A 57,671-nucleotide genomic window follows, 5' to 3' on the forward strand; every position below is an offset into this window, starting at 1 on the left:
CGGGCCGCGCGACTCGGTGACGACTTCCTGCCGTCCACGCCGGACTGCTGGGAGTTCTACCGCGACGAGTCGATCAAGATCGGCAAGCCCGACCCCGGCCCGTACTTCGGCGGGGACGTGAGCTTCTTCCACGTCACCTCCGATCCGGAGCGGGACTGGCAGCGGATCAGGCCGCATGTGCTCCACGAGGCGACCGAGTACGGGCTCTACGGGACCGTCGCCGGGCACCCCACCACGCCGGACCCCGACCAGCTGCGCGCGGCCGGCATGTACAGCGTCCTGACCCCCGCCGACCTCACGAAACGACTGACCGACCAGGGCGAGCGTGCGTGGCTCAACTTCCACCCCATGATGGGCGGCATTCCGCCCCAACTGGCTTGGGAGAGCCTGGAGCTGTTCGACCGTGAGGTGCTTCCCGGCCACCCGCCGCGCTGAGCGAATCCGACCGGGCCCACCTGAGCCGGGGGAGGAGGAATAGTCCGACTCGATGTATTTCTAGTAGAAGCAAATGCTGTTAGCGTTCGGCGCCGTACTCGCCCTCGCGGGTGAGTACGGCGCCGTGTCCTCGGAGCAGGAGTGACCGTCGTCCCGCCGGCTCCGGCGTGGCTGAGACGTGGACGCTCGACACCCCGAGTGCGTGGCCGGAAGTGCAGCTTCGCCGAGTGGAGGTGCTTGGTGTACGGCCACGTTCGAGGCAACGGGACAACACCATGAGCGCGCGCGGCCTGGCGCAGGCTCCCCAGCGGCGCGGCAGCCGGCCCGGCCCCGGCATACAGGCACCTCCGCCTCCGCCTCCGGTCAGGCGGGCGGCGACGGGCGGACTCCCTTACGAGGTCACCAGTTTCGTCGGGCGTGGCCGTGAAATCACCACGATCAAAAGGGCGTTGGCGAACTCGCGCCTTGTCACCCTGCTAGGCGTCGGAGGCGTCGGCAAGACGCGGCTGATGCTGCACAGTGTGGGCGCGCTGACCCGAACGTTCCCGGACGGCGTACGACTTGTGGAGCTGGCTCATCTTCAGGAGCCGAGCCTGCTGGAGCAGACGGTCGCGCGGGCACTGGGTATCCGGGAGACACCCGGGCCCGTCACGCCTGAGGATCTGCTGGAGCACCTCGCGGACAAGCAGGTCTTACTCGTCCTCGACAACTGCGAGCACCTGCTTGACGAGTGCGCTTCCCTCGTCGACACGCTCCTGCGGAACACGCCCAGGCTGCGCGTTCTGGCCACATCGCGCGAGGCCCTGTGCATCCAGGGGGAGAGCATCGTCGACGTCCGGCCGCTGGCCTGCCCGGAGCCCGGCGAACCGGCGGACCCGGCCGACGTCGCCCGCTACCCGGCAGCCGGCCTGCTGCTCGACCGAGTCGCCGCGGTACGCCCCGAGTTCACCCTGAACCACGGCAACGCCGAGGCGGTGGCGCAGCTGTGCCGGAGGCTGGACGGCCTCCCGCTGGCCATCGAACTGGCGGCGGTGCGGGCGCGGACGCTGACGGTCCAGCAGATCGTGGACCGGCTCGACGACCGTTTCGTACTGCTGCGTGCGGGGCTGCGCGGCGGTGACGTCCGCCAGCGGACGATGGAAGCGCTCATCGACTGGAGCTTCGAACTCTGCGACGCACGTGAACGGACTTTGTGGGCACGGCTGTCCGTCTTCTCGGGGGGCTTCGAGGTCGGCGACGCGGAGGAGGTGTGCAGCGGGGACGGGCTGAGCCGGTCGGATGTGACCGAGGCACTGTTCGGCCTGGTGGGGAAGTCGATCGTGAGCCGGAATGCGGACGGCGCGGAGTCGCGGCTCTACCTCTTGGAGACGATTCGCGAGTACGGGCGGCTGCGATTGGCCGAGCGGGGCGAGGAGTTGACGTTCCGTCGGCGCCACCGGGACATGTTTTGCGGGCTTGCGCGCCAGGCCGATCGCGAGTGGTACAGCCGCAACCAGCTGTCCTGGGCGGTTCGGCTCACGCAGGATCACGCCAACATCCGTGCCGCGCTGACCTTCAGCTACGAGACGCCGGGGGAGGAGCGCGCCGGGCTCCGCCTGAACTCGGCGCTCCGGTCGTGGTCGACGGTGGCGGGACTGCTGACGGAGTGCCGCCAGTGGCTGGCGCGGGGCCTCGACCGCTACCGGGAGCGCGACGCCACGAGGGCCTGGGCGCTGCTCGCCGACGCCGGGCTCGCGATGTACCAAGGCGAGGCACAAGAAGCCGAGACGATTTTCGCCGAGGCCAGGGAACTCATCGCGGGCCTGGACGACGCCAGACTCCGGGCCCACCTGCTGACGGCGGCGGGACAGCACGCGCTGTATCAGACCCGGCCGGGGCAGGCGATCAAACTGCTGCGCGAGGCGCTGACCGACCATGAGTCGCGAGCGGATTCGGCGGGCCTGATCGAGAGTCTGTTGCCTCTGGCGCTGTCGTCCTCGGTGACCGGCGACAGCGAGACCGCGGTGGAGCTGTGCGAGCGAGTCGAGCAGATCTGCGTGGACCGGGGCGAATACATCGGCCGCTCGTACGCGCTGTGGACGCGGGCGATGGAAACCTGGCGCAACGACGACTTCCCGAGAACCAAGCAACTCCTCCAGGAAAGCTTGCGGTTCAAGTCGAGATTCGACGACTGCCTGGGCATCGCGCTGTGCTTCGAAGGATTGGCGTGGGTCGCCGTCGTCCAGGGCCAGGTGGACCGCGCGGCAAAACTGCTGGGCGCGAACGAACCGGTGTCGAGGCAATTGGGTTTGTCACTAGGTAAATGCCGACACCTCATGGAGCATTTCGACAGATGCAGACGGCGCATCGCCGAAGCCGACCAGACCCTGGTGCAGGCCGCGTACGACGAAGGGGCGGCGATGTCTCTGGCGAACGCGATCGCATACGCCCTGGAATCGGACCCCACCCGCACGCCCCGCACGGCGCCGACCGACACCGAACACGACCTGCACCTCCTGACCCCACGCGAACGCGAGGTAGCCCAACTGGTAACAGCAGGCCTGACGAACCGCGCGATAGCAGCCCACCTGGTGATCTCCCGTCGCACGGCGGAGGGCCACGTAGAACGCATCCTGGCCAAACTGGGTTTCACGTCGCGGGCGCAGATCGCTAGCTGGTTCACTTCCCGGGGGACAGGAACTCGGTAAGCCGCGTCAGGTCGGGGTTCATGGGTTGTTTCCGCCAGCTGGGTTTCCGCAGAGATCTCCGGGTCAGGCCGCCAGGCCCAGCGGGGTCCGGAGCTCCACCCGCCGTCGTAGACCGAGCGTGGCCAGGGCTGTTGCGATGCCTCCGGCCAGGGCGGACCACCACAGGACGGCCGGTCCGAGCGTGGAGTAGAGGGCGACGCCACCCGTCAGCGCGGCGAAGCGGGCCACGCCCCAGGTCCACTGGAAGGCGCCCTGGTAGCGGCCGCGGGCGTCCGCCGGGGCCAGGTTGGCGACCACGGTCGCGGCGATCCCGGCCACCGTCACCTCGCCGAGCGACCAGACCACCACGGACGCGGTGTACCCGCTGACGCTGTCGGCGGCTCCGGTGAGCGCCACGCCCACGGCGATCAGTACGCTGCCCGTTGCCTGGACCGGGAGCTGCGGCAGGCGGGCGAGCAGCGAGGTGGCCGGCGGCTGGAGCAGCACCACGAGCACGGCGTTGACCGCGGCCATGGCCCCATAGACAGCGGGCGAGAGGCCCGAGTCGTGGACGGCCAGCGGCAGGGCGACCTCGGTGAGGGAGTAGACGAACAGCTGGATGCCGAAGAGCGGGAGCAAGGTGATCAGCAGCCGGTCGCGCAGGACCACGCCGTACCCCGTGCCGGCCGCTCCGTTCGTTGCGGCCTTGGCAACGGGCTTGGTCTCCGGGAGCCGGACGGCGACGATCACCGCGAAAATGAGCATGGTGGCGGTATCGACCGCGAACAGCAGCCAGTAGCCGTGTGCGGCCAGTACACCGCCGAGCACACCCGCGGCGGCGGTGCCGACGTTGACGCCCCAGCCGAAGAGGGCATACGCGCGCTGCCTCCGGTCCGCGTCGACGGAGTCCGCAAGAAGCGCGTACGTCGCCGGCGAGACAGCCGCGCCTGTGGCGCTGAGGAGCAGTGCGGCGGTGGCCATCGTGGCCACGCCGGGGGCGGCGAAGAGAGCACCCTGGGAGATCGCGGCGCCGATCAGCCCGATCAGCATGGTGGTGCGGCGGCCGACCCGGTCGGCGAGGAGGCCGCCGAGCGCGGGTCCGATCAGGTTGCCCGCGCCGAGGGCGCCGAGCACGTACGTGGTCTCCGTGCCGGTCACGCCGCGGTCGGCAAGGAAGAACACCAGGAACGGGGAGATCAGGTAGCCGAGCCGGTTGACGACGGTGCCGGCGAACAGGGTCCAGACGACGGAGGGCAGACCGCGGAAGGTGGTGAACATGCGGACAGCCTGCGGCTCGGCCCACCTCGTCGACCATTGATTAAGGTGGAGCTTAATCTTGCGTGCATCGTGTGCCTCTCGCGTGCGTACCGCAGGCGCGACCAGGCACAGCTCGTCGGTACGGGGGCATTCCATGAAGTCCGAACTCAGTTTCTCCGCGGCCGACATGGCCCAGACACGGTTCGCGGTGTCGCCGATGTGGGAGGTGGTCACGAGCTACCGCCTGCTGCGCGCGGATCAGGAGCACCCACTGCACCGCCGCTGGACCGCTCAGGTCCGTCGGCGCCTGGCAGAAGCCGGCCTCGACCGTGGCTGGCTGGCCGTGCTGATCCCGGCCGACGGCTACCTCGCGGACTTCCTGAACCCGACCCCCGCCGAGCCCTTTCCCACCCTCGCCGAGGAGTTGGCCGCCATCCGGCGGACCCCGGCGGAGCGCGTACACGTCGAGCTGGACATGCTGGCCGGGGAGCGTGACCTGTCGCGCTCCGCCCGGATCCGGCTGCTGCGGCAGGAGCCGCAGGCGGCGCTCGAGAAAATCACCGAAGAGGTCGAGCTCTACTGGGAGTTCGCCCTTGCCCCCTACTGGGACCGTATCCGCCGCCTCCTCGAGGCCGACGTCTTCCACCGGGCCAGGCAGGTGGCCGAGCACGGTGCCGGACACGTTCTCGGCGACCTGCACGAATCGGTCACCTGGGACGCCGGGAGCCTGCACCTGGTGCGCCGCCATTGCTCGGTGACCCGCGCCGAGAACGGCTCGGGCCTGCTTCTGGTCCCCTCCGCCTTCGCCTGGCCGCAAGTGCTCACGCGGTCGGTGCCGCCGGACCCGCCGCAGCTGGCCTACCCGGCCCGCGGCATCGGCACCCTGTGGGAACCCCGTACGACGGGCTCCATCGAGGCCGTCGCGGGTGTCCTCGGCCGCTCCCGCACCCTGCTCCTGGCCGAACTGGACACCCCCTCCTCCACCACCGAACTCGCCCACCGCTGCGGCCTGTCCGCGCCGGGCGCCTCCCAGCACCTCACCGCCCTGCGCGACGCCGGCCTGGTCAGCGCCCACCGCGCGGGCCGCTCGGTGCTCTATGCGCGTACCACCGTGGCCGATGCCCTGATGTCGCCGACCGTACGCAACTGAGACGGAGCCCGACCGCTGACGGACCTTGGCAGGACACGTAAGTGTCAGCCCGCGTCACCGCCACCCCGCAGGTACGCCCCCAGCCGCTCGATCGCCGACGGATTGCGTGGGCTTTCGACGAGGTCTGCGTAGTCCAGCGTGAAGATGCGCTTGTTTTTGATCGCGGAGACGTTGCGCAGGGGTGGGTAGGAGAGGAGGAAGTTCTTCTTCTGTTGTGCGCTCGTCGAGCCGTAGTCGTTGATGACGATCACGTCCGGGTTGCGCTTCACGACCGTTTCCCAGCCGATCGTCGTCCATGAGTCCTTGAGGTCGTGGAGGATGTTGGCGCCTCCGGCCTCGCTGATGATCTGGTCGGGGGCGGCGTAGCGGCCCGAGGTGAACGGCTGGTCCTGGCCGCTGTCGTAGAGGAAGACCGAGGGCTTGGGGGCGTCCTTGGGGATTTTCGCGTGTACGTCCGCGACCTGTGCTTTGTACGTGGCGATCAGCTTTCGTGCGCGCTCCTGGACGCCGAAGATCTGGCCCAGATTCTCCAGGTCCGTGTAGAGCGCTTCCAGTGGCGGCATGATGCCGCGCGACGTGCTGGTGCGGGCGTTGCGGCAGGATTCGGTCAGGAGGTACGTGTCGATGCCGGCCTTGTGCAGCTCGCCCGGAGTCAGCTCGTTCTCGTTGAAGCCGTAGTTCCAGCCGGCGAAGACGAGGTCCGCGCGTGCGGCGAGTGCGCCCTCCTTGGTGAGGCGGTCCTTGGAGAGCCACTTCACCTTGTCGTACGCGTCCTTGTACGGCACGTCATCGTGCGAGACCTCGTCGGCGGGCATGGCATAGCCGGCCATGTGGTCCTCCAGGCCGAGCGCGAACATGAGCTCGGTGATGCCGGGCCCGTTGGTGACCACCCGCTCGGGGCGCTTGTCGTACGTGACCTTCTCGCCGCAGTTGGTGACGGTCACCGCCTGCGGCTTCGCCGTTTTTTCGTCAGGTACGACCTGCGCGCCGCAGCCGGTCAGCGTGAGGGCGGCGGCGAGGCCGAGCGAGGCGTAAGACAGGAGCGTGCGCACAGGGACCTTCCCGTTGGGTGTCAGGGAGTCAGGGAGTCAGGGGGCCGAAGAGGAACTGGGTGGTGCCTGTCTCGGGGTGGCGCACCCGGTGTGCCCGGACGCCGAAGACGTCGGCGAGCAGCCCCGGTGAGAGGACCTCGTCCGGCGGGCCCGAGGCGACGACCCGCCCGCCGTGCAGTACATGCAGCACGTCGCAGTGCGCGGCGGCGAGATTGAGGTCGTGCAAGGCCGCGAGCACCGTCGGGCCGCCGGCACGTACCCGGCGCAGCACGTCCAACTGGTGGGCTATGTCGAGGTGGTTGGTGGGCTCGTCCAGGACGAGGACGCGCGGCTCCTGGGCGAGCGCGCGGGCGATGAGCACCCGCTGTTTCTCGCCACCGGACAGCGACAGGAAGCCGCGCGAGGCGAGGTGCGCGACGCCGGCCCGGGCCAGCGCCTGTTCGCAGATCTGCCGGTCACGCGCGGCGGTGCGCTCGCGGTGCGGCCGGCGCCCCATCGCGACGACCTCGGTGACGGTGAAGTCGAAGTCGGCCGCTGTCTCCTGCGGCAGCGCGGCGAGCAAGCGTGCCGCTGCCCGGGGCGCCATGCGGTGCACGTCCTCGCTGTCGACCCTGACCACTCCGGCGTCGGGCCGCCGTGCCCGGTAGACGCAGCGCAGCAACGTCGACTTCCCGCTGCCGTTGGGCCCGACGAGCCCCACGAAAGCTCCTGCGGGCACGTCGAGAGTGACCTCGTCGACGAGCCGCGCGCCCGCCACCTCGACCGAAACGCCTTCTACGGCAAGCCGCACGACTCTCCTCCGGAACAAACATCGGTGACGGACCTGTCGGTGGGACGCCCCAACTCAGCGTCCCGTCAGCGCGTGGCCGCCGCGCCGCATCAGCAGCAGGAACGCGGGTACACCGAGCGCGGCCGTGACCACACCTACGGGCAGCTCCGTAGGCGCGAGCAGCAACCGCGACAGCACATCGGCCCACACGAGCAGCACCGCCCCGGCGAGCGGCGCCACCGCGAGCACCCGTACGTGCGAGGCGCCCACGAGCATCCGTACGAGATGCGGAACCATCAGCCCGACGAAACCGATCGCCCCGCTCACGGCGACGACCGTGCCCGTCACGGCCGCCGTCACGACGAACAGCTCACGCCGCAGCCGGTCGGGCGGCACGCCCAGAATCGCCGCCGTCTCGTCACCCATCGAGAGCGCGTCGAGCGCACCCGCCCGCAGCCTGAGCCACAGCCAGCCGGCCAGAACCGTCACCGCCGCCAGCGGCACCTTCGGCCATGTCGCCCCGCCGAGGCTGCCGAGCAGCCACATCATCGCCGCGCGAGCCGCCTCACCCCGTTCGGCGCCGAAGACCATGACGGTCGTGACGGCCTGGAACCCGTAGGCGAGCGCCGTGCCGGTCAGGACGAGCCGCAGCGGGCTGAGACCGAGCGGGGAGCGAGCCACGACGTAGACGACGAGGGTCGCGGCGAGGGCCGACAGAAAGGCGGAGAAGGAGAGAGCCCAGATGCCGAAACCGGCGAGTGCGCCGAACAGGATGACCGCGTTGGCGCCGACGGCGGCGCCCGAGGAGATGCCGAGGACGAAGGGGTCGGCCAGGGCGTTCCGCACCAGCGCCTGCACCGCGACCCCGACCGCGGCGAGCCCCGCGCCCACCACGGCCGCGAGCACGACCCGTGGGAAGCGGATCTCCCACACGATGGTGTAAGCCGCCGAGTCGCCTGTGCCGAGATTCCCACCGCTGAGCCCGGCCCACATGAGCCGCAGCCCCTGCCCCCAGCTCATTCCCGTAGCCCCGAGTCCGACCCCGCAGGCGAGCGAGACGACCAGCGCGAGCGCGAGCGCGACGACCAGCGGGGCGGCGGGTATACGCGCAGGTGAGACGTCTGCGGGGGTGGTGGTGCGGGGCAAGACGGGCGCACATCCTCCGGGTCGGTGCCGCCGGCGGAACGCGCAGGCACCAGAAGGGCCCGGGGGCTCTGGGGGTCCCTGCTCGCAGTCCACGGCGAGCGTTCGATGGGTCGCACACCTGCCGAGGGTGACCGGACTCGCGTGACCGAAGCGGGCCACGCACACCGTTGCGGGACAGCGCCGGATTCCCACCGGCTTCCCCCACGAGAGGCACGGGAAGCGTAGCAAGGGGGAGTTACGGGCGGGCCGGGCGGGCGGGACTCACGAAGACCCACCCTTCACCCCGCAGGCCGGCGCCCCACCGATGCCCCACGCAGCTCAGGCTCAGGAATTCAGCCCGTCGCCGGAGTGCGGCCGGTCGCGGCTCCGAAGAGGAGGCGGGTGGCGATGTCCCGGTTCACCTGTACGTGGCGCATGGCTCGGGCGGCCGCGCGGTCCGGGTCGCCGGAGGCGATCGCTTCGTAGAGGTCCGCGTGTTCGACCACCAGCTCGGCCGGGTCGTGGTGCTGGCGGAGCAGCCAGTGGATGCGGCCCTGAAGGGGTTCGAGCATGTCGGCGAGCAGGTCGTTGCGGGCGATGCGGATCAGCTCGTCGTGGAAGTCCCCGTTGGCCTGGCCGATTCCGGCGACGTTGCCGTTCGCGATGGCTTTGCGGGCGCGGGCCAGTACCTGGCGGAGCCTCAGGAGGTCCGCCTTGGTGGCGCCCTCCGTCACGCGCCGGACGACCAGCACCTCCAACGCCTCGCGTACGTCGAAGAGTTGGTCCACGTCGTGCGGGGTCAGCTCGCGGACGATCACCCCGCGCCGGGGGACCACCGACACGAACCCCTCGCGTTCCAACATGCGCAGCGCCTCGCGCACCGGCAGCCGGGAGACCCCGAGTTCCTCGGCGAGGTCCCGTTCCACGATGCGCATACCCGGGGGGTAGCCCCCCTCGACGATGCGCTCACGCACCACCTCACGCACCTGGTCGCGCAGTGGTGTGTACTCCGCGCTGAGCGCCAGCCGCTTCCGCGTGCCGACGACGTGCCCTTCCTGTCGTCCGTCGCGCACGTCTGCAACCTCCTCCTACGGGATACCGTAGCCCAATCGGCGCAAGTTTCACCCGGCTCGGAATGATCGGAATGAACTGACTGGCACGTTCCTCGTGCGGCCCCCGGGCGGGGCGGCAGCTGACCCCAAGGGCAGCGATTCCCCCGCGAACGATGGCGGGTACGCGGGCCTCTCCGAGGGGTGGCGAAGTGGATGCCACATGCATCCGTCCGGTGATCGAGTGTTCCAGCAGAGGTCGTTTCTGACTAGGTGTCAGTGCGGCCCGGGCGTGCACGGAACCCGTCGCGTGCCGACCTCGCGACCCCCACTCCTCATGGTTCGCCCGCACGCGTCCGTCGTGGTGGACGCCCGTAGACCACGGTTTCGGAGCCTGTCCGGCTCGCCGTACGCGGGGGTCGTGGCACCCTCCGGACCAGGGCGGATCGAGCGTTCGGCAGGCGGGGAACTGGGATACCGGATCCTGATTCATGCCTGCACCAAATGTTGAATGTGACCCTTGACACCTCAGGTCGGCGTCGCTCTAATTTGGGATACCGAGTCCCGACAGAGGGCTCGTACCAAGGACTTCCCCTCCTGAATGCGACTGGGCCATAACAGGGCCCCCGCGGTGTCAGCCAGGGGCTTCACACGTCGGTCCAGTGGCCGTCCGGCCTGGTGCAGGCCGTTCAGGCCCCTCGGTGGGCGCGTGCGCCGAAAGGTGCGTGCCCGCGCATTCCCCTAATTGGCAGGTCAGCGCACCTGCGTGCCCGGAGCTTCGTCGAACGCTGCTCCGGGGGCACGAAGCTGCGCGCCTTTGGCCCAGCGGCGATGGAGCGCCGCCGATCCGTCGGCCCAGGCGAATGCCTGATGGCGAACGAAAGGTTGGCCGTTATGCCTAGGAAAACGCGTGCGAGCAATCGCGCGAGATTCGGAAGACTCCTGCCCGTGGCTGCTGCCGCGATGCTCACAATGACGGGCTGCGCAGGGGGTGCTGACAGTGCGTCAAGTGATTCGGGCGCGATCAATGTCGGTTACACGCAGCCGTTGCAGACACTGGATCCGATCCATGCGGACCAGAACCAGACCAACCTCATGGACGATGTCCTTTACGACACGTTGCTTGCTTACAACTCCTCGAACAAGCTGGTCGGGAGCCTCGCGAGTTCGTTCGCGCTGACTCCGGACGCGTCGGCGGTGAAGGTGACGCTGCGCTCCGGCGTCAAGTTCCACGACGGTTCCACGCTCACCGCGAAGGACGTCAAGTTCAGCTTCGACCGTTACGTATCGATCGGCCAGGGGACCGCGTCGCATCTGGCGAACTACAAGTCGACGACGGTCACCGACGACACTCATCTCACGATCAACCTGAAGCATCCTGACGCGCTGTTCCTCGGCAGCCTGAGCAAGCTGTACATCCTGTCGGAGAAGACGGTCACCGCCCACGCCGGTTCCGACCAGGGACAGGCCTGGCTCGGGGAGCACGACGCCGGCTCAGGGCCGTACAAGATCCATCAGGGCTCGGTGCCGGTGAGCGTCGACCGGTTCGCCGATTTCTGGGCCTACAACGACAAGCGGCCGAAGCAGATCATCTGGAACCAGATCGCCGAGAGCTCGACCAAGCTCGACGAGCTCACGTCCGGACAGCTCGACATCGGGCTCAACATGCAGTACGCCCACGCCAACACCGCGGCGAAGGCGAACGGCCTCAAGGTGGCGTGGGCCGCGGTGCCCAACGCCGACTTCATCTTCTTCAACACGGCGTCCGGCCCGACGGCGAACCCGGACGTGCGCAAGGCCCTGCGCCTCGCCTACAACTACACGGACGGCCTTTCCCGCATCCGCTTCGACCGCGGCACGATCGGCAATGGACCGCTGCCGCAGACGCTCCCGTGCCTGACCGACGAGGCACCGTTCAAGCAGGACCTGAACAAGGCGAAGGCGCTGCTGAAGAGCGCCGGACAGTCCCACCTCACCCTGACGCTCCGCTTCCAGCCCTCGCTGAACGACCAGGTCAAGGAAGCGACGCTGTACCAGTCCGATCTGCGCCGCATCGGTGTGACCCTCAACCTGTCGCCGATCACGTTCCCGGACTACATCACCTCGCTCAGCCGCCCGTCCACGATCCCGCAGATGGCGCTGGTCGGCGACACCGCACCGGAACCCGACCCGGGCATCTACCTCCGCACCGCGTACAGCTCGCCCAAGATCGGCACCACCAACCGTGCCGGCTACCACAACGCGCAGGTCGACTCGCTGCTCGAGAAGGCCGCCACCACGACGGGCGAGAAGGCCCGCTGTGACATCTACCGGCAGGTCCAGAGGCGCATCAACGCCGACGCGCCCGCGATCGACGTGGCCACCCTCCAGGCCCCGCTCGTCTACCGCGACGGGCTCAAGGGAGTCACGGGCAGCCAGACCGTCTTCCCGATGTCCCTTCGCCCGGTGACCCTGAGATGAGAGGGAGTTGGGGAGCAATGCCCAAGAGAAATGGTGCCCTCGGGGGTGCGCGCACCGGCCGGATCCTGGCGGTGGCCGCGACAGCCTCGCTCGTACTCACCGGCTGCGCCGGAGGCCAGGACGGTGCCGCGAACAACTCCGGCGCGCTGAACATCGCCTACCCGCAGCCGTTGGAGACCCTGGACCCGATCCACGCGGACCAGAACCAGACCAACACGATCGACGACGTCCTGTACGACACGCTCGTCACCTATGACCGGTCGAACAAGCTGGTCGGCAGCCTCGCCGGATCGTTCGCGCTGACCCCGGACGCGTCGGCGGTGAAGGTGACGCTGCGCTCGGGCGTCAAGTTCCACGACGGCTCGGAACTCACGGCGGACGACGTCAAGTTCAGCTTCGACCGCTACGCGTCGATCGGACAGGGCATCGCCTCGGACCTGGCGGACTACAAGTCGACGACGGTCACCGACGCCACGCATCTCACGATCAGTCTGAAGCAACCCGACGCCCTGTTCCTCGGGCATCTGAGCAAGGTCTACGTGCTGGAGAAGAAGCTGGTCTCCGCACACGCCGGTACCAACAACGGCCAGTCCTGGCTGCAGTCCCACGACGCCGGCTCCGGCCCGTACAAGGTGAACCAAGGCACCGTGCCGGTGAGCGTCGACCGGTTCGCCGGCTTCTGGGCGTACAACGACAAGCGGCCGAAGCAGATCGTCTTCGACCAGATCGCCGAGAGCGCGACCGCGCGGGACGAACTCCGTTCAGGACAGCTCGACTTGGCGATCGACCTCCAGGCACCGGACGCCAAGGCCCTTGAGGACTCCAGCGGTGGCGGCGTCAGCGTGAAGTGGCTGAAGGTGCCCAACGCGGCGTACATCTTCTTCAACACCGCCCAGGGGCCGACGGCGAATCCGGACGTGCGGAAGGCGCTGCAGCTGGCCTTTCCCCACGACGACGCGCTGTCGAAGATCCGCCGGAGCGAGGGCGTGGTCGAGAACGGCCCGCTGCCCCAGACGATGCCGTGCCAGGTCACCTCGCCGCCGTTCAAGCAGGACCTGAACAAGGCGAAGGAGCTCCTGAAGAGCGCGGGACAGCCCCATCCGACCCTCACGCTCCGCTTCCAGCCCTCGTTCAGCGAACAGGTCAGGGAAGCGACGCTGTTCCAGTCGGAGCTGCGCAGCATCGGCGTGAAGCTGAACCTCGTACCGATCACGTTCCCGGACTACCTCACCTCGCTGAGCCACCCGTCCACCACCCCGGAAATGACCCTGCTGCAGGACACCGCGCCCAGCCCGGACACCGGCATCTACCTGCGCAAGGCCTACGACTCGGACAACATCGGCACCACCAACCGGGCCGCCTACAAGAACCCCCAGGTGCACTCGCTGCTTGCCAAGGCGTCCACCACGACCGACGCGAGCGCCCGCTGCGGCATCTACCGCCAGGTCCAGACGCTGATCAACGCGGACGCCCCGGCGATCGACCTCTACACGCTGTGGTCCCCGATGCCCGTCAGCAGCCGCGTCGCCGGGGTCGAGGCCAGCCAGACCGTCTATCCCCTTTCGCTGCGAGGAGTGACGCTGAAATGAGTTCGGCAAGCACGCTGCGGAACGGGGGGATGTTCCTCCTGCGCAGGCTGGGCGTCTCGCTCGTGACCGTCTTCATCCTGGCGATGGTCGTCTTCCTGATGATCAAGGCGATTCCGGGCGACGAGGCCCGGGTCGCGGCCGGTGAGTCGGCGACGGCCGCGCAGATCGCACAGGTCAAGCACCAGCTCGGGCTCGACCAGTCGCTGCCCGGCCAGATGTGGGCCTTCTTCGACCGGCTCCTGCACGGTGACCTGGGCACCTCCACCGCGACCCACACCTCGGTGACGTCCGGCATCGCCAAGGCGCTGCCGGAGACCCTCGAACTGGTCGTCCTGGCCTCGGTGTTCATGATTCTGGTGGCGTTCCCGGCCGCGACCTACGCGGCCCTGCACCGGGAGAAGCGCAAGGACGTGGGCACCCGGCTCTCCGTCCTGGTCCTGGCCGCCGTGCCGACGTTCTGGCTGGCGCTCGAAGCGCAGAGCCTGCTGTCCACGAAGTGGCAGATCTTCCCGATCTCCGGCTCCCTGTCACAGAGTTTCTCGGTTCCGCGCATCACCGGCTCGGTGATGCTGGACTCGCTGCTCAACGGCAACGTCCCGGCGTTCTGGAACGCCTTCCAGCACTACATCCTGCCGGCGTTCATCCTGATGATCCCGTTCTGCAGCGCGCTGTTCCGCGCCCTGCGCGCGGAGATGATCTCGGTGCTCGGCCGTGACCACATCACCGTGGCGCGGGCGAAGGGCCTCGGCACCGCCCGGCTCGTGATGCGGCACGCGCTGCCCAACGCGCTGGGCCCGGCACTGACCATCATCGGCATCGAGTTCGGCAGCATGGTGGGTGCCGCGGTGCTGGTCGAGGCGGTCTTCGGCCTCAACGGGATGGGTGCCTTCCTGACGACGGCCGTCGGCCTCAAGGACACGTTCTCCGTGCTGGCCGGCGTACTCGTGGTCGGCACGATCGTCGTGACGACCAGCTTCGTCGTCGATGTCTTCCAGATGGTGCGCGACCCGCGGATTCGCGCCGGCCAGGCAGGGGTGTGAGGCATGAGCACCATCAGTGTTCGCATGGGCCGCTTGAGCACGGCGCGGCGCAAGAAAGTGGCCGGGGCGTCCTGGCTGCGGTACGTGGTCTACCCGCTCCTCGCGTTGATCGTGTTCACCGTCGTGTTCGGCCCGATGCTCATCTCGTCGGACGCCAACACGTCGCACATCGTCGACGCCCTCCAGGCACCCAGCGCCCAGCACTGGCTCGGCACCGACGACCAGGGCCGCGACGTGCTGGCCCGGGTCGTCCTGGGCGCCCGGGTGTCGGTGAGCGCGTCGCTCGCCATCGTCGTCGGCTTCTCGACGATCGGCGTCCTCGTCGCCACGATCGCCACGGTCGGCGGCAAGTGGGTCGACGAGGTCGTGATGCGCATCGTCGACGGCGTGCTGGCGATCCCGCCGATCATCTTCGCCCTGGGTGCCGCCGCGGCGCTCGGCCCGAGCCTCCAGTCGGCGATCATCGCGATGTCGCTCACCGGCTGGCCGTACACCGCCCGTCTGCTGCGCGGCATCATGCGGGAGACCGCGTCGACGAACTACGTGGAAGGCGCACGGGTGTTGGGCGTGTCAAAGGCCCGCCTGATGTTCAAGCACGTGCTGCCGAACTCGCTCGAGGTCATGGTCGTCAAGTGGGCAGGCGACCTCGGCAACACGATCCTCATCCTCGGTGCCCTGTCCTTCGTCGGGGTGGGCGCGCAGCCGCCGAGCGCGGAGTGGGGCGCGGCCATCGTCGCGTCGAAGGGCGACCTCGCCACCGCGTGGTGGCCGGCGTTCGCGCCGGGTGTCGCCATCGCGATCGCCGCCATCACCTTCGGTCTCCTCGGCGACATGCTGCAGGCCCGGTTCAACCCGGACCTCGGCGTCTCGCGCGGCTGACCACCCGCACCGCTGAAGTGCGGCTGACCATCCGCACCCCTGAAGAGAGGCACACACAGATGCGTATCGGCATCGACGGGCGGAAGATCCCCGAGGCACGGGAGCGCGGTCCGCTCGGCACCCTCGACCACGCCCGCTCGCTGGGCCTGGACGGCGTGTTCTTCCGCACCGTGCTGGACATGACCCCGACCCTCGACCAAGGCCTGCTGGCCGACGTCCGGGCGCACGCGGACGACATCGGCCTGTACCTGGAAGCCGGCCTCGGCAAGGTCAATCCGTACGCCAGCCCGGAGACTCCGGAGACCCGGCGCATCGGCGACGGCGACATCGTCCTCGGGTTCCGGCGGATGATGGAGGCGTGCGCGGCGATCGGCTGCCGTGAACTGTGGGTCGGCACCGCCAACTACAAGGACGTCTACACCGGACGCCTCGCGTTCGACCGGTTCCGTACCGACGTCGAATGGACCGAGCAACTGGCGGCCACCACACGGTTCCTGGAGCAGCTCGCGCCCATCGCCCGTGACCTCGGCATCCACCTCAACCTCGAGACGCACGAGGAGATCACCTCGTTCGAGCTCGTGCGCATCATCGAGAAGGTCGGAGCCGACGTCCTCGGCATCGTCTTCGACACCGGGAACGTCCTGCACCGCGTCGAGCACCCGGTGTGGGCCGCGCGCCGCGTCGCGCCGTACGTCCGGCAGACACACATCAAGGACGCCGCCCTGATCCACGGCGACGGCGGCGTCTGCTACCAGATGCGCCCGTGCGGCACCGGAGTCGTCCCCTTCGACGAACTCCTGAAGGTGATCGCCGAGGCGAATCCCACCGTCAACCTGACGATCGAGAACGACGAGGCACGGGAACCCGGCGTCGACCCGCTCATCATGCTGATCGAGCTGTACGGACCCGAGTTCCTGCGCGGCCACCCCGATCTCACGACGGAGGAGTTCGCCGCCTACCACGAGCTGCTCCGCTCCTACGAGGAGCGGGTGCGCTCGGGCGCCGTGCCCGACCTGGCCGAGTACGCCGCCCGGCCGTTCGGTTACGCCGAGACGGTCGCCTACATCAAGGACAGCGCGGACCACCTGCGCAAGGTCTGTGCGACGCACGGCCTGCCGCTGGAGACGTCCGTGGCACAGAACAGCGAGGTGCACGCATGACCGTACTGATCGGTGAGACTTCCGCCCCGACCGAGTCGATCTCCCAGGAAGTCCTGGAGTCCCGGCTGGCCCGGGTACGGGAGTGGATGAAGGAGTCCGACGCCGACGCGCTCGTCGTCTACGGCGCCCCAGGCGTCCTCGGCTCGCGCACGCTGACGGCCGGCTACGTCCGCTACCTGACCGGCTGGACGACGACGGCACTCCCGGCCATGCTCGTCGTCCCCCGCGAGGGGACCCCGACCGTGATCACGATGGGCCCGCACGACACCCGGGCCTTCGCCCTGGCCGCGTCCTGGTTCGGGAACGTCATCGCGGCCGGAGCGGTCGACAGGTACCCCGAAGCGGTCGGCTCCGCGCTAAGGGCGATCACCGGCTCGGGCCACGTGGCCACCGCGGGAGTCGGCGAGATGGCCGGCCCGCTCTACCAGGCGCTGCTCGACCAACTGGCCGGACACAAGCGGCTCGACGCCCAGCCGGCCATCGACCAGCTGCGGCTCGTGCGGCACCCGGAGGAAGTCCGGATGCACCGGATCGGCGCGTCGATCTCCGACTCGATGATCACGGCCGCGATGGAACAGGCCGTGCTGCCCGGCATGAGCGGCCCGAAGCTCATGGCGGACATCGAACACGCGGGACGCGCGCTCGGCGCGGACACCTCGGCCACCTGGCTCGCGACCGGCGAGAAGCCCGTCACGACCTACATGGAGCAGTCGGAACTGGCCGGCTCGATCGGCGCCAACGACCGCGTCCAGCTCGGCACGACGCTCTCGTACCGCGGCTACTTCGCACAGGGCCTGCGGATCGGGGTGCGCGGCAAGCCGTCGGCGCGGCTGCGGGAGTACGCCGACATCCTCATCGAGATCCAGGACGCCGCACTCGCGGCGATGCGGCCGGGCGCACTGCTGCACGAGGTGAGCGACGTCATCGAGTCCGCGATCGACCGCCACTGCCCGTACACACGCGAAAAGGACCCGTTCCGCTTCCAGTCCTGCCACGGCCTCGGACTGAGCTACGTGGAGCCGGGGATGGCCCGCGACCTCAACGCCCGCCGCGACAAGACCCTCGACCCCGCGGGCGTGCGGATCGAGCCGGGCATGGTGATCGAGGTGCACCCGAACTTCACCGTCCCGGACCTCGGCCACGTGTGCGCGGGCGACATGGCCCTCGTCACCGAGCACGGCGGGGAGTGGCTCACCGCCTTCCCCCGCGGCCTCCACCAGCTCTGACCGGCCGGACATCGCACGAAGTGGGAACCGACTCATGAGGACAAGGCAGCGATGATCAATCCAGACCGGCAGCACCGCGTCGAGGGACAGCACTGGGTCAGCCCGGTGAACTTCGAGCCCGAGGTCACCGAGCAGTTCGACTTCCCGTCGCCGCTGGGGCTCATCGACAGCACGCTCCGCAAGGTCCGTTACACCGCCGGGGCGACCACGGCGATCGACGGCTTCCTGCGCATCGCGCAGGCGCTGGCGGACGCAGGAATCAAGGACGAGGCCCTGAACCTCGACTGGTGGGGCGACGACGGCCCGAACCCCCGTGAGTTCGAGCTGGTCCGGGAGATCCTCGCCGGCGGATTCTCCTTCACCACCAACGTCTACGCCGACACCCTGCTGGGCAACGGCGACGGCGCCCCGGTGTCGGACGGACGCGCCGCCGTCGACGTGCTGCTCGGCATCGGCGCCGAGGTCGTCGCACCGGGCATCGTCGAGGCACCGTCCCTCGACGCCGAGAAGCGGCAGCTGGAGCAACTCGCCACTGTCCTCGACTACGCGCGCTCGTGCGGCCTGCGCTACACGATCACGCTGGCGCAGTGCGGACGGCGCGATTTCGACCGCATGGTGCGCGTCGCCAACGAGGCCATCGCGCTGGGAGCGCACCGGCTCGACCTGATGGACTCCACCAGCAGCCTCAGCCCGGAGGCGATGCGGGTGTTCATCCGCCGGTTCCGGTCCCGCCTGGACCGGGAGGTGCCGCTGACGATGCACGTCCACGACGACTTCGGACTCGGCACCGCGGCCGCCATCGCGGCGGCCGCCGCCGGCGCCGGACCGGACGTGTCGGTGAACGGCGCCTCGTACCGCTGCGGATTCCCGCCCCTTGAAGAAGTCGCCACCAGCCTGGAAGTCCTCTACGGCGTCGACACCGGGATCAAGCTGGACCAGCTCCAGCCGCTCTCCGACCTCGTCGCCCGGGAAATGGGCCTCCCCAACCCGGCGCTCAAGCCGGTGACCGGCGGCTACGCCTTCCTCAAGCACACACCAGGCGATGTCCTGACCGCCCTGCGCGACGGACCTGACACGTTCCCGCCGATCTCCGGATGCGTCCAAGCCGATGTGGTGGGCGCCGAGGTGCGATGGGTGTGGGACTCGCTCAGCACCCGCGCGATGGTCCGGCAGCTGGGCGAGAACCTCGGGGTCCGACTCTCCGACGAACAGGTCGAGACGGTCTACGCCGCACTCGACGCAGCCGTCCGCGAGATCCCGGAATACCCGCGATGGCTGGAGCCCGCGCGGGTCGAGGAGATCTTCCGGAAGGTTATTCCGGGCTCCGCCAACTCCTCTGTGTGACAGGGGAGTTGGGCCTCAAAGATTTCAATGCGCCGGTGTGCACGGCGCGGCTTACCCAATCGATTCATTTCAGGGTTTCGAGGTGGTCATGAGAACGAAAGCGAAAACCTCCGGTGCTGTCGCGGCGGGGCAGGAGAACACGGCCGACGCGGCCCGCCCCCTGCTCTCGGTCTCCGATCTCGTCGTCGAATGCACGACGGCGAACGGGCCGGTGCGGCTGGTCGACGGCTTCAACCTGACGATGAAAGCCGGTGAACGGGTCGCCCTGGTGGGCGAATCCGGCTCCGGCAAGACCGTCACCGCCCGCTCGATCATGCGGCTCGACCCGGGCTTCCGCCTTTCCGGGAGCATCGAGCTCCAGGGCCAGGACCTGCTCGCCCTCGGCGAGAAGGACATGGCCGAGGTCCGGGGCCACAAGGTCGGCATGGTGTTCCAGGACCCGATGAGCGCGCTCAATCCGCTGATGACGATCGGCGCCCAGGTCATGGAGCCGCTCCGCGCGGCCGGACTGTCCAAGAAGGTCGCCCACGAGCGCGCGCGGTCGGTGCTCGAAGAGCTGGGCGTCGCCAATGCCACGCAGCGTATGCAGGCCTATCCGCACGAGTTCTCCGGCGGTATGCGCCAGCGTGTGGTCCTCGCGATGGCGCTCGCCGGCGAACCGGCGCTGCTGATCGCCGACGAACCGACCACCGCGCTGGACGTGCGGGTGCAGGAACAGGTGCTGACCCTGCTCGACAAGGTGTCGTGCGACCGCGGTCTGGCAGTCCTGCTGATCACCCACGACCTCGGGACCGTCGCCGGGTTCGCCCACCGCGTGGCCGTGATGTACAGCGGTCGGAAGATCCACGAGGGGGGCGTCGACGAGGTCTACGCGGAGCCGGCCCACCCGTACACCGCCGGACTGCTGGAGGCGGTGCCCCGCATCGACGTCAGCGTGCGGCGGCTGCCCACGATCGTGGGATCGCCGCCCCACCCGAGCGCCCGGCCCGACGGCTGCGCGTTCCACCCGCGGTGCTCGCACAGCGTGGCGCGGTGCCAGGCCGAGAAGCCGGAGTTGACGGTACTGCCGAGCGGTGGCCTTGTGGCCTGTCACCGGTACGGCGAGGCGGGAGAGGAGGCGGCGTCGTGAGCCTGCTGGAACTCAAGGACGTCCACAAGACGTACAGCGCGCTGGGCCGGGAGCCGGTGAAGGTGCTGGACGGCGTCACGATGCACGCAGAGGCGGGACAGATCACCGGCCTCGTGGGTGAGTCGGGCTCCGGAAAGACGACCATCATCCGCAACATCATGGGCCTCGTGAAGCCGGACAGCGGTTCGGTCACCTACGACGGCATCGACATCCCGTCCGCGAAACGGGAGGCGCAACGCCGGCTGCACCGCGAGGTACAGCTCGTCTTCCAGGACCCGACGTCGAGCCTCAACCCGCGGATGACCGTGCTCGACCTGGTCGGCGAGGGCATCCTGGTCCACAAGCTGGCCAAGAACTCGGCCGAACGCAAGGACCGCGTGGTCGAGTTGCTCACCGCGGTCGGCCTGAGCGAACGCGACCTCGACCGGTATCCGCGCTCCTTCTCCGGAGGACAGCGGCAGCGCATCGCGATCGCCCGCGCCCTCGCCGTCCGGCCGAAGCTGCTCGTGTGCGACGAGCCGGTGTCGTCGCTCGACGTCTCCGTGCAGGCACAGGTGCTCAACGTCCTGAAGGACATGCAGGAACAGATGGGCCTGACCATCCTGTTCGTCGCGCACGACCTCGCGGTCGTCCGGCAGGTGTGCTCCACGGTCGCGGTGATCAAGTCCGGCGTGATCGTCGAGCAGGGACCGTCCGAGAGCGTCCTGTCCGAGCCCTCGCACGAATACACCCGCGCACTGCTCGAAGCCGTGCCCGTTCCCGACCCGCCGCAGGCCCGGGTGCGCGCACAGGCGCGGCTGACCAAGGCCGGGTGACGGAACCGTTGGCCACTGACCGAAGTCGCCCCGGGCGACGCACGAATGGGGAGGACATGCAGGTACGGATCGGCATCGACGGACGGAAGATCCCGGACGCGGCCAAGCGAGGACCGGTCGACAGTGTGCGCCACGCACACGAACTCGGTATGGAGGGCGTGTTCTTCCGCACCGTGCTCGACATGAGCCCGACGCTCGACCCAGGGCTGCTGCGGGACATCCGGGACACCGCCGACGAGTTGGGCCTCTACCTGGAGTCCGGCCTCGGCAAGGTGAACCCGTTCGCGAGCGGCGAGGCGCCGGAACTGCGGCGGATCGGCGACGGCGACACCCTGCTCGGCTTCACCCGCATGATCAGGGCGTGCGCGGAGATCGGCTGTACGGAACTGTGGGCCGGCACGGCGAACCGCCAGCCGTACCCGGGCCGGTTCAGCTACGACCGCTTCCGGTCGGACGCGCCCTGGGAGGAGCAACTCGCCGCGACGGGACGGTTCTTGAAGAAGCTCGCCCCGGTGCTGCGCGAGACGGGGGTCCACCTCAACCTCGAGACACATGAGGAGGTCACCAGCTTCGAGGTGGTGCGGCTCGTCGAGGAGGTGGGTCCCGACGTGGTCGGGATCGTCTTCGACACGTCCAACGTGCTGCACCGCGCGGAGGATCCGGTGCGCGCCGCCCACCGGGTGGCGCCGTACGTGCGGCAGACACATCTCAAGGACGCGGTCATCGTGCCCGCGCCCGGTGGTGTGATCCTGCAGACCCGGCCGATCGGCGACGGCGTAGTGGACTTCTCCCAACTGGTGCCGGTGATCCTCGCCGAGAACCCGGCGGTGAACCTGACCATGGAGAGCCGGCAGCCCGACGACGAGGCCATCAAGAGCTACCCGACCTTCGACGTCAAGAAGCGGCCGAACATAACCGGCACGCTCGTCGAGGTCTACAACGAGGACTGGCTCGCCGGCCACCCGGACCTCACCGTCGAGGAATTCGCAGCGTACCTGCAGCTGTCGCGCGAGGGAGAGGAGAACATCGCGAAGGGTGGCATCCCGAGCCTGGAGGACTACGCCGCCGCGGACTACTACTACGCCGAGGCCGTCGAGTTCATCCAGCGCGGAGCCCGGCATCTGCGGAACATCGTAGACCGGCAGCCGGCGGTGGCGGCGTGACCGTCGCGGTCCGCGCTTCGTGCGCGGGAACGTCATGACCGAAGTGTGGGAGCTGACCGCGGTCGATCTGGCCGCGGCGGTCCGCGCCCGCGAGGTGTCGCCGGTCGAGGTCATGGAGACGGTGGCCGCCCGGATCGAAGACCTCGACCCGGTCCTCCACGCGTTCTGCACGCCGATGCTCGACACGGCCCGGGCCGACGCCAAGGCCCTGGAGGCCCGGCTCGCGGCCGGAGACGAGGTCGGCCCGCTCGCCGGAGTCCCGCTGGCGGTCAAGGACCTGATCTCGACGGCCGGGGTGCGCACGGCCGGCGGCTGCCCGGCCTACCGCGACTTCGTCCCGGACGAGGACGACGTCGTGGTGGAACGGGTGAAGGCGGCCGACGCACTGCTGGTCGGCAAGACCAACGTGTCCGAACTCGGGTACGGGGGAGTGGGCCACAACCCGGTGTTCCCGACCACCCTCAACCCGTGGAACACCCGGATGACGTCGGGCGGTTCGAGCGCCGGATCCGCGGTCGCGGTCGCCACCGGGATGAGCGCGCTCGCCCTCGGCAGCGACGGCGGCGGCTCGATCCGCATCCCGGCGTCGTTCTGCGGGGTGTTCGGCATGAAAGCGTCGATGGGCCGGGTGCCGCTCTATCCGGGCTGCCGGGACGAGCGGTACCCGGGCCTGTCGAGCTGGGAATCGCTGGAACACATCGGACCGCTGACCCGGACCGTCGCGGACAGCGGCCTGCTCCTCTCGGTGATCGCCGGACCGGATGCGCGGGACAGGCATTCGATCCCGACGTGCGACGTCGACTGGCAGGCCGCCGCGTCCGGTACCCGGGACATCCGCGGGCTGCGGGTGGCGTACACCGAGGACTGGGGCTATGCCGCCGTCGACCCGGAGGTGCGCCGAGTCTTCCGGGACGCGGTGGCCGTGTTCGAGTCCCAACTCGGTTGCATGGTGGAGCAGTTGGAGTCACCGTGGCGCGATCCGGCCGCGACCTTCGACGCGTTGGTGGCGCTGGAGTCCGACCTCACCGGTATGCGGGCGCTGGCCGGGGAGTACGGCTCACAGATGTCGCCGCACGTCGTGGAAATGGTCACGCGGGAGTGGCGCGCACACGAGTTCACCGACGCCATCACGCGGCGCAAGGAGATCGCCAACACGATGGCCCGCATCATGGGGCGCTACGACCTGCTGCTCACCCCGGCAGCCGCCACCCCCGCCTTCCCGGTGGGCCTGGCCGGGCCGGACACCATCGAGGGCCGGGCCGTCGACACCGGGGCGTGGAACTACTTCACCTACCTGGCGAACCTGACCGGACAGCCGGCCGCGTCGGTCCCGGCGGGCCTGACGGTGTCCGGACTGCCGGTGGGCCTGCACGTCATCGGCCGCCACCTCGCCGACGCGACGGTGCTCCGGGCGAGCGCGGCGTTCGAGCGAGCCACCTCTCCCTGCCGGGTTCCCCTGCCCCTCGCGGCGATCGGAGCGCCGGGTGCCGGGTGAGCGGTGCGCCACCAGCCCGCGGACACGCTGAGGGCTACCTGCCCTCGGGCACCTTGAGGGTCACCTGCCCGCAGGCACCTTGACGGCCACCTGCCCGTGGGGACGTTGGGGGCCACATGGCCGCGGGCACCCTGAGCGCCACCTGCCGGATGGCACCCTGAGCGCCACCCGCCCGGGGGCACCCCGAGGCTACGACGCCTCGGCCCCCGACCGCCCCCGCGTCGACTCCCGTTCCAGCAACTTCGCGGGGACCAGGCGGTGTTCGGGGGCCGTGCCGGGCTCCGGCGGGTCGCTGATGACGTTCATGAGAAGTTCGGCGGCCTGGCGCCCGATGGATTCCGGGGCGAGGTCCAGGGCGGTCAGCGAGGGGCGGGCACTGCGGGCGAACTCGCCGTCGGCGCCGACCACGATCTGGACGTCCTCCGGGACGGACAGGCCCAGTTCGCGGCAGACGGCGAGCGCAGCGAAGCCGAACTTCTCCATCACGACGTAGAGCGCGTCGGGCCGGTCGGGGCGGGTGAGGATGCGGCGGGCGGCGGCCGCCGAGTCGGTGCCCGGCTCGGCGTGGTCCATCAGGACCGGGCGACCGGTGCGCTCGCACCAGTCGCGGTAGGCGCGGGCCGCGTCCTCGTCGTAGGACTGGCCGGTGGAACCGGTCAACAGCCCCACCCGTTGCGCGCCGGTCGCCGCCAGGTGGTCGAGGGCGGCCTGGGCGCAGGTCGAGAGTTCGTTGTCGACCCATGGGAAGGCGTCCTTGCGGGACAGGTCGCGGCCGGTGGTGACGACGGGGACGCCCATCGCGGACAGGCGCGTGAGCAGCGGGTCGTCGGTGAGCGGGTCGATGACGATCGTGCCGTCGAGGGGGAGCGACTCGAAGGGGCGGCCGTCGAGAGAGGGCGGGACGAGGACGAGGGAGTAGTCGCGGTCCATCGCCGTCCAGGTCGCCGCGTTGACGATCTTGACGAAGTACTCGATGTCGGTGATGCCACCCTCGACGGACGTGCGGTGCGTGAGGCCGATCAGTCCGGTGCGGGCGCCGCGCAGGCCGCGCGCGTTGGGGTTGGCGCGGTAGCCGAGCGCGCGGGCGACGGAGAGGACGCGTTCGCGGGTGTCCGCGCCGACCCGGCCGACGCCGTTGAGCGCGTGCGAGGCGGTGGTGACGGAGACGCCGGCCCGGCGGGCGACCTCGCGCAGGCCACCACCCGTTCCCTTGCGGCCCGCGTTGCGCGCCGTCCCGTGTGACCCCTGCGGCTCTGTGACGTCTGACATGACTGTGAGCTTACAGATTGACTGCCAAAACGTTTAGGCAGTACCTTCCGGAGCATCGCCAAAACGTTTGGGCAATGACGCCCTGCTCGAACACATCTCGATGCCAAAACGTTTAGGCACTCCGCTCACCCCGCAAAGGACGCCTGCCGACCATGGCCGAGGCCACCCGCTCCGCCCCGCCCGCATCCCCCGAGCCCGCCGACCCCTCGAAGGCCCCGGAGGGCTCCGCCTCCGTCTTCACGGTCGAGCAGCGCGGCATCGACGCCGTCCCCGACGCCGAACGCCAGGGCGGCCCCGGCCGCCTGTTCGGGCTGTGGGCCGGCACCAACACCACCGTGTTCACCGTGGTCTACGGAGCGCTCGTCGTCTCCTTCGGCCTGTCCTTCTGGTACGCGGCCCTGCTCATCGTCGTCGGCAACATGCTGGGCTTCGCCGTCACCGGCCTCACCAGCCTCCAGGGCCCGCGCACCGGCACCTCCACACACTCCGTCTCGCGCGCCGCGTTCGGCCCGCGCGGCGGCAAGCTGCCCGCGCTGCTCAGCTGGGTCATGCTCGTCGGCTTCGAGGCCGGCGGCATGGTGCTGATCGTCCTCGCCGGGCTCGCCCTGCTCGACCAGGCCGGGGTCACCACGACCACGCCGGTGAAGCTCCTGGTCATCGCGGCCGCCGCCGGCCTGCAGATGCTGCTGCCGCTGTCCGGCTACCACCTGATCATGAAGGTCCAGAAGTACTTCGCCTGGATCTTCGCCGCGATGTTCGCCGTCATGGCGATCCTCGTGGCCCCCAAGGTGAACTTCGAGACCTACACGTCCACGCCGTCCGTGGTCGAGATCTCCCTGGTCCTCGCCATGGTCACCGCGTCCGGCGGCCTGTCCTGGGCCGACATGGGCAGCGACTACTCCCGCTACCTGCCCGCCGACTCCTCGCCCCGCAAGGTCTTCGCCTGCGCCGCGCTCGGCGGCATGGTGCCCAACATCCTGCTCCAGGTCCTCGGCGCCGCCGTCGCCACCGCGACCGAGAAGGCCGCCGACCCGATCTCGGGCCTCCCGGAGATCCTGCCCGGCTGGTTCACCACCCCGTACCTGCTGCTCGCGATCGTCTCGCTGCTCGCCGTGAACACCACGGACATGTACTCCTCGGGCCTGAACCTGCTCGCCGTCGGCATCCCGATCAAGCGCTGGATGGTCGTCTTCGTCGACCTCACGCTGTGCACGGCCATCACCCTGTGGGCCGTCTTCTCCGCCGACTTCTACACCCTGCTGTCGAACTTCCTCAGCCTCATCGTGCTGTGGCTCGGCCCCTGGGCCGCCGTCTACCTCACCGACTGGGTGCTGCGCCGCGGCAGCTACCACGTGCCGTCGCTCTTCCCGAAGGAGACCGGCAGCAAGGGCATCTACTGGCACAAGGGCGGCGTCCGCCCCGCCGGTCTCATCGCCGTGCTGCTCGGCTTCGCGGCCGCCGTGCTCTGGGTCGACTCGACCGTCTTCGTCGGACCGCTGGCCGATGCCGCCGGGGGCCTCGACCTGTCCGTCTTCGCCGGCGCGATCGTCGCGGGTGTCACCTACTGGCTGCTCGCCCGCCGCACCGTGCGCGCCGAGGCCGAGCTGACCGCCACGCTCTGACCTCGCCCCAAAAAACTCCCTCACCCTCGTACGCCTTCTTCTGGAGCCGAAACACCATGAACCAGCCCAGCCTCCGCCAGCTCATCGACGCGGGTGAGGGAGTCGTCAAGGCCGACCGGATCATCCGCGGCGGACAGCTCGTCAACGTCTGCACCGGTGAGATCTACCCGGCCGACGTCGCCATCACCGGCGACCGCATCGCCGCCACCGGTGACGTCGCCGCGTACGAGGGCCCGGCTACAGAAATCGTCGACGCGACCGGCAAGTACCTCACCCCGGGCCTCATCGACGGCCACCTGCACCTGGAGTGCTCCAAGCTGTCGGTCACGATGTTCGCCGACGCCGCCGTCCGCTACGGCACCACCTCGGTGATCTCCGGGCTCGACCAGTTCCTCGTCGTCGCCGGGCTCGACGGCGTGCGTGAGGCGCTGCGCGAGGCCGACGCCTCCCCGATGAAGATCTTCTGGGGCGCGCCGTTCAAGACGCCGTACACCCTGCCGGAGACCACCGTCGGCTTCCGCTTCGGGCCCGACGAGCACGCCGAGGTGCAGGACACCGCGGAGTGCTTCGGCGTGTGGGAGACCGTCGCCGAGTTCGTCCTCAACCGCGACGAGAAGGTCCTCAAGGCCCTCGAACTGGCCCACCGCAACCGCCTGCCGATCTTCGGCTGCGCCCCGATGGCGGCCCCCACCACCATCAACGCCCTCTCCGCCGCCGGTGTCCGCCTCGACCACGAGAGCTACACCGCCGAAGAGGCCCTGCTGAAGCTGCGGGCCGGCATGTCGCTGCTGATCCGCGAGTCGTCGGTCGCGCACTTCATGAACGAGAACGTGCGCACCGTCACCGAGTTCGGCGCCCAGTCGCGCCGCGTCGGCTTCTGCACCGACGACATGCACGTCGCCGACATCATCCGCGAGGGCCACCTCGACAAGCTGGTCCGCATGGCGATCAAGGCGGGCGTGAAGCCGGTCGAGGCGATCCAGATGGCCACCGTCAACTGCGCCGAGATGTACCGCATCGACCACCTCGTCGGCTCGATCACGCCCGGCCGCTTCGCCGACGTGCTCATCGTCGACTCTCCCGAGTCCTTCCAGGTCGAGCGGGTCTTCGCGCGCGGCGAGCTCGTCGCCGAGAACGGCCGCACGCTCAACGCCCCGGTCGCCCCCGAGCGCTCCGCCGCCCTGTCCCCGGCCTTCCAGGTCGCCCCCGTCACCGCCGACACCATCGGCGTGCGCGCCGAGGGCGACAGCGCGGACGTGCTCGTCGTCGAGATGGACCGCACCGTTCCGTTCGTCCGCAAGGGCGTGCCGATGACGCTGCCCGTCGTCGACGGCACCGTCCGCGCGGACGTGGAGCGCGACGCCCTCTACGTCACCGTCTCCGAGCGCTACGGCAAGAACGACGGCGCCACCGTCACCGCGATGATCAACGGCTTCGGCCTGCGCTCCGGCGTCATCGCGTCCTCCGCCGCGCCCGACGACAACAACATCATCTGCGTCGGCGCCGACCGCGACGACATCGCGCTCGCGATCAACCACCTCTCCGAGCACGGCGGCGGCCAGATCGTCGTCGAGAACGGCGAGATCAAGGCGTTCCTGCCGCTCCCCGTGGCCGGCATCGTCGCCGACCTCACGCCCGAGGAGATGGCCGAGGCCGAGGACCGCCTCGAGGCCGCCGCCCGCGCGCTCGGCTGCGAGCTGCCCTCCGCCTTCGGCTTCCTGATCTTCCTGGAGATCACCGCGATCCCCGAGTACGCCGTCACCGACCTCGGCGTCGTCAACTACCACACGCAGGACGTCGTCGACATCCTCGACCCGGCCGCCGCCCCGGTCGCTCCGGCCGCCGGCTGACGAACTGACGTACAGAACCGAGGAGTTGAGGAGCATCATGACCGTGAACGTGGACGCGTTCATCGCCGGACTGCCCAAGTGCGAGCTGCACCTGCACATCGAGGGCACCCTCGAGCCCGGCCTCAAGTTCGCGCTCGCCGAGCGCAACGGCGTCGAGCTGCCGTACGCCGACGAGGCCGCGCTGCAGGCCGCGTACGACTTCGACGACCTGCCCGGCTTCCTCGCCGTGTACTACGAGGGCATGACCGTCCTCCGTACCGAGCAGGACTTCTACGACCTCGCGGCGGCCTACGCGGCCAAGGCGCACTCCCAGAACGTGCGCTACGCGGAGATCTTCTTCGACCCGCAGGCGCACACCGCGCGCGGCGTCGCCTTCGACACCGTGATCCGCGGCCTGACCCGCGCCCTGGACGACGCCGAGCGCGCGACCGGCTTCACCGGCCGCCTCGTCATGTGCTTCCTGCGCGACTTCCAGGCCGAGTTCGCGATGACGACCCTGGTGCAGTCCCTGCCGTACAAGGACTGGATCGTGGGCGTCGGCCTCGACTCGGACGAGGCCGGCAACCCGCCGGTCAAGTTCCGCGAGGTGTTCGCCCGCGCCCGCGCCGAGGGCTACCGCCTGACGATGCACTGCGACGTGGACCAGAAGAACTCCACCGAGCACATCCGCCAGGTCATCGAGGAGATCGGCGTCGACCGCATCGACCACGGCGTCAACGCCCTGGAGGAGCCCGCGCTGCTCGACGCGATCCGCGAGAAGGGCCTCGGCCTCACGGTCTGCCCGATCTCCAACTCGCACGTCACGGACGGCCTGAAGGCCGCCGAGATCCGCGCCCTGCTCGACCAGGACATCAAGGTCACGGTCAACTCCGACGACCCGGCCTACTTCCCCGGCTACGTCGCCGAGAACCTGGCCGTCCTGCGCCCCGAGCCGGCCTCCCTCACGGACGCCGACCTGGTCCGCCTCCAGCGCAACGCGATCGACATCTCCTGGGCCGCCCCGGCGATCCGCGACCGCTTCCTGGCTGAGCTGGACGCGTACGCGAACGGCTGAGCCGGCTGATCGACCTCAAGACCCTGGCAGGGAGGCCTCCCTGCCAGGGTCTTGGCGTTGCCGCGGCCGCCGTGATGTCGGCCCCGCTCAGACCCCCCAGCCCATCACCGACAGCCGCTGCCGCGTCCGCAGGGACATGACGTCGTTCGGACCGAACAGCCGCTCGTAGGTTCTCAGGAGGCCGACCAGCATCAGTCCGGCCTCTTGCCGGCGGCCGGAGGTGTGGAGGGCGGCGACCAGGTCGCTGCATACCTTCATGGTCAGATCGTCGTCGTCACCGAGAACGGCCCGACACCTGACGTGGGTGCCCTCCAGAACGGTCAGGCCTTCCTCGCGCCGGCCTGCCGCGTAAAGGATCGAACCGAGCGTGGAGGCCGTGTTGAGCGTGTCCGGGTGGTCGGGCCCGTGCAGCCGGTCGAGGCGCTCGGTCGTGTCGGTGAGCAGTTCGATGCTCTCCTCGGTGTGTTTGGCCACGCCCAACGCGGCGCCGAGATTATGGGCGTACGCGAGCGTGGCGGGGTGGTCGGGGCCGTGCGCGCGGTGGCTGCGGGACAGCGCCTCGCGGTGCATCGCCTCGGACTCGGCGAGGCGCTCCAACTGGTAGAGCGTGTGGCCGAGGGCGTCGTAGAGGTCGATGGTCTCGTCGTGCGTCGGGCCCAGGAGACGTTCGAAGTCGGCCAGCAGCGCCCGTAGTTCGGGCTCCAGGAGCTCGTGCAGGCCGCTGTCGCTCAGCTCGACGGCGCGTTCCATGCGACGCATGACGTCTGGGGGCAGTTCGGGCTCGGGCGAAGACTCGGTCATTTGCGCGACCTCCTCGTTGAGTTGGTCCAGGAACGTATTACGTTTCGCCGCATCGCACCGCCACTCTCACGCGCCGAAGTGGGTGAACGCCGCCCAGCGCAACGGCAGTTGAGAGTCATCGGCCCGCAGCTCCCGCACGGCGTCATGAAGGGCGTACGCCGTCGAACCGGGTTCGAAGCCGCCTCCGCTCGTGAGATCTCCGTACAGCCGTGTGCACAGCCGGGCCGCCGTGTCCGCGCCGACCGGCCAGAGCGTGCCGATCACGTGCCGCCAGCCCGCGTACTGCAGCGCGCTCGCCATGGTGATCGCCTCGTCCGAAACCGTGATGCCGCCCATGGCCGTACGGCAGGCCGACAGGAACGCGAACTCGCCCTGCCCGAAACGGTCGGCGTGCAGGTCGGCGATGCTCAGCATCCCGTCGGACAGCATGATCCCGCCGCGCGAGGGGCGGCCCAGAGTCTGGCCGCCGTGGCAGCTCAAGTGGGTCCAGCGGTGACAGCGCAGCGCCTCGCGCACGGCCTGCCGGGTCGCCGCCGGGCCGCGCAGCTCGGTCACTTCGGGGAACAACCGCCGCAGCGCGGCCAGTTCGGCGTCCACCTGCGGCAGGGGTTCGAGGCCCGGGGTGTCCGGCATACCGACGGCGAGGAGCCGCGCGGGCAGGCCGGCGGGGGAGCGGGCGGCCCGGCTCTCGATCAGCGCCCGTAGGGTCGGAGTGTACGACGACACCACCCGGTCGGTCACGGCCTCGCCCGGCGTCTGTGGCTCCCGGGCGAACTCGTCCGCCGGCGCACGGGCCGCGCCGTGCAGCGGCAGCAGGGCCAGCGGTCCGGTCGGGCACCACCACACCCGGGGCCACGCCTCGCCGGGGGCGGGCGGGGCCGTGTGGCCGAGCGCCTTGAGCACAGGCTCGGCGACGGTACGCCACAGCCAGTCGAGGGTGCTGGTCACCATGAGGTTCAGCGAGACCCGCGCGGTGGCGCTGCGCGGCCCGCTGTCGTACTGCTCCAGCCTCACCAGGTGGGTCACGACGCGCCCCGCCGCGCCGGCGAGGTCGAGGTCCGGCAGCGACACGATCCTGGTCGCCGCCTCCGTGACCACCAGGGCGTCGGCACGCCAGCGGCTGACGACGACCAGGACGACCGGCCCTTCGGTGGCGGCCTGCCGCAGCCGGGCCGCCGACGCGGGCCGGCGGAAGTCCGCGAGGCCCGGCAACTCCCTTGCCCGTGCGAGGAGTTCGTCCTGTTCGTCGGCCCATGCGAGCCGCTCGTCGGCGGCCCGCGCCCACCAGCGCGCCTCGCTGTCGGCCTCGGGTTCGTGGACGTCCTGCGGACCGCCCGAGGAGTCGAGCAAGGCCTCCACCTCGGCGAGCCGGTCGGCGATGTCCGGGGCGGCCGCCCGCAACAGGTCCATGTCCCCTCGCGTGTCGAGGAGTTGGGACCACAGCACGCCCCGGCCCTGCTCCAGCAGCTCGAGGGCGCGCTCGGCGTCGCCCGCGGCGATCGCGCAGCTCGCGGCCTCGGTGGCCAGACCGCTCCACCGCGCCAGCCGCTGCTCGCGCACCTCGCGGTCCACCCCGGGCGAGGCGAGCGACGGCAGCAGCTCGATCGCCGCCGCGTAGCCGTCGAGGGCGGTGTCCCACTGCCCTCGCCCGGCCGCGACTCTGCCCCAGGACGTGGCGGCCTCGATGCGGGACGACTGCGAAGCGGACGGCTCACCGGCCACCTCCCGGAGCAGCGCCAGCACCTCCTCCATGTGCTCGTCGCCGAGGTCCAGCAAGGCGGCGGCGAGATTCTGGGTGGCGTGCGTGTGCACGGGGTCGTGGGGCGGTGTGGCCTCGCGCGCTTGCCGGAACAGGGTGACGGCCTGCTCTCCGTCCGCGCGTTGCCCGGTGGCCCGGAAGCGGGCATGGGCGCTGTTGCCCCAGTTGTTGAGGCGGTTCGCCCGCTGCGGCTGATGCCGCCCGGTGGCCTGCGCGGCCAGCCGGTGCGCTTCCGCCGCCTCCGCCAGGTCGGCCGAGTCCTCGCCCCCGGCCTCGGGAACCAGCGCGTGCAAGCCCTCCGCGATGTCCCGGGGCAGCCGTGGCCCGTGCGTCGCGTCGAAGCGGACGGTGCCGAAGCTGATGGAAACCGGGTGGGGGCCGCCCTGATGCCGGTACAGGAGAGCGTTTCCCAGGTTGGTCGCGAACGCCGTACGCCGGCGATGCTCCGGCGTCGTCAGGCGCAACGCCTCGCGGTGCGCCTCCACGGCCGCGTCGAGATGGGCGCGCTGCCCGGTCGCGTCCGCGAGGGTGCGGAGTATCAGCCCGCGGGTGTTGAACGTCTCCGGTCGGAGTCGGTCCCGTTCACGCTCCACCCGCAATGCGCCCTCGATCGAGGTCACCGCGTCGTCGAGGTCCTGGACATCGCCGCTGTGCAGGTAGCGGGTCCACAGCACTCGGCTCAGGCCGGCCAGCGACGCGGGCTTGTTCAGGTGCTTGGGCCCCGCCGTCTTCACCGCCACGGTCATCGACGCGACGGCCTCGCGAAGGAGCTCGGGCCGTCCCGTGGCTTCGAACTGCCTGAGCAGCGCCTCGCCGAGATTCGCCCGGTACGTCGTGGTGCCCGGGTCGGTGTCGCGTGCCGCCTCCGCCACGGCCCGAGCGTGCGGGACCGCACGGTCCACATCAGCGATGTCGCCGGTGAGGTCGAAGCGGGTCAGGAGCGTGGAGACCAGGCCGCTCTCGCAGAGGAGCCGCAGGTCGGAGGAGTGGGCGCCGCGCAGGGCCTGGGTGCTGAACTGGACCGCCTCCGTCGCGTCCACGGGGTTTCCCGCCTCGGCGGCGCGGTCCGCCAGCGCGAGGCTCAGGTTGTTGAGCAGGTTGGCGAAGGTGTCGCCGACCGGGCCCACGCGCAGTGCGGCGCGCGCCGTCGTCACCGCACGCTCCAGGTCGGCGACGTCACGCCGCCGCTCGAACCGCATCCGCAGCGCCAGCGAGAGATTGGCCATGTCCCCCGGCCAGTGGCGGTCCTCGGGCGGATAGGCCGTGGTGGTCGCGGTGAACAGGTCCACGGCCCGGTCGAGTTCGTCCGGGTCGTCCGCGTACTGCTGTCTCTTGAGCAGCACGATGGCGCGCCGCCCCCAATGTTCGGGTCCGAGGAACTGGTGGTCGATGGTCGGAGTCATGGACAGCCGGCGCATCACTTCGTCGGGCACCAGTCCACGGTCCAAGCTGTAGATCCGGTAGTAGAGGAGCAGGGACTCCAGCTCGTCGGACGGGCTCCCCGCCTGGCATCGTGCCCAGTGCAGCCGGGCCAGCGCGTGCATGACCTCGAAGGATGTGCCCTGGGGTGTCATCGCCGCACGCCACAGGGGCGCGGCCGCCGGCAGCACGCCGAGGCCGAGCACCGCGTCACGGTCCTGATACCGCTCGAAACACTCGGCCAGCGCGGTCACGGCTCGCACAGCCGCGGCAAGATCCTCGTCCGGCACGGCGTCACCCCCAACCCCCGGTCACCGCATCTCCGTTGACCGCTACGGTAATCGAGCCGAGAAGCCCACCGCCGAGAAAAACCGACCCAGGAGGAACGTGTTGACGCCGACCCCGGACGACCGGGCCGCAGCCGCCTGGCTGTGCGCCGCCCTGCCCGAGCTCCAGGACGCGGCGGCCGGCGACGACCACGCCCTCGCACGGCTCGACCGCGCCGTCGCCGCCGTCAGGGACGGCCGCCCGGCGGCGGAGGTCAGCCGTCTCCTGGGATACGAGCCGGCACCCGACCCCGACAAGTCCGTCGGCCGCCCGGAGGACGGCACCCCCGAGTCCCTGCGCGCCTTCGGGCTCGACGCCGTCCGCGTGCGCGGCACCTACCGCTGTCCCGGCGGCCGGTGCGGGCGCCGCGCCGGTGCGGACGAGGACGGCCGCGAACCGCGCTGCGTCATCGACGAAGCGCCGATGATCTTCAGGTCGCGGTGAACACCCTCCTCACCGAGGTCGGCCGCAAGCTAGCCGACCGCTGGCTGAGCGTCCTGGTGCTGCCCGGCGGGCTGTTCGTGGCCGCCGTGACGTGCGCCGCGTGGCTCGGCCATGCGCACGCGCTGGATGTGGGGCACCTGGAGGACATGGTGCGCCGGCTCGGGCACCACTTCGCCGGCCGGCCCGCGGCCGTGGTGCTCGCGGTGGCCGGGGCACTGCTCGCCGCGACGGGCGCCGGCCTGGCCGCACAGGGGGTCGCCGCGGGTGTACGAGGGCTGTGGGTCGCCCGCGGTCCCGCCCGGTGGGTAGCCAGGCGGCGGCGCAGGGCCGAGAGCGCGCTGGCCCGAGGCGGGCGCACGGTGCCGGCGCGCTACCTGCCCGCGCGTGCCGGCGCCATCGGCGACCGCTTCCGGCTTGTCGACCAGCGCGTCGACGCGCAGTACGGCCTGGCGGTGGCCCTCGCCTGGCCACGGCTGTGGCTGCTGCTCCCCGACACCGCGACCGCCGCGATCCGCGACGCGACCACCCGCTACCGGGCGGCAGCGGACGTCACCGCGTGGGGGATTCTCTACCTGCTCCTCGGCGCCTTCTGGTGGCCGGCCGTGCCGGTCGGCCTGGTCGCGATGGCCGCCGGACAGGTGCGGGGCCGCACGTCGGCGGCGGCGCTCGCCGACCTCGTGGAGGCCGCGGTCGACATCCATCAGCGGCCACTCGCGGACACCCTCGGCATCGACCTGCCGCACGGGCGGATCACCCCGGACGAAGGGGCACGGATCAACGACATCCTCAACAAGCGGGGGTGAGGAACCATGGCCGCGCCCTGATCCACCGGACAGAGGCGCCCGGGGATCCACGGACAGAGGCGCCCGAGCGGGTGGAACCCCGCTCGGGCGCCTCTGTCCGTTCTGTCCGGGAGGAGCGTCACATCTGTCCGGGAGGAGCGTCACGTCCGCCGCTTGGACATCATCCCCAGCAGCCCCGTGCCCACGGCGAAGCAGATGGCCAGACCGCCGACCACCGCGTTGTTGATGACCACCGAGGCGGGGTGCAGGCCCCTGGCACCGGAGACCGCGAACGGAGCGATGACGGTCCACACGCCGATCCCGGCCGCCGCCCAGCACATGGCGTGCGTACGTTCGTAGGCGGAGCCGAAGCCGCCGCCCATGAGGAACGCGTACCCCAGGCCGGCGATCAGGTTGGTGATGGCCAGGGTCGTCAGGATCGTGTGAAAGCCCACGATCCACGGCGATGCCGCCAGGTACAGACCGGTCAGCAGGGCCAGTCCCTCCATGATCTGCGCCGTCCCAGTCGTGGTCGCCCGCTCGGAGCTGGCACGCAGCGCGAGTATGTCCGGGTGTTGCTCGATCCCCGGGAATGTGCGTTCGGTCATGTCAGACACCTCCCGTGTCCTTCCGAACCGCGTTCGATGCTCATGGGGAAGAAGGGGAGGAAACCTCTTACTTCCTCCCTACATCATGGTCCACACCCTTCCCCGAGGCGTGGGCCGAACGGCCCCTCACGGGGTACCGGGCGGCGCATAGCGGAGCTCACGTGCGGTGCCCGGCGCGCAGCGGTCGCGGCGTGAGCGTGCCGTCGGGCCCACCGTCGACGCGGGTGCCGAACTCCCGGCTGCGCCGGTCGAGGACGGCACGCAACCACTCGGTGTCCTCGGGCGAGGCATGTTCCAGCCGCATCCTGCGCGCCCGCAGGGGCACCATCCGTACGTCGACCAGCCGTCCGGTGTCGGCCTCCACGGAGACCAGGTACAGCAACCGCAGGTCGTCCCGGTACCGCTCGTAGCCGCCGATGCCCTCGTAGTCGTCGACGAGGTCGCCGCAGCCGTACAGGACGAGCCTGTCCCGGTACACCTCCAGCGGACGCGGATGGTGCGAGGAATGTCCGTGTACGAGGTCCACGCCCGCGTCGACGAGAGCGTGGGCGTAGCTGACCTCGGAGCGGGAGACGGCGTATCCCCAGTTGGGACCCCAGTGGACGGAGGCGACCGCGATGTCCCCCGGCCTGCGGACATGCCGCAGACGGTCGGCGAACGCGGAGGCGGCAGCCATCGACGGTTCCCGGACGACGTCGACACCGGCCCGCTCCCCGGTGGCGGCCCAGCTCTCCGGGATCCCGCTGGACGGCATACCGAAGGAGAAGACCAGCACCCGCCCGCCACTTCCCAGGGGCACGATCGCCGGCTGTCGCGCCCGCACGTCGTCCGGGCCCGCACCAGCCGTCCGCAGCCCCGCCCCCGCCAGGGCATCGAGCGTTTCGTGGAGGCCGCGCGGGCCGAAGTCGAGTACGTGGTTGTTCGCCAGCGAGCAGACGTCGGGCCGGACCGCGGCCAGGCACGGCAGGTTGGCCGGACTCATCCGGTAGTGGACCTCCTTGCCGGGCGCGAAGTCCCCGTCGCCTGTGACGGAGGTCTCAAGATTGACCAGCCGCACGTCAGGCGCGACGTCGTCCAGGACCGACAACGCCTCGCCCCACGGCCAGCGGAAGCCGACGGGCCGGGGGATCGTCCCGCTCGCCGCCTCCGCCAGCCCGACGTAGGCACGGGCATCACGGATGTACGTCTCCCGCAGCGCCGGATCACCCGGGCACGGCAGAATCTGATCGACCCCCCGGCCGAGCATCACGTCCCCGCCGAGGAACAACGTGACCACACCCTCGTACACACCTCCACGCTAAGACCGTCGCCGACGGTGCGCGAAGGGGCGTGGGATAGGCGGAGCGAGCAAAAGGCGCCTGACTTGGCCACTGGCCAGGTCAGGCGCCTTTTCTTGACACTAGTAGGGGTGGGCAGGTCCGCGTCAGGGCCTGCTGGAGCCGGCCTGAAGAGTCAGGCGCCCACCACTGCTACTGCTGCTGTGCGGTGAAACCGTCTGTCAGTACGGGCCGTTCACGTTGTCGATCGAGCCGTACGTGGCGGCCGCGTAGTTGCACGCGGCGGTGATGTTGGCGACCGGGTCGTAGCTGTCCATCGACGTGCCGGCCACGTGGTACGCGGCGAACGTGGGGTCGATGACCTGGAGGAGACCCTTGGAGGGGGTGCCCGCGACGGCGTTGGAGTCCCAGTTGTTGATGGCCTGCGGGTTGCCGGAGGACTCGCGCATGATGTTGCGGTGGATGCCCTCGTAGGAGCCGGGGATCCCGTGCTTGGCCATGATGTCGAGCGACTCCTTGATCCAGCCGTCAAGGTCGTTCGTGTAGGTCTTCTGCGCCGTGGCCACGACCGGCGCGGCCGCCGGGCGCGCGGAGCGGTCGGCCCGGTCGGCGGTCGGCCTGGCGACCGTGGGCGCGGCCGCGTTCTTCGTGCCGAGCGTGAGCTTGAGACCCGGGTGGATCAGGTTCGGCTTGTCGCCGATGACGCTGCGGTTGTCCTCGTAGAGCTTCTTCCAGCCGCCGTCCACGTGGTGCTCGTGGGCGATCTTGGCGAGGGAGTCGCCGTGGACGACTACGTAGGACTCGGGGGCGGCGGCGGTCTTGGCAGCCGGGGCGGTCTTTGCCGCCGGGGCGGCCGGCGCCGCGTCGGCCACGGTCGCGCCGAGCACCGGGAGAACGAGAACGGCTCCGCCCGCGCTCACTGCGGCGATGGTCCGGGCAAGCGTCTTGGCGTTGGGGCGGCGGTGGGTTCCCTTTGCGGGCATGACAAATTTCCTCTCCGTCGCCTGCGAGGTGAGCTGTCGGGTTCGGACGGGAGATGTCCGGTCGCACTGCGTGTGCGACTTCACCCCGAGCCGTTCCGGAATCCGGATCGGCGGCTTACCTGGGTCCCCCGCTCCTGCCGCAAGTTTCTGAGTGGGTGGAGGGTTTCCGGACAGCGGCAGGATTCGGCGTTCCATCCGGAGTGAGGCAGACGTTAAGCGAGAAAGCGCGGACGGAACAAGGCAGGAATTCGGATGCGGAATACGCGGGGTCGGTCCCGGGAGATCGAAAACTCCCCGCCTTCTTTGATCGAAAACCCCAACTTTCTTTGCCTGCAACGGAAGCGGGCCCGGGGAAGATCGAGTTGCCGGCGGTCATTCGTGTGACCCGTTTCACTGAATGGGACGTAGATCGGAATGCCATTCAACGGCGCATCTAAGCCGGATATTTCGCACCAGCGACGCGTAAATGCGGCAGTAAAGTGGCGAGTATCGCTAATTACGCGAAGAGGAATGTTTGCACTCAAGATGGACATAAGGTGCGGGTGGATTTGCGTCACAAAACGGGCATCTAGCCATGAATCATCTCGGTCGATCGGCTGATCGACCGAGAGGGTGGCGGACCCCGCGGTCGCACTGCCTGTCCGTGGGTCGGCCGGCTCAGGAAATCTGTGAGCTCAGATGTCGGGCCTACGCATAGTTTCCGGTCAGTTACTGATTGGCCGTCACTGGCTTGGGGTGCGAATAAGGGATTTATTGCTGCGCGGGAATGCGGGAGCGTGTGCGGACCCTGCGCCCGTGCGCCGAACTCAATGATTGACGCTGTTTCAGAAACCGTGACAACGGTCTCGGCGACGCGGACCGGCTTGCCGCCGGCGCCCGGCTTCACCGTGATCTGGGTGCGGGTCGGGCATGGGCATTCGCGTAGGCCCCATTGACCGTTCCTTGACCCTCGGGTCAGCATCATCCGGAACGCCCCCCCACGCCCGTCCCGCCCGTAACGTCGTGAGGAGCCCGCCTGATGCGCACCCACCCCCGCACGCGGAACACCCGTACACGAGCGCTGTGCACAGCCGTCGCCACCGTCGCGGCCTCCGCCGTCTTAGGGACCGTACTGGTCACCTCGCCGGCCGCGGCCACCGCCACAGCCGCGGAGAGCGAACCCGGCAAGTGCAAGATCTCCGACGATCCGTCCTGGTCCGGCTGGACCGACCACGGTGAACTCGGCGCCACACTGCGGCAGATCGAGAAGACCAGCAAGGGCCGGGTGCGGGTCGATGTCGCCGGGCGCACCACCCAGGGCCGCGAACTGTGGACCGCACGCGTGGGCACCGGCCCCCGCGTCCTGATGGTCACCAGCGCCATTCACGGCAACGAGCGCACCGGCACGGAGGCCCTCATCGGCATCCTCAAGCAGCTCGGTTCGAGCTCAGATCCGCAGGTCGCCGAACTCCTCAGCAAAGTCACCCTGGTCGCGATGCCGATGGTGAACCCGGACGGCGGCGAGCTCAACCGTCGTATCGACGTACGTTCCTGGGACCAGACCGTCGCGCAGTTCCCGCAGCTGGCCGGGGCGCCGCGTGCCTGGTACCACAGCCTCAGCGGCGACGGCATCGACCAGCCCGGCTATGACCTCAACCGGGACTTCAACCCGGATCTGAACTACGTCCCGAAGGCCTCCGACCTCCCCGGCGAGCAGACCGGCGCCGGCTTCTTCCTCACTCCCGAGTCACGCGCGATCCGCGACACGTACGTGAAGATGCGCAACGAGAAGGGAGCCGTCGACGCGTTCATCGATCTGCACCACATGGGTCCCTGCGAGCGCGTCTCGGGCGGCCCGCAGGACGGCAAGCTGATCACGGTCTCGCTGGACTATCCGCCGCTCGGCGTGAACGACGGGGCCAAGTACAAGAAGCAGTGGCCGAAGCTGGACCAGGACAAGTCCCGCCGCTACGCGCTCACCGTGGCCAACGGCATCGCCGACGCGTACGGCGAGCAGTCGAGGCTCGCCGCGACCGGCCGCTACCTCCATCCCGACGCGCGCGAATACGCCGGCCAGGGCCGCTCCGCCTTCGCCCTCAACGGAACCGGCACGGTCCTCTTCGAAGTCCGCGGCCAGCAGGACGACTTGGGGCAGAAGCAGCGCGGCATGTTCGTCCAGTCCGTGCGTACCGGAGTGGAGTCCCTGCTGACGGGCCTGGCCACGGGCAGCGCCGACCGGGTCGACGGCGACGACTTCTTCAAGCTGCCGGACTATGGGTGGGAGACCTCGGCGGACTGACCCCGCTGCCCTCCTGCGCTGTGGTGCCCGGCCCCGCGGGGCCGGGCACCACCAGAAGTCTCTAGGCGTTGCTCCACCCAGTCGTGCTGGAATACAAGTCCACCAGGTCCACCACGAAGACCAGGGTCGAGCCCGGCGGGATCAGCGGCGAGGGCGACTGATTGCCGTAGCCGAGACGCGGGGGAACGATGATCTCGCGCCGACCGCCGACCTTCATCCCCTTCACCCCTCGGTCCCAGCCCTTGATGACCCTGCCGCTGCCCAGGGCGAACTTGAACGGCTCACCCCGGTCCCAGGAGGCGTCGAACTCCTTCCCGGACTCGAAGGTCACCCCGACATAGTGGACCCTGACCACCATCCCCGGCTTCACCTCGGCCCCGTCCCCGATGACCAGATCCCGGATGGTCAACTCGGTAGGAGCGTCACCCTCTGGAACGTTGACCTCGGGCTTCGTAGGTTCACTCATAGCAGCCTCATCACTCTCCGCCGGAAGCCCTGGCACGGACCAGCCGAACACATGGACATTCCATGCGCAGACGGTCACGCTACCGATCGGTGGACCCTCCCAAGTACGCCTGCAAGGCCTGCCTGGCGCCGGAGGAGAGCCGGTCGGGGTCGAGAGTGTCCACGGCGAGGGCGAGCGCCGCCTCACCCATCTCCGGGAAGGAGGCCGTCAGCAGTCGCTCGTCATCGAAGAGCGGCTCGATCACCTGGAACGCCGCTGCGGCCCGAATCGACGCGTCAGGGCTCGCCAACAAGACCTCGACGAACCGAAAACACCTCTCGAGTACGTCACCGTCCGCGCCGCCTGCCCGCGGAGAACAGAGTCGCGGAATGAGGAACCCGTCGGTGAAGACGTCCTTGAGGAAGTCGTAAAGATCCAGGTTCGCCTCCGCCTCCGCCCGCTCCTTCAACTCCGGTACCAAATCACCGAGCAGACCCGGAATGGCCTCCCGAGACTTCGCTTCCATTTCCCCTCCACCCTCTCTTCATTCATGACACGCCCTCTCACTCCAAGGCGTGGATCGCCGCGGAGAATACCGGGGGCATCCGGGATGCTGTCGGGACGATGAGGCGGGCGGTGTGGGGGTGGCGGGTTGCGGTCAGGAGGGCGCCGGTCAGTAGGCGGTGGCGGCGGGTCAGTCGGATCCAGGCGCGCTCGTAGTCCTGTGCGCGTCCGGCGGTCAGGCAGCGGACGGCTGCTCGGGCCGTCGCCAGGCCGAGGGTGATGCCTTCACCGGTGAGGGCGTCCAGGTAGCCCGCGGCGTCGCCGACGAGCAGGACACGGCCGGCGACTCTGCGTCGCGTCCGTTGCCGCATGGGTCCGGCGCCCCGTACGGCGGTGGCGGCCGAACCGTGGAGCAACGACGTCAGGGCCGGGAAGCCGGCGAGGTGCTCGTCGTAGCCGCGGCGCCTTCGGCTGAGGATCGCCACGCCCACCAGGTCGTCGGCGACCGGTGTCACGTAGGCCTCGCCCTCCCTGGACCAGTGGACCTCCACGAAGTCGGTCCATGGTTCGACGCGGAAGTGCCGGCGCAGTCCGTAGCGGCCGTCTTCGATGCCGGGCAACTCCAGTCCCAATGCGCGTCGCACGGGGGAGTGCAGGCCGTCAGCGGCGATGAGCCACCGGGCTTTCGTGCCTGCGGCGGCGACGTAGTCAGCTTTCTGACGGACGTCTCCGACCTTGCCCGTCATCATCCTGACGCCGAGGTCGTGAGCGCGCCGGTGAAGCGACGCGTGGAGTGTCGTGCGGCGGATTCCCAGCCCGCTGCCGTCGCGGAAGCACGCTTGCGCGTGGGCCGTGCCGTCCACGTAGCGGATGCCGCGCAGCTCATGGCCGGCGGGTTGGATACCCAGCCGTCGCAGTGCGTCGACACCGCTCGGCATGACACCCTCTCCGCACGCCTTGTCCACGGGTGCGGTCCGGGGTTCGACGACGACTGCCTCCAGGCCGGCGAGCGCGGCGTGGATGGCGGCGGCCAGACCGGCCGGCCCGCCGCCCGCCACCAATACGTCGATCACGCGGCGGTGGGCGTGGCCGAGGCGGTCAGGGCCTGGTTCTCGCAGCGGATGCGGACGGTGAGCAGAGCGGCGTTGAGCAGGGTGAACAGGGTCGCCGTGACCCAGGCTGTGTGGATCAGCGGAAGGGCGACGCCCTCCGCGGCGACGGCTACATAGTTCGGATGCCGCATCCAGCGGTACGGGCCCGCTGTCACCAGCGGCAGTCCGGGTACGACGATCACCTGGGTGTTCCAACGGGGCCCGAGCGTGCTGATGCACCACCATCTGAGCGCCTGGGCGGTCGCGAACACCGCCAGCATCGGCCCGCCCAGCGCGGACAGGAAGGGACGGCCGGCCAGCCACACCTCGCAGAGGCAGCCGGCCAGCAACGCGGTGTGGAGGGCGACCATCGCCGGGTAGTGGCCCTGCCCGTAGAACCTCGCCCCGCGGGCCGTGCTCCACCGTTCGTTGCGACGGGCGACGACGAGTTCGGCGACGCGCTCGCCCGCGACGGCGGCTACCAGCAGTCCGTACCACAGCATGTCGTCCACATCCTTCGATGCTCGAACCACCAGCTACCAACTACCAGCGCAGCAACACGAGTTCGCAGGCAAAGCCAGGTCCCATCGCGAGCAGCACGCCAGGTGTGCCCGGCGGCGGAGGGGTGTCGGCCAAGGTGTCGCGCAGGATGTGGAGCACCGACGACGAGGACAGGTTGCCGACCGAGGCCAGGTGACGCCAGCTCACATCGACGGTGCTGGCGGGTAGGTCGAGTGCCTCGGTGACGGCCTCCAGCACCTTGGGGCCGCCGGGGTGGCACACCCACGCGGTCACGTCCTTCTTCTTCAGGCCGTGCTCCCCGAGGAACCGCTCGACGTCTTCGGTGAGGTGACGGCGTATGACATCGGGGACCCGAGGGTCGAGGACGACCCGGAAGCCGGTGTCCTTGACGTCCAGGCCCAAGAGGCGTCCGGTGTCGGGATAGAGGTGGCTGCGCGCGTCCACGATCGTCGGTCCGGCGCTCTCGCTCCGGCGCTGTGCCCCAAAGCCGACGACCGCAGCGGCCCCGTCGCCGAACAGCCCGGTGGCGACGAGGTTGGCCATGGAGGCGTCATTGCGCTGGAACGTGAGCGAACACAGTTCGACGGACACGAGCACGGCCACGTGGTCGGGCCGACCGAGGAGGTAATCGTGCATACGCGCCAGCCCGCCGGCGCCACCGGCACAGCCCAGGCCGAACATGGGCAGGCGTTTGACGTCCCGTCGCAGTCCGAGGCGGGCGGCGATCCGGGCATCGATCGACGGGGTGGCGATGCCACTGACGGAAGTGAAGATCAGCAGGTCCACGTCCGCCGCCGACAGCCCGGCTTTGTGCAACGCTTCCCGTACGGCCCGGCCACCCAGTTCGGTGGCGGCGGCGATGAAGACGTCGTTGGCGGCGCCGAACCCGCCCAGCTCCTCGTACCGTTCGAGCGGCAGCGTCATGTGGCGCGAGTCGACCTTGGCACTGCGGTGCAGCCGGTCAAGGACCGTGCGGTCGGCGCCCCGGGGAAGACACGTGCGGGCCACCATGTCGGTGATCTCGCGCTGGGCGTGACGATGCGGTGCGAGGTCGCCGTGAACGGCAGCGATCCGCGTCATCCGAGTCCTTCCCGCCCAATGACTCCTGGGGTGGCATGTGGGGTGGCCTGTGGGTGGCTCGTGGGTGGCTTGCTCTCCACGTGTTCCCTACGTCCACGGCTCGCCACCAGGGTTCGCCCGTCCGGCCGTTCGTCCCCTCGTGCGCGTGTCACGGCCGGACGGGGCTTGAGTGGCTACCATCGGCGAGGTGGGCACTCCCGGGGATGCGGCGGCCGACGGCGCCAGGGTGACGTGGCTGGTCCGGACGGTCGGCCTGGCCGGTTCGTGCCACCCCGGACCTGTCGCGGTGGTCACCGCTCTGACAGCCGTGATGGCTGTGACCTCGGGCCAGGGCACTGCTCGTAGCGTCCTCACGACGGTCGCCGTTCTGGCAGGTCAGCTGTCCATCGGCTGGTGCAACGACGCGGTCGACGCACGCCGGGACATCGCCGCCGGGCGACACGGGAAACCGGTCGTCGACGGCGCGATCGGTGTGAGACAGGTGTGGGTGGCCGCATACGTCGCCCTGGCTCTGTGCGTACCGCTGTCGCTGGCCTGTGGTGTGCTGGCGGGCACGGTTCATCTCGTGGGCGTGGCGGCTGCGTGGGTGTACGACCTGCGGCTCAAGGCGACAGCATGGTCGTGGGTGCCGTACGCGGTGGGTTTCGCCACGCTCCCGGCGTTCGTGGCGCTGGGGCTGCCCGGGCAACCGTGGCCGCCCTGGTGGGTCGTCACCGCCGGGGCCCTTCTGGGCGTCGGAGCCCATCTGGCCGACGCACTGCCGGACATCCGCTCGGACCTGGCACTGGGCGTACGAGGCTGGCCGCACAGGTTCGGCCCCGCCGGGGCGCGACTGCTGCTACCGGTCCCGCTGGTGACCGCGACGGCGGTTCTGGCCCTGGGCCCCGTCGGCCCACTCGACAGATGGGGACTGACGGCCCTCGCGGCGGCCGTGCTGGTCGCGGTGACGGGGGCGGTACTGGGGCGCCGCCGGGAAAGGACGGCCTTCGCGGCGGCGGTGGTCGTGGCGGCGGTCGACGTGGGGTTGCTTCTGGTGCGCGGCGCCGGGGTCACGTAACCGTTCGCGGATTCGCGGTGAACGGGTCCGGAAGGTTTGGTCCGCGCCTGGTCCGGTGACCCACCTCATGGCGCGTGGGGCCGAGCCGGCGTCATCGCGGGCCCCGCACCGTCCTGGTGTGGCGGGTTCGGGTCGGAACGCCTGTGACCAGTGATGAGGGTCCATGCGTCGATGTCCTGATAGCGCCGCGGGCCGGGGTGGCCTCTTGTCGTGCTGCCGACCAGGTGGAGGCGTTCGGTGTGCCAAGGGCGTCCGGTGAAGCCGTCGAGGCTGGCGGCCGCCGCCGTTACGGACGTGTTGTCGTAGCGGCGAGCGCGGGCCAGCGTGAGGTGGGGACGAAGTGGACGTTCGGCGAAGGCGACGTCGCAGTCCCTGACCCGCGTTCGTACTGCTTCGGCCAGCTCGTGCAGCTGGTCGAGATCGCCCTCGATACCGCTCCACAGCACTCGCTCGTCGAAGTGTCCGCCACCGAGCAGCGCCAGTTCGAGACGCGGGAGGGAACCCGCCAGGTCGGCGAGGGGTGAACGAAGCCGCTGGACGGTGTGCACGGGCAGCTCGCCCAGGAAGGCCAGGGTGATGTGCCAGTCCTCGATGCGGTTCCAGCGCAGGTCGGGACAGGCGGCGTAGGCCGGGCGCAGCGCGTGTGCCAGCTCGTCCTTCGCATGGTCTGGCGGCGCGAGGGCGATGAACGCGTGCTGGGTGGCGGTCTGGGGCGGTTCGGTCACGGATGCCTTCCTACCTCATACGTCCGTGGGGGCCGAAGCCCGGCTGCCCCCGGCGGCCGTCCGCTGCGCAGCCTTGGTCGCCGTCCCGATCACTGGCCGGCTGCCACCGGGCCGGTGGCCCGCGCGCCGCTCGCGGCCTGCCCGCCACCTGCGTGAGTCGGCGCCACGCGCCGTGTGAGCGGAGGTGGCGCAGGGAACCTTTGGGCGGTGAATACCGAAATCACCGTGCACGTCGACGGGGCCTCGCGGCGGCTGACCGTCGACACGCGCACGACGCTGCTCGACGCGCTACGCGAACGGCTGGGGGTGACGAGCCCCAAGAAGGGCTGCGACCACGGCCAGTGCGGTGCGTGCACGGTGCTGTCGGGCGGGCAGCGCGTGTTGAGCTGCCTGACCCTCGCGGTCACCCAGGACGGCGCTCAGGTCGTCACCGCCGAAGGGCTCGCCGCCGAGGCGGCCACCGCCGATGGACAGCACGTCGGCAGCCTGCATCCGGTGCAGCAGGCCTTCATCGACTGCGACGCGTTGCAGTGCGGCTACTGCACCCCTGGGCAGGTCGTATCCGCGGTCGGAATGCTGGACGAGTTCGCGCGGGGCTGGCCCAGCGCCGTCACCCGCGGCACGGGGGCACCGCGACTCGACCGCGCCGAGGTGGCCGAGCGCATGAGCGGCAACCTGTGCCGCTGCGCCGCCTACGTCAACATCGTGCCCGCCGTTCAGCAGGCAGCAGCGGCGTCCACCGCCCGGCCGTCCACCGGTACCGGTACGGGGGTGGCCGGGTGAAACCGTTCGACTACGTGAGCCCCACCGACGCGGCATCCGCCGTGCGCAGTGTTGCCGACGACGCGACCGCGGTGTTCCTCGGCGGCGGTACGAACCTGGTGGACCACCTCAAGCTGGGCATCGTAGAACCCGACCTGGTCGTCGGCGTCACCGGTCTGCTGTCCGCCGAGATCGAGGAGCTCGGTGCGGGCGCCCTCAGGATCGGCGCGGGCGTCAGCAACAGCGAACTCGCCGCGGACCCACGAGTGCGCGAGTGGTTCCCCGTACTGTCGGAGGCGCTGTTGTCGGGCGCGTCGGGGCAGTTGCGCAACATGGCCACCGTCGGCGGCAACCCGTTGCAACGGACGCGGTGCGTCTACTTCCAGGACATCACGACGCCGTGCAACAAGCGGGAGCCGGGCTCGGGCTGTTCGGCCGTAGGAGGCTGGACCCGCAACCACGCGATCCTCGGCGCGTCCGAGCACTGCATCGCGGTCCACCCGTCCGACATGTCCGTGGCGTTGGCCGCGCTCGACGCGGTGGTGCGGGTGCTCGGTCCGGACGGCGAGCGCACGATCCCGTTCGTCGACCTGCACCGGCTGCCGGCCGACACCCCGGAGCGCGACACGGTCCTCGAGCACGGTGAGCTGATCACCGCGATCGACCTGCCGGCGCAGCCCATCGCCCGTCGTTCGGCCTACCGCAAGGTGCGTGACCGTGCCTCGTACGCGTTCGCTCTGGTCAGTGTGGCCGCCGCGCTCGAGATCGAGGACGGCGTGATCGTGGACGCGCGCGTCGCCTTCGGTGGCGTGGCGCACGCACCGTGGCGCGCGTACCGGGCCGAGGAGGCGCTGCGCGGATCCCCGGCGTCGGAGCGCAACTATCGCGCCGCCGCAGACGCCGAACTCGCCGACGCACGGCCTGCCGAGGGGCTGGACGGCGGCAACGCGTTCAAGATCCCTCTGCTGCGCCGCACCCTCACCGCCACCCTCCGCGATCTGGGCCGAGAGGACGCCTGATGACCTTCCAGAGCGAGCCGGGGGCCATCGGCCGCGACCTGCCCCGCCGGGACGGGCCGGCCAAAGTGCGGGGCACGGCAACCTACGCCTACGAGACCCCGTTGGAGAACGCCGCCTACGTGCATCCCGTCCAGGCCACGATCGCCCGTGGGCGGGTCGTGAAACTGGACACCACCGCAGCCGAAGCGCTCGAGGGTGTCGTCAAGGTGCTCACCCCCGCCACCGTGGAGCGCCTGGCCTCCACCGAAGACAGGGAACTCGCGGCCCTGCAGGACGAGGAGATCGCCTTCCGGGGACAGGTCATCGCGGTGGTCGTCGCCGACAGCTCCGAGGTGGCGCGGCACGCCGCCGCTCAGGTCCGGGTGACGTACTCGCAGGAGGCGCACGACTGCGAACTACGGGCCGACCGCGACGACTTGTACGCGCCTGAGACGGTGAACCCGGGCCTTCCCACCGACACCGCCGAAGGCGACGTCGACGCAGCCATGGCGGCCGCGGAGGTGACCGTCGAGCAGACGTACTCCACCGCGATGTACCACAACAACCCCATGGAGCCACACGCCACGACAGCCCTGTGGGACCCGTCGGGCGACGGCTTCCTCACCCTGTGGGAATCCACTCAGGGCGTCCACCCGACCCGCGCCGTCATGGCCTCCGTGTTCGGTCTCGACGAGGCCCAGGTCCGGGTCGTCTGCCCGTACGTCGGAGGCGGTTTCGGGTCGAAGGGGCAGCCGCACGTCAACGTGGTGCTCGCCGCGCTCGCTGCACGCGCGGTCCCCGGCCGGCCCATGCGCCTCGCCCTCACACGCCGGCAGATGTTCTCCCTCGCGGGCTACCGCACCCCGACGATCCAGCGATGCCGCCTGGGTGCCGACCGCCAGGGCAATCTGACCGCCCTCGCGATCGACGCCGTCGGACAGACGGCGAAGCTCAAGGAGTTCGCCGAGCAGACGGGCGTACCCGCCCGGATGATGTACGCCTCGCCGAACCGGCGGACCACACACCGGTTCGCCGCCCTCGACGTCCCGCCGCCGTCCTGGATGCGCGCCCCCGGCGAGTGCCCCGGCATGTTCGGGCCGGAGGTGGCCATGGACGAACTCGCGGAGCGCCTGGGTATGGACCCGGTCGAACTCCGGATCCGCAACGAGCCCGACGTCGAACCCGGTTCGGGCAAGCCGTTCTCCAGCCGGAACCTGGTCGGCTGCCTGCGAGAGGGAGCGGCACGCTTCGGCTGGGCGGAGCGCGACCTCCGCCCAGGCCTGCGCCGCCGCGGCGACTGGCTGGTCGGCACGGGTGTCGCGGCCTCCACCTATCCGGTGGCCCGGTTGCCGGGGTCGACGGCGGTGATCAGGCGGGAGGGTGACCGCTACGTCGCCGAGATCGGCGCGGCCGATCTGGGCACCGGCACGTGGACCACCCTGCCTCAGATCGCCGCGGACGCCCTCGGGGTGCCGGTCTCTCAGGTGGACGTACGGATCGGCGATACCCGATATCCGATGGCGTCGGTGGCCGGGGGTTCCTCGGGCATGACGACCTGGGGCTCGGCCGTGGTCGAGGCCGCGCGCGCCTTCCGCTCCGAGTACGGGGCGGAGCCGCCGGACGGGGCCGAGGCGTCCGGCACCGCAGGGCCGCCCGACGACCGCTACGCGATGCACGCCTTCGGTGCGCAGTTCGCCGAAGCGCACGTGCACACGGACACCGGCGAGGTGCGGGTGCCACGCCTGCTCGGCATGTTCGCCGCGGGCCGGATCATCAACCCGCGCACGGCGCGTTCGCAGTTCATCGGCGGGATGACGATGGGGCTGTCCATGGCGCTGCACGAGAACAGCGTGCTCGATCCCCGCACCGGCCATGTCGTGAACCACGACTTCGCCGACTACCACATCACTGCCAACGCGGACGTCGACGACATCCAGGCGCACTGGCTCACTGAACACGACCCCCACGTCAACGCCATGGGGTCGAAAGGGATCGGCGAGATCGGCATCGTCGGCACGGCTGCCGCGGTGGCGAACGCGGTGTGGCACGCCTGCGGTGTGCGCGTACGGGACCTGCCGATCACCCTGGACAAGGTGCTGCACGCGCTGGGGTGAGGAGGATGCGGTGACCGGAGAGATCGTGCCGCCGCACGAGGTGTGACCTACTGATCGAGCGCATCACCGCCGAACACCCCATGGTCCGCAAGATCTGGGGTAGACGGCAGCCGGACGTCTGTGGAGTCTCCCGGCTCCCGCCGGAAATTGAGCCCGACAAGGGGAACGCCATGGAGCAGGAGCAGGAGCAGGAGCAGGCGGAGGCGGAGGCGGAGGCGGCGGAGGCGGAGGCACCCGATCACACCGCGGTGCGGACCGCGCTCTGGCGGGCGATGCACCTCCGGGTCGACCCGCCCCCACATGTCATCGAGGACGAGGTCGGCCTGCGGCTGGTGGCCCCCGGAACCCACTGGCAGGACCGGCCGGACATGGATCCCCGGGCCACCAGCGGGTTCCGGGCGGCAGTCGTCGCCCGTGCCCGCTTCATCGAGGACCTGATCACCGAGCAGGCCGAACAGGGCGTGACTCAGTACGTCATCCTCGGAGCCGGTCTGGACACCTTCGCCCAGCGCAGGCCGGAACTCGCCTCCCGCCTGCGGATCTTCGAGATCGACCAGCCCGGCACCCAGGCATGGAAACGCCAACGGCTGGTCGAGCTCGGTTACGGCATCCCCGACTGGCTGCACCTGGTTCCGGTCGACTTCGAGGCAGGCGCGTCCTGGCCCGAGCAGTTGGCGACCGCCGGCTTCGATCCCGCCCGCCCAGCCGTCGTCGTATCCACCGGCGTCACCATGTACCTCACCAAGGACACCACCGCTGCCACACTGCGGCAGATCGCGCGGCTTGCACCCGGTTCGACGCTCGCCCTGACCTTCCTGTTGCCGGCCGAACTGGTCGATGACGGCGACCGCCGCGGCCTGCGGACGAGCAAGGAAGGCGCGCAAGCATCCGGAACGCCGTTCATCAGCCTCTACACCCCGCAGGAGATGCTGGCACTGGCGGACGAAGCCGGTTTCCGAGGCACCCGGCACGTGCCGGGAGCCTCGCTCGCGGAACGGTACTTCGCCGACCGGCCCGACGGCCTGCGCCCGTCGAGCGGGGAGGACTTCCTGCTCGCCACCACCTGACCGTCCGTCAACACCGTCCGACCCGCGAGCTGTCAGTTCCGCTCACGGGCCGGCGGTGTCTACGAGGGGACGGGTGCGTTCAGCGGTGGCCCAGGGCCACCTCCACGATCTTGATCACTACGAGGATCATCGCGATGAGCAGGTACGTGCGCAGGGCGCCCATGCCGATCTTGCGGGCCGTGGACATTGCGGGCTTCGTCAGACTCTGGAGCGGCGGCATCCGCCACGTGTCGCGGCCGGTGCGGTCGATGGGCGCTTCCTTGATGCCGCTGCGGCGGCGGGCGAACGCGTACCCGGCGGCGAGCACTCCGACGATGCCGCACGCGGCCATGATGTCGAGGATGGCGGTCGCGGACAGGTTGGGGAAGAGTACGGCGGCGGTCAGGATCACCGACAGGGCGACCAGTACACCGACCACCGCGGCGGTGAACGCGTTGGTCTTCGCACCGTTCACCCACGGGCCGAGAACCTGGCGGTCGTTGCACAGCAGAAGCAGGAACACCGACGCGGACGGCAGCAGGACACCCGCGAGGGTCTGCACGCCCTCGGTGAGCAGCCCCAGCGGCGAACCCGGGATCAGCACGATGACCGCGGCCGCCGCGACCACGCCCGCGTACACGGCGTAGAAGCCCTTGGCGCCGCCGACGCCGCGGTGCAGGGAGTGCTTCATGCCCAGGACGTCGCCGATGGCGTACGCGGTGGACAGGGAGACGGCGAAGGCGCCGATGATCGAGGCGTCGAGCAGCGCGATGGCGAACAGCACTCCGGCGAGCCTGCCCGCCTTCGCCTCGAGGCCGTGTGCGATGCCGGCCGTGTCCGTGAAGTTCCCGAACCCGTGGGTGCCGGCGAACGCGGCGGCGGTGAAGCCCGTCATGGCGGCCGCGCCGATGACGACCACGACGATGCCGATCCACAGGTCGGCCTTCTCGTACCGCATGAACCGGGGAGTGATCCGCTTGTCGATGACGTAGGACTGCTGGAAGAACAACTGCCAGGGCGCCACCGTGGTGCCGACGATGCCGATGATCAGCAGCATGACGGTGGACAACTGACCAGCCCCGCCAGGCATGTTCGGCACGACGAAGTCGCGGGCCATCTGCCCCGCCGCGGGGTGGATCATGAAGTAGACCGGCACCAGCAGCAGGGAGCCCGCGCACAGCGTCATCGCCACGCGCTCGAACCGGCGGAAGGAGCCGGTGAACGCCGACGCGACGATGACGACGGCGGCCAGGACCACCGCCGCGACCTTCGGCAGCCCCAGATATCCGGCGGCCAGGGTGATGCCGATGAACTCCGTCACCAGCGTGAGCGCGTTGAGCAGGAACAGGTCGATGACGGAGAACGCGCCCCAGAACTTCCCGAACCGCTCCAGGATGAGACGTGCGTGGCCGACCCCGGTGACGGCGCCGAGACGCAGCACCATCTCCTGATTCACGTACAGCACGGGGACCAGCAGCAGAAGTGTCCACAGCAGGTGGGTGCCGTAGTTCTGGCCGGCCTGCCCGTACGTGGCGAACGCGCCGGCGTCGTTGTCGCCGACCATCACGATCAGCCCGGGGCCGATGATCGCCAGCAGAGTCTTCAGCTTCGCCGAGAGCCCGGTGCGGGGTGCGGTGTCGTCGAGCTTGATGGTGCCGAGTGCGCCGCGGATGTCGCCGAGGTGCGCGTCGTCGAGTACCGCGGCACGCGGTGCGGCGGTGGTGGTGATGGTCGTGTCGGTCATGACGTCCCTCCCAAATCCCCATGGCGGGGCGGGTATTGGGGCATACGGTGGCCATCCCCCTGCGCGAGGGCGCAGGACGGCGTCCCGTCACGGCGCAAGGCCGCGCGGGGTGTGACGCGGACGGGAATCCGCGCAGGGGAGGTGGTTACCGCGTGCCGGAAGAATGCGAGGACAAGCGGGGGTGGGGCCGACTGTGGCCCGGACTACTGCAACTGCAGTCCATGTCTCTCGCCTCCTTCCGGCCGGGACGCCCACGAAGGCGTCGTCATCGACTCGGCAAGGAGCGGACCGGCCCACGCGAAGGTGACCGGCACACCCCAACTCGTCAGAGCTTTGGCACTCCACGGCGTAATCCCGCGAACGGGCAGCCACTTGGCCTCACCCCTTAAGCCGGGGAGAGGTGTCCTGACCCTGGGCGTCTCTCGACGTCGTGGGGTCAGTGGCCTGTGTCCGTGAAGACGCCTCACCGAACGAGGTGCCTCTTCAAACCTCTAAGAGTTTAGACCCGTGCCTGGCTCACGCTTGCGCAACCATGCAACTTCTTGTCGGGTTCTTAACCAGGTTCTTAATCAGGCCCCTAGCCGGGTTCTTGATCGGTCCAGGCGGTGCCCGGCCGTGATCGTCGACCGCTTCGAGTGTCTTGATGGTTGCCTATCTGCGCAACTCTTAAACTGCGGCCATGGAGAGGCGAGCGATCGGTGCCCAGGCGCCGCGACAACCCCTGGACGCCGTATGACCGGGCGGACGCGGGAGACGGAATTCAAGCTGCCCGGCACCGACGGCGGCAGCGGCACTGGCGGCGGCACCGGCACCGGGCCCCGTACCGGCAGCGGCGCAGGCCCCAGGGGAGGTGTGCCCGAGCTCGGGCACACCGCGCGGCGCGTCGCGTCCCAGGTCCGGCAGGCCTGGGACCGGCCGCTGACCGCGTACTACGTGGTGGCGGGGAGCGCGCTGCTGATCGCGGCGCTGGGGCTGGTGATGGTGTACTCCGCCTCCCAGATCCAGGCCCTGCGCTACGGGCTGCCGCCCACGTTCTACCTGCGCAAACAGGCGGCGGCCGCGGCGATAGGAGTCATCCTGCTCGTCTGCGCCGCCCGCATCCCGGTGCGGATGCACCGCTGGCTGGCCTATCCGATGCTCGCGGGGGCGTTGCTGCTGCTGGGCCTCGTGCAGGTGCCGGGGCTCGGGCGGACGGTCAACGGCAGTACCAACTGGCTGTCACTCGGCGGGCCGTTCATGGTGCAGCCCAGCGAGTTCGGCAAGGTCGCGTTCGTCGTGTGGGGCGCGGATCTGCTCGCCCGTAAGCAGCACCACCGCCTGCTCGGGCAGTGGAAGCACCTGCTGGTGCCGCTCGTGCCGGTGGCGCTGCTGTTGGTCGGGCTGGTGCTGCTGGGCGGGGACATGGGGACCGCGGTGATCCTCTGCGCGGTGATGTTCGGTGTGCTGTGGCTGGCGGGTGCGCCGCTGCGCCTGTTCGGCGGTGCGCTGGCAGGGACTGGGGTGCTGGCCGCCGTACTCATCACCACCAGCGCGCACCGCGTGTCACGGTTCGCCTGCCTGGGGGCGAGCGACCCCGGGCCGAACGACCAGTGCTGGCAAGTGGTGCACGGCCTCTACGCGCTGTCCACGGGCGGCCTCTTCGGCAACGGCATCGGCACGAGCGTCGAGAAGTGGGGTCAATTGCCCGAACCGCACACCGACTTCATCCTCGCCGTCACCGGGGAAGAACTCGGCCTTGTGGGCACGCTGACCGTGGTGGGCCTGTTCGCCGCGCTGTGCGCCGCCGGACTGCGGATCGCGGCCCACGCCTCGGAACCCTTCGTGCGGCTCGCGGCGGGAGGTGTCGTCACGTGGATCGCGGTACAGGCCTCGATCAACATCGGCGGTGTGCTCGGGCTGTTCCCGATCGCCGGAGTGCCCCTGCCGCTGTTCTCCTACGGCGGCAGCGCCTTCGTCACAGCCCTGTACGCGGTGGGGCTGCTGCTCGCCGCGGCCAGGAGCGAGCCGGCTGTACGTGTGGCGCTGGAGGCTCGGACAAAGGGGGGAGGCCGGTTCGGACTGGGGCGCCTGCGGGGGCGACGGGGTTGAGGCGAACAAATAATCGGTTGCCTATGGGTGATCGGCGTGGTTCCAATGGCCGCCATGATCACCCGGGCGCGCTCGCTGCGGCGAGACGAGATGCGCGCGACGAGCCGGCCGCGACCGGCGCGCGATCCGGGTGGACCGCTGCCGCATCGTCCTAGGGGAGACGCCACCCGATGAACACGTCACCATCGCCGTCAGGAACGGAGCACGAAGACGGGCCGTCCGTCCGCCTGGGCGTTCTCGCCCCGCTGACGCGGCCCGGCTGGGCCGGGGCGGGCCGACACCTGCTCGCAGGGCTCGAACTGTCCGTTCGCGAGGTCAACGACGCCGGTGGGATCGACGGCAGACCACTGGAGCTGCTGGTGCGCGACACCGCGGCCGATCCGGAGCGTGCCGCGACGGCCGTGGACGAACTGGCCGAACTGGGCGTGGCCGCCGTGGTGGGCGAGTACCACAGCGTCGTCGCCCGCGCCGCCGCCGCTCGGGCCGATGCCCTCGGTGTGCCGTTCCTCTGCTCGTCCGCGGTACTCGACGGGCTCACCGAGGAGCCGACGAAGTGGGTCGCGCGCCTGGCCCCGGCCCAGTCCCAGGGCTGGCGGATCTACGGGGACTTCCTCATCGGCGCGGGCCGGCAACGGATCGCCGTGGTGACCCAGCCCAGCGTCTACTGGGCGTCCGGGACCCGAGTCCTGCGCGACCATCTCGCTCCCCACGGCGGCACCGTCGTCGAACTCGACGCGAACGCGCTCACGCCCGAGGCCCTGTGCGACGCCCTCGCCGAGCACGGCGCGACGGCGCTCCTCCTCCTGGTCGGCCATCCGGAGCCGGCCGTACCGATCGTCCGCGCCGTCCGGGCCGACCACCGGCTCGCCGAGATCCTGATCGGAGCCCCGGCCGGACAGCCGGAATTCGCCGAATGGGCCGCGCTGCTGGGCGAGGACGGCGCCGGGATCCCGTTCCTGCGCTACCTGCCCGAGCGCCTCGGCCCGCTCGGTGAACGCGTCGGGAAGGAACTCCGCGAACGCCTCGGCGAAGCACCCTCCTTCGTCGCCTTCGAGGGCTGGGACACCGTCACCGTCCTTGCCGAAGCGCTGCGTTCCCACGGCACGGACCGGGCGGCCGTCGCCGATGCATGGCCGCGCGTGGAGGTCGAAGGCACCCGCGGGCCGATCCGGTTCTCCCGCACGGCGGGCATCAGCGTCTGGCAGTGGGCCTGGCCGCCGATCCAGGTCGTCGACCGTGACCCGGCGCAGCCCGATCGCATGAGGATCCTCCACACCGGCTGAGAGAGCGTTGGAGTGCAGGGCTGTGGGTGCCTGGAAGGGTAAAGGGAGACGAGCACGGCAACCTTGCGGATCTTGAAGCGTAGACACCTTCGTGATCCACACGTGCCGTGCTCGTCTGGGTTTCCCTCTCCCGGCCCGCCGTGATCAAAACGGGCGAAGCGGACTCTTCTCAGTAGTCAGAGCCGAGTTGGGTTGACGGCTCACGGCTTACTGCCCGTTGTTCGGCACCGCGTCCATGACGGTCAGCGTCACGCTGTTGTTCTTGTAGGACACCCGGAACAGGTAACCGCCCACGTTCAGGACCCGGTTCTCCGGCAGTGCGTGGAAGGCGCCCTTGATCGAGCTACCGCTCATGATCGTGAACGCGGTGCCCGGTGTCAGCTTGCCCCGCACGTCCAGGGCCAGCTCACCGTCGAGCACCAGGTTTCCCGCCGCCCGGACGCTCGTGTAGTCCCGGTCGCCGGAGATCGTGACGGCAACGCGACCCTGCTTGCCGATGGTCGCGTTCCCGCCGACGTTCAGGACATTGCCCGCGGCGCCGGAAGCACTGGTGATCTGCGCGGCCTCGTCGGCCGTGAGACCGGGCCGCAGCACGCCGCCGCCGACGTCGACGCTGCCCTGCACGGTGCCGCTGCCGCCGAGCGCTCCGCCGCGCACGTCGACACCGCTGGCGTGCGAGCCGACGACCGAGAGTGTGCCGTCGAGGACGGTGCTCGTCCCGTGCCAGGTGTCGCTGCCGGTGAGGAACAAGGTGCCGGCGCCACGCTTCGTGAGGCTGCCCTCGTAGGCGCGGGCCTCACGGGCCTGCTCGCGGCGGACCCCGATGGCGTAGTCCGACTTGTCGGCGTCGCTCGCGCCGGCCGGCAGGCCCTTGTTCCAGCCCTTGGCGGCCTTGGTCGCCGCCCAGGCGTCCGCCTCGGTGGCGTCCTCATGCCGGCGGGCCCGGATCGCGACGTCCGAGATGTCGTTCGACCACACGTCGTCGCGCCCCTGCGTGTCGACGACGAACGGCCCCAGGAACTGTCCCGGGCCGTTCATGGCCTCCCGCAGGCTGACCGTGCCCCAGCCGTTGCGGCTGTCCGGCACCTGCACGATCCGGCCGCCGGCGGGGTTCAGTACGGCGTTGCCCGCCGCGTCATTGATCGTGTTGTTCTGCCGCCCGGTGGTGAACATCGTGTAGAGCGCCTGCTCGTTGGTCATGTACGGGAAGCGCTGCATGATCAACGACAGTGCGGCCGCCGAGTGCGGGCCGGCCATCGACGTCCCCGAAGCACTGCCGTAACGGGGCTCCGGCACGCCGTCGACGACCGACACGGTCGTGCTGTTGATGCTGTTGGCCGGCGCCGTTACGCAGGACCACTTCGCCACGCCGCACTGGTTGAACGTCTGCTGGCCGGGGACCAGAACGGAGCCGTCAGGGTTGAACGTGCGCCCCAGGGTGGGGTTGATCCCCGACGTCGTGTACCAGCTGCCCTCCAGTTCGGGCATGAAGTACGGAGCCGCGCCTCGCGGCGACGGGTTCACGTAGCCGCTGTTACCGGCGGTGAACTGGATGACCGTGCCGGTACGCGCGGCCTCGATGGCACCGTTCAGCCAGCGGGCGCCGCTGCCGTTCGCGTCGACGACGCCGTCCGGAGTGGACCAGAGGCGCCATGCCGTGTTCAGGCCGAAGCCCGCCGGGCTGCCGGACGGCGTGTCATACGTGTTGTAGTTTTCCGTGTTGGGCTGGCTGCCCCAACTGCTGGTGATGATCCTGACGGGCTCGCCGTTCGCTGTCTTGGCGGAGTTCACGGCCCGGTAGACATTGCCGATGTAGGCGTCGTCCGGCGTCTGCTTGGCGGTCGCGTTCGGCGGCAGGAGACCGTAGAGCACGCCGTCCGTCCTGCCGGTGTTGCCCATGTACACGTTGCTGTTGAACGCGACGCCGTGCATGTTG

The 57,671-nt window shown here is 70.0% G+C and carries 46 protein-coding genes and 3 riboswitches (2 of these 49 cut by a window edge); of the genes, 27 read left to right on the top strand and 19 right to left on the bottom strand.

Going from position 1 to position 57,671, the window contains the following annotated elements; all coding sequences use genetic code 11:
* Both ABZ893_RS07330 and ABZ893_RS07335 read left to right on the top strand, forming a co-directional pair.
* Positions 1-435: the final stretch of an LLM class flavin-dependent oxidoreductase gene (locus ABZ893_RS07330; protein WP_361398208.1), read on the top strand. It extends 537 nt beyond the left edge of the window; only the last 435 of its 972 coding nucleotides appear in the window; the start codon falls outside the window, past its left edge; the stop codon is at positions 433-435.
* A 275-nt stretch (positions 436-710) separates the two neighbouring features.
* Positions 711-3,122, top strand: a complete 2,412-nt coding sequence (locus ABZ893_RS07335; protein WP_361398211.1) for a LuxR C-terminal-related transcriptional regulator — start codon at positions 711-713, stop codon at positions 3,120-3,122.
* A 63-nt stretch (positions 3,123-3,185) separates the two neighbouring features.
* On the opposite strand, the gene ABZ893_RS07340 is transcribed toward ABZ893_RS07335, so the two are convergent.
* Positions 3,186-4,379 (bottom strand): MFS transporter, encoded by a 1,194-nt coding sequence (locus ABZ893_RS07340; protein ID WP_361398214.1) that lies wholly within the window; start codon positions 4,377-4,379, stop codon positions 3,186-3,188.
* Positions 4,380-4,512: 133 nt separating this feature from the next.
* Between ABZ893_RS07340 and ABZ893_RS07345 the strand changes: the two genes are divergently transcribed.
* The gene (locus tag ABZ893_RS07345) at positions 4,513-5,508 is read left to right on the top strand and encodes a DUF5937 family protein (protein WP_361398217.1); all 996 of its coding nucleotides are present in this window, start codon (positions 4,513-4,515) and stop codon (positions 5,506-5,508) included.
* A gap of 44 nt (positions 5,509-5,552) precedes the next feature.
* On the opposite strand, the gene ABZ893_RS07350 is transcribed toward ABZ893_RS07345, so the two are convergent.
* The 4 genes from ABZ893_RS07350 to ABZ893_RS07365 form a co-directional block, all read right to left on the bottom strand.
* Positions 5,553-6,560, bottom strand: a complete 1,008-nt coding sequence (locus ABZ893_RS07350; protein WP_361398219.1) for an ABC transporter substrate-binding protein — start codon at positions 6,558-6,560, stop codon at positions 5,553-5,555.
* 28 nt (positions 6,561-6,588) lie between these two features.
* Positions 6,589-7,350 carry an ABC transporter ATP-binding protein gene (locus tag ABZ893_RS07355; RefSeq protein WP_361398222.1) on the bottom strand — a complete coding sequence of 254 codons (762 nt, stop codon included), beginning with the start codon at positions 7,348-7,350 and terminating at the stop codon, positions 6,589-6,591.
* 54 nt (positions 7,351-7,404) lie between these two features.
* Complete coding sequence (locus ABZ893_RS07360) at positions 7,405-8,433, bottom strand: iron ABC transporter permease (RefSeq protein WP_361399000.1); 1,029 nt, start codon at positions 8,431-8,433, stop codon at positions 7,405-7,407.
* Positions 8,434-8,579: 146 nt separating this feature from the next.
* Positions 8,580-8,708: riboswitch (cobalamin riboswitch) on the bottom strand.
* Between the two features lie 99 nt (positions 8,709-8,807).
* On the bottom strand, positions 8,808-9,527 hold the full coding sequence (locus ABZ893_RS07365; RefSeq protein ID WP_361398225.1) for a GntR family transcriptional regulator: 720 nt from the start codon (positions 9,525-9,527) through the stop codon (positions 8,808-8,810).
* 1,071 nt (positions 9,528-10,598) lie between these two features.
* Between ABZ893_RS07365 and ABZ893_RS07370 the strand changes: the two genes are divergently transcribed.
* The 11 genes from ABZ893_RS07370 (at position 10,599) to ABZ893_RS07420 (ending at position 23,803) form a co-directional block, all read left to right on the top strand.
* The gene (locus ABZ893_RS07370; RefSeq protein WP_361398228.1) at positions 10,599-11,963 is read left to right on the top strand and encodes an ABC transporter substrate-binding protein; all 1,365 of its coding nucleotides are present in this window, start codon (positions 10,599-10,601) and stop codon (positions 11,961-11,963) included.
* Between the two features lie 17 nt (positions 11,964-11,980).
* Positions 11,981-13,552 carry an ABC transporter substrate-binding protein gene (locus tag ABZ893_RS07375; RefSeq protein ID WP_361398231.1) on the top strand — a complete coding sequence of 524 codons (1,572 nt, stop codon included), beginning with the start codon at positions 11,981-11,983 and terminating at the stop codon, positions 13,550-13,552.
* Positions 13,549-14,592 carry an ABC transporter permease gene (locus ABZ893_RS07380; protein ID WP_361398234.1) on the top strand — a complete coding sequence of 348 codons (1,044 nt, stop codon included), beginning with the start codon at positions 13,549-13,551 and terminating at the stop codon, positions 14,590-14,592. The genes ABZ893_RS07375 and ABZ893_RS07380 overlap by 4 nt, the downstream gene beginning before the upstream one ends.
* A gap of 3 nt (positions 14,593-14,595) precedes the next feature.
* Positions 14,596-15,471, top strand: a complete 876-nt coding sequence (locus ABZ893_RS07385) for an ABC transporter permease (RefSeq protein ID WP_361398237.1) — start codon at positions 14,596-14,598, stop codon at positions 15,469-15,471.
* A gap of 59 nt (positions 15,472-15,530) precedes the next feature.
* Positions 15,531-16,631, top strand: coding sequence for a sugar phosphate isomerase/epimerase family protein (locus ABZ893_RS07390; RefSeq protein ID WP_361398239.1), 1,101 nt, complete (start codon positions 15,531-15,533; stop codon positions 16,629-16,631).
* Positions 16,628-17,857, top strand: a complete 1,230-nt coding sequence (locus tag ABZ893_RS07395; protein WP_361398243.1) for a M24 family metallopeptidase — start codon at positions 16,628-16,630, stop codon at positions 17,855-17,857. The genes ABZ893_RS07390 and ABZ893_RS07395 overlap by 4 nt, the downstream gene beginning before the upstream one ends.
* Before the next feature lie 51 nt (positions 17,858-17,908).
* Positions 17,909-19,201: a hypothetical protein gene (locus ABZ893_RS07400; protein WP_361398246.1), complete on the top strand. Its 1,293-nt coding sequence runs from the start codon at positions 17,909-17,911 to the stop codon at positions 19,199-19,201.
* An 88-nt stretch (positions 19,202-19,289) separates the two neighbouring features.
* Entirely contained in the window at positions 19,290-20,330 is a 1,041-nt protein-coding gene (locus tag ABZ893_RS07405) for an ABC transporter ATP-binding protein (RefSeq protein ID WP_361398249.1), read from the top strand.
* On the top strand, positions 20,327-21,145 hold the full coding sequence (locus ABZ893_RS07410) for an ATP-binding cassette domain-containing protein (protein ID WP_361398252.1): 819 nt from the start codon (positions 20,327-20,329) through the stop codon (positions 21,143-21,145). The genes ABZ893_RS07405 and ABZ893_RS07410 overlap by 4 nt, the downstream gene beginning before the upstream one ends.
* 56 nt (positions 21,146-21,201) lie before the next feature.
* Entirely contained in the window at positions 21,202-22,308 is a 1,107-nt protein-coding gene (locus ABZ893_RS07415; protein ID WP_361398255.1) for a sugar phosphate isomerase/epimerase family protein, read from the top strand.
* A 34-nt stretch (positions 22,309-22,342) separates the two neighbouring features.
* On the top strand, positions 22,343-23,803 hold the full coding sequence (locus ABZ893_RS07420) for an amidase (protein WP_361398257.1): 1,461 nt from the start codon (positions 22,343-22,345) through the stop codon (positions 23,801-23,803).
* 189 nt (positions 23,804-23,992) lie between these two features.
* Here ABZ893_RS07420 and ABZ893_RS07425 read toward each other — a convergent pair whose 3' ends face one another.
* Positions 23,993-25,072: a LacI family DNA-binding transcriptional regulator gene (locus ABZ893_RS07425; RefSeq protein ID WP_361398260.1), complete on the bottom strand. Its 1,080-nt coding sequence runs from the start codon at positions 25,070-25,072 to the stop codon at positions 23,993-23,995.
* Positions 25,073-25,224: 152 nt separating this feature from the next.
* On the opposite strand from ABZ893_RS07425, the gene ABZ893_RS07430 reads away from it, so the two are divergent.
* From ABZ893_RS07430 to add, 3 genes are read left to right on the top strand one after another with little or no spacing between them, the layout of a single operon-like run.
* Positions 25,225-26,694 (top strand): cytosine permease, encoded by a 1,470-nt coding sequence (locus ABZ893_RS07430; protein WP_361398263.1) that lies wholly within the window; start codon positions 25,225-25,227, stop codon positions 26,692-26,694.
* Positions 26,695-26,750: 56 nt separating this feature from the next.
* Entirely contained in the window at positions 26,751-28,544 is a 1,794-nt protein-coding gene (locus ABZ893_RS07435; protein ID WP_361398266.1) for an adenine deaminase C-terminal domain-containing protein, read from the top strand.
* Positions 28,545-28,581: 37 nt separating this feature from the next.
* Positions 28,582-29,598: an adenosine deaminase gene (add, locus tag ABZ893_RS07440; RefSeq protein WP_361398269.1), complete on the top strand. Its 1,017-nt coding sequence runs from the start codon at positions 28,582-28,584 to the stop codon at positions 29,596-29,598.
* 87 nt (positions 29,599-29,685) lie between these two features.
* Here the strand turns inward: add and ABZ893_RS07445 are convergent, their stop codons facing one another.
* Together ABZ893_RS07445 and ABZ893_RS07450 are read right to left on the bottom strand one after the other, a co-directional pair.
* Positions 29,686-30,399, bottom strand: coding sequence for a tetratricopeptide repeat protein (locus tag ABZ893_RS07445; RefSeq protein ID WP_361398273.1), 714 nt, complete (start codon positions 30,397-30,399; stop codon positions 29,686-29,688).
* Positions 30,400-30,465: 66 nt separating this feature from the next.
* Positions 30,466-33,867, bottom strand: a complete 3,402-nt coding sequence (locus ABZ893_RS07450) for a CHAT domain-containing protein (RefSeq protein WP_361398276.1) — start codon at positions 33,865-33,867, stop codon at positions 30,466-30,468.
* Positions 33,868-33,964: 97 nt separating this feature from the next.
* On the opposite strand from ABZ893_RS07450, the gene ABZ893_RS07455 reads away from it, so the two are divergent.
* Together ABZ893_RS07455 and ABZ893_RS07460 are read left to right on the top strand one after the other, a co-directional pair.
* Positions 33,965-34,348, top strand: coding sequence for a hypothetical protein (locus ABZ893_RS07455; RefSeq protein ID WP_361398279.1), 384 nt, complete (start codon positions 33,965-33,967; stop codon positions 34,346-34,348).
* Positions 34,345-35,151: a hypothetical protein gene (locus ABZ893_RS07460; protein WP_361398281.1), complete on the top strand. Its 807-nt coding sequence runs from the start codon at positions 34,345-34,347 to the stop codon at positions 35,149-35,151. Before ABZ893_RS07455 ends, ABZ893_RS07460 begins: the two co-directional genes overlap by 4 nt.
* Positions 35,152-35,291: 140 nt before the next feature.
* On the opposite strand, the gene ABZ893_RS07465 is transcribed toward ABZ893_RS07460, so the two are convergent.
* From ABZ893_RS07465 to ABZ893_RS07475, 3 genes are all read right to left on the bottom strand, one after another.
* Entirely contained in the window at positions 35,292-35,738 is a 447-nt protein-coding gene (locus ABZ893_RS07465) for an SPW repeat protein (RefSeq protein WP_361398284.1), read from the bottom strand.
* A 157-nt stretch (positions 35,739-35,895) separates the two neighbouring features.
* Positions 35,896-37,026, bottom strand: coding sequence for a CapA family protein (locus tag ABZ893_RS07470; RefSeq protein ID WP_361398287.1), 1,131 nt, complete (start codon positions 37,024-37,026; stop codon positions 35,896-35,898).
* A gap of 210 nt (positions 37,027-37,236) precedes the next feature.
* Positions 37,237-37,998: a LysM peptidoglycan-binding domain-containing protein gene (locus ABZ893_RS07475; protein ID WP_361398290.1), complete on the bottom strand. Its 762-nt coding sequence runs from the start codon at positions 37,996-37,998 to the stop codon at positions 37,237-37,239.
* Positions 37,999-38,001: 3 nt separating this feature from the next.
* Positions 38,002-38,197: riboswitch (cyclic di-AMP (ydaO/yuaA leader) on the bottom strand.
* Between the two features lie 819 nt (positions 38,198-39,016).
* Between ABZ893_RS07475 and ABZ893_RS07480 the strand changes: the two genes are divergently transcribed.
* Positions 39,017-40,276, top strand: coding sequence for a M14 family metallopeptidase (locus ABZ893_RS07480; protein ID WP_361398293.1), 1,260 nt, complete (start codon positions 39,017-39,019; stop codon positions 40,274-40,276).
* A gap of 61 nt (positions 40,277-40,337) precedes the next feature.
* On the opposite strand, the gene ABZ893_RS07485 is transcribed toward ABZ893_RS07480, so the two are convergent.
* From ABZ893_RS07485 to ABZ893_RS07505, 5 genes are all read right to left on the bottom strand, one after another.
* Positions 40,338-40,742: an FKBP-type peptidyl-prolyl cis-trans isomerase gene (locus tag ABZ893_RS07485; RefSeq protein WP_361398296.1), complete on the bottom strand. Its 405-nt coding sequence runs from the start codon at positions 40,740-40,742 to the stop codon at positions 40,338-40,340.
* A gap of 79 nt (positions 40,743-40,821) precedes the next feature.
* Positions 40,822-41,247 (bottom strand): hypothetical protein, encoded by a 426-nt coding sequence (locus ABZ893_RS07490; protein ID WP_361398299.1) that lies wholly within the window; start codon positions 41,245-41,247, stop codon positions 40,822-40,824.
* A gap of 37 nt (positions 41,248-41,284) precedes the next feature.
* Complete coding sequence (locus ABZ893_RS07495) at positions 41,285-42,298, bottom strand: FAD-dependent monooxygenase (RefSeq protein WP_361398303.1); 1,014 nt, start codon at positions 42,296-42,298, stop codon at positions 41,285-41,287.
* A complete protein-coding gene (locus tag ABZ893_RS07500; protein WP_361398307.1) occupies positions 42,295-42,819 on the bottom strand; it encodes an isoprenylcysteine carboxyl methyltransferase family protein in 525 nt (174 codons plus the stop codon). Before ABZ893_RS07500 ends, ABZ893_RS07495 begins: the two co-directional genes overlap by 4 nt.
* 40 nt (positions 42,820-42,859) lie before the next feature.
* Positions 42,860-43,918 carry a 3-oxoacyl-[acyl-carrier-protein] synthase III C-terminal domain-containing protein gene (locus ABZ893_RS07505; RefSeq protein WP_361398309.1) on the bottom strand — a complete coding sequence of 353 codons (1,059 nt, stop codon included), beginning with the start codon at positions 43,916-43,918 and terminating at the stop codon, positions 42,860-42,862.
* Between the two features lie 187 nt (positions 43,919-44,105).
* On the opposite strand from ABZ893_RS07505, the gene ABZ893_RS07510 reads away from it, so the two are divergent.
* Positions 44,106-44,975: a UbiA family prenyltransferase gene (locus tag ABZ893_RS07510; protein WP_361398311.1), complete on the top strand. Its 870-nt coding sequence runs from the start codon at positions 44,106-44,108 to the stop codon at positions 44,973-44,975.
* A 65-nt stretch (positions 44,976-45,040) separates the two neighbouring features.
* On the opposite strand, the gene thpR is transcribed toward ABZ893_RS07510, so the two are convergent.
* A complete protein-coding gene (thpR, locus tag ABZ893_RS07515; protein WP_361398314.1) occupies positions 45,041-45,700 on the bottom strand; it encodes an RNA 2',3'-cyclic phosphodiesterase in 660 nt (219 codons plus the stop codon).
* A 207-nt stretch (positions 45,701-45,907) separates the two neighbouring features.
* Between thpR and ABZ893_RS07520 the strand changes: the two genes are divergently transcribed.
* The 4 genes from ABZ893_RS07520 to ABZ893_RS07535 all read left to right on the top strand — a co-directional run bounded on the left by ABZ893_RS07520 (position 45,908) and on the right by ABZ893_RS07535 (position 50,641).
* Positions 45,908-46,483: a 2Fe-2S iron-sulfur cluster-binding protein gene (locus ABZ893_RS07520; RefSeq protein WP_361398317.1), complete on the top strand. Its 576-nt coding sequence runs from the start codon at positions 45,908-45,910 to the stop codon at positions 46,481-46,483.
* A complete protein-coding gene (locus ABZ893_RS07525) occupies positions 46,480-47,481 on the top strand; it encodes a xanthine dehydrogenase family protein subunit M (RefSeq protein ID WP_361398320.1) in 1,002 nt (333 codons plus the stop codon). The genes ABZ893_RS07520 and ABZ893_RS07525 overlap by 4 nt, the downstream gene beginning before the upstream one ends.
* Positions 47,481-49,574, top strand: a complete 2,094-nt coding sequence (locus ABZ893_RS07530) for a xanthine dehydrogenase family protein molybdopterin-binding subunit (protein ID WP_361398324.1) — start codon at positions 47,481-47,483, stop codon at positions 49,572-49,574. Before ABZ893_RS07525 ends, ABZ893_RS07530 begins: the two co-directional genes overlap by 1 nt.
* A gap of 170 nt (positions 49,575-49,744) precedes the next feature.
* Positions 49,745-50,641 carry a class I SAM-dependent methyltransferase gene (locus ABZ893_RS07535; protein WP_361398327.1) on the top strand — a complete coding sequence of 299 codons (897 nt, stop codon included), beginning with the start codon at positions 49,745-49,747 and terminating at the stop codon, positions 50,639-50,641.
* A gap of 79 nt (positions 50,642-50,720) precedes the next feature.
* On the opposite strand, the gene ABZ893_RS07540 is transcribed toward ABZ893_RS07535, so the two are convergent.
* Positions 50,721-52,364, bottom strand: a complete 1,644-nt coding sequence (locus tag ABZ893_RS07540) for an NRAMP family divalent metal transporter (protein ID WP_361398330.1) — start codon at positions 52,362-52,364, stop codon at positions 50,721-50,723.
* A gap of 309 nt (positions 52,365-52,673) precedes the next feature.
* Positions 52,674-52,846: riboswitch (M-box (ykoK) riboswitch) on the bottom strand.
* Between the two features lie 250 nt (positions 52,847-53,096).
* Between ABZ893_RS07540 and ftsW the strand changes: the two genes are divergently transcribed.
* A complete protein-coding gene (gene ftsW / locus ABZ893_RS07545; RefSeq protein ID WP_361398333.1) occupies positions 53,097-54,452 on the top strand; it encodes a putative lipid II flippase FtsW in 1,356 nt (451 codons plus the stop codon).
* A 170-nt stretch (positions 54,453-54,622) separates the two neighbouring features.
* Positions 54,623-55,735, top strand: a complete 1,113-nt coding sequence (locus tag ABZ893_RS07550) for an ABC transporter substrate-binding protein (protein WP_361398335.1) — start codon at positions 54,623-54,625, stop codon at positions 55,733-55,735.
* A 207-nt stretch (positions 55,736-55,942) separates the two neighbouring features.
* Here the strand turns inward: ABZ893_RS07550 and ABZ893_RS07555 are convergent, their stop codons facing one another.
* Positions 55,943-57,671 carry the 3' portion of a S8 family serine peptidase gene (locus ABZ893_RS07555; RefSeq protein WP_361398338.1) on the bottom strand. 488 nt of this gene lie beyond the right edge of the window, so only the last 1,729 of its 2,217 coding nucleotides appear in the window; its start codon lies beyond the right edge, outside the window; the stop codon is at positions 55,943-55,945.

Source organism: Streptomyces sp. NPDC046821, assembly GCF_040645335.1.
GTDB lineage: Bacteria > Actinomycetota > Actinomycetes > Streptomycetales > Streptomycetaceae > Streptomyces.

What these genes read in the sequence shown, in the direction of transcription:
- ABZ893_RS07535 (WP_361398327.1), top strand. Translation starts at nt 49,745, where the DNA reads ATGGAGCAGGAGCAGGAGCAGGAGCAGGCGGAGGCGGAGGCGGAGGCG.
- ftsW (WP_361398333.1), top strand. Translation starts at nt 53,097, where the DNA reads ATGACCGGGCGGACGCGGGAGACGGAATTCAAGCTGCCCGGCACCGAC.
- ABZ893_RS07380 (WP_361398234.1), top strand. Translation starts at nt 13,549, where the DNA reads ATGAGTTCGGCAAGCACGCTGCGGAACGGGGGGATGTTCCTCCTGCGC.
- ABZ893_RS07530 (WP_361398324.1), top strand. Translation starts at nt 47,481, where the DNA reads ATGACCTTCCAGAGCGAGCCGGGGGCCATCGGCCGCGACCTGCCCCGC.
- ABZ893_RS07340 (WP_361398214.1), bottom strand. Translation starts at nt 4,379, where the DNA reads ATGTTCACCACCTTCCGCGGTCTGCCCTCCGTCGTCTGGACCCTGTTC.
- ABZ893_RS07420 (WP_361398257.1), top strand. Translation starts at nt 22,343, where the DNA reads ATGACCGAAGTGTGGGAGCTGACCGCGGTCGATCTGGCCGCGGCGGTC.
- ABZ893_RS07445 (WP_361398273.1), bottom strand. Translation starts at nt 30,399, where the DNA reads ATGACCGAGTCTTCGCCCGAGCCCGAACTGCCCCCAGACGTCATGCGT.
- ABZ893_RS07465 (WP_361398284.1), bottom strand. Translation starts at nt 35,738, where the DNA reads ATGACCGAACGCACATTCCCGGGGATCGAGCAACACCCGGACATACTC.
- ABZ893_RS07405 (WP_361398249.1), top strand. Translation starts at nt 19,290, where the DNA reads ATGAGAACGAAAGCGAAAACCTCCGGTGCTGTCGCGGCGGGGCAGGAG.
- ABZ893_RS07415 (WP_361398255.1), top strand. Translation starts at nt 21,202, where the DNA reads ATGCAGGTACGGATCGGCATCGACGGACGGAAGATCCCGGACGCGGCC.
- ABZ893_RS07425 (WP_361398260.1), bottom strand. Translation starts at nt 25,072, where the DNA reads ATGTCAGACGTCACAGAGCCGCAGGGGTCACACGGGACGGCGCGCAAC.
- add (WP_361398269.1), top strand. Translation starts at nt 28,582, where the DNA reads ATGACCGTGAACGTGGACGCGTTCATCGCCGGACTGCCCAAGTGCGAG.
- ABZ893_RS07480 (WP_361398293.1), top strand. Translation starts at nt 39,017, where the DNA reads ATGCGCACCCACCCCCGCACGCGGAACACCCGTACACGAGCGCTGTGC.
- ABZ893_RS07400 (WP_361398246.1), top strand. Translation starts at nt 17,909, where the DNA reads ATGATCAATCCAGACCGGCAGCACCGCGTCGAGGGACAGCACTGGGTC.
- ABZ893_RS07505 (WP_361398309.1), bottom strand. Translation starts at nt 43,918, where the DNA reads ATGACGCGGATCGCTGCCGTTCACGGCGACCTCGCACCGCATCGTCAC.
- ABZ893_RS07550 (WP_361398335.1), top strand. Translation starts at nt 54,623, where the DNA reads ATGAACACGTCACCATCGCCGTCAGGAACGGAGCACGAAGACGGGCCG.
- ABZ893_RS07485 (WP_361398296.1), bottom strand. Translation starts at nt 40,742, where the DNA reads ATGAGTGAACCTACGAAGCCCGAGGTCAACGTTCCAGAGGGTGACGCT.
- ABZ893_RS07390 (WP_361398239.1), top strand. Translation starts at nt 15,531, where the DNA reads ATGCGTATCGGCATCGACGGGCGGAAGATCCCCGAGGCACGGGAGCGC.
- ABZ893_RS07490 (WP_361398299.1), bottom strand. Translation starts at nt 41,247, where the DNA reads ATGGAAGCGAAGTCTCGGGAGGCCATTCCGGGTCTGCTCGGTGATTTG.
- ABZ893_RS07345 (WP_361398217.1), top strand. Translation starts at nt 4,513, where the DNA reads ATGAAGTCCGAACTCAGTTTCTCCGCGGCCGACATGGCCCAGACACGG.
- ABZ893_RS07335 (WP_361398211.1), top strand. Translation starts at nt 711, where the DNA reads ATGAGCGCGCGCGGCCTGGCGCAGGCTCCCCAGCGGCGCGGCAGCCGG.
- ABZ893_RS07375 (WP_361398231.1), top strand. Translation starts at nt 11,981, where the DNA reads ATGCCCAAGAGAAATGGTGCCCTCGGGGGTGCGCGCACCGGCCGGATC.
- ABZ893_RS07435 (WP_361398266.1), top strand. Translation starts at nt 26,751, where the DNA reads ATGAACCAGCCCAGCCTCCGCCAGCTCATCGACGCGGGTGAGGGAGTC.
- ABZ893_RS07500 (WP_361398307.1), bottom strand. Translation starts at nt 42,819, where the DNA reads ATGCTGTGGTACGGACTGCTGGTAGCCGCCGTCGCGGGCGAGCGCGTC.
- ABZ893_RS07395 (WP_361398243.1), top strand. Translation starts at nt 16,628, where the DNA reads ATGACCGTACTGATCGGTGAGACTTCCGCCCCGACCGAGTCGATCTCC.
- ABZ893_RS07370 (WP_361398228.1), top strand. Translation starts at nt 10,599, where the DNA reads ATGGACGATGTCCTTTACGACACGTTGCTTGCTTACAACTCCTCGAAC.
- ABZ893_RS07430 (WP_361398263.1), top strand. Translation starts at nt 25,225, where the DNA reads ATGGCCGAGGCCACCCGCTCCGCCCCGCCCGCATCCCCCGAGCCCGCC.
- ABZ893_RS07475 (WP_361398290.1), bottom strand. Translation starts at nt 37,998, where the DNA reads ATGCCCGCAAAGGGAACCCACCGCCGCCCCAACGCCAAGACGCTTGCC.
- ABZ893_RS07540 (WP_361398330.1), bottom strand. Translation starts at nt 52,364, where the DNA reads ATGACCGACACGACCATCACCACCACCGCCGCACCGCGTGCCGCGGTA.
- ABZ893_RS07385 (WP_361398237.1), top strand. Translation starts at nt 14,596, where the DNA reads ATGAGCACCATCAGTGTTCGCATGGGCCGCTTGAGCACGGCGCGGCGC.